Origin of the sequence: Pseudomonas sp. NS1(2017) (assembly GCF_002269425.1) — a bacterium.
Classification (GTDB): Bacteria; Pseudomonadota; Gammaproteobacteria; order Pseudomonadales; family Pseudomonadaceae; genus Aquipseudomonas; species Aquipseudomonas reactans.
Map to the genome: position 1 here is coordinate 4,098,991 of NZ_CP022960.1, position 41,608 is coordinate 4,140,598.

Annotated in this window: 38 protein-coding genes; 24 read left to right on the plus strand and 14 right to left on the minus strand. The window is 62.2% G+C overall.

The annotated features are described in order from the left end of the window. Window positions 1–311 precede the first annotated feature (311 nt). The 14 genes from CI807_RS19345 (at window position 312) to CI807_RS19410 (ending at window position 14,604) form a co-directional block, all read left to right on the plus strand. The gene (locus CI807_RS19345; RefSeq protein WP_028619777.1) at window positions 312–905 is read left to right on the plus strand and encodes a transposase; all 594 of its coding nucleotides are present in this window, start codon (window positions 312–314) and stop codon (window positions 903–905) included. A 59-nt stretch (window positions 906–964) separates the two neighbouring features. After that, window positions 965–2,548: a ShlB/FhaC/HecB family hemolysin secretion/activation protein gene (locus CI807_RS19350; RefSeq protein ID WP_095015783.1), complete on the plus strand. Its 1,584-nt coding sequence runs from the start codon at window positions 965–967 to the stop codon at window positions 2,546–2,548. A gap of 24 nt (window positions 2,549–2,572) precedes the next feature. Beyond that, window positions 2,573–4,372, plus strand: coding sequence for a DUF2341 domain-containing protein (locus tag CI807_RS19355; protein WP_095015784.1), 1,800 nt, complete (start codon window positions 2,573–2,575; stop codon window positions 4,370–4,372). Window positions 4,373–4,383: 11 nt separating this feature from the next. Further along, window positions 4,384–4,809 carry a biopolymer transporter ExbD gene (locus CI807_RS19360; RefSeq protein WP_016980095.1) on the plus strand — a complete coding sequence of 142 codons (426 nt, stop codon included), beginning with the start codon at window positions 4,384–4,386 and terminating at the stop codon, window positions 4,807–4,809. Window positions 4,810–4,812: 3 nt separating this feature from the next. Next, window positions 4,813–5,517 carry an energy transducer TonB gene (locus CI807_RS19365; RefSeq protein ID WP_095015785.1) on the plus strand — a complete coding sequence of 235 codons (705 nt, stop codon included), beginning with the start codon at window positions 4,813–4,815 and terminating at the stop codon, window positions 5,515–5,517. 42 nt (window positions 5,518–5,559) lie between these two features. Continuing rightward, window positions 5,560–7,260, plus strand: a complete 1,701-nt coding sequence (locus CI807_RS19370; RefSeq protein ID WP_095015786.1) for a putative porin — start codon at window positions 5,560–5,562, stop codon at window positions 7,258–7,260. An 18-nt stretch (window positions 7,261–7,278) separates the two neighbouring features. Further along, complete coding sequence (locus tag CI807_RS19375; RefSeq protein WP_095015787.1) at window positions 7,279–7,905, plus strand: DNA repair protein; 627 nt, start codon at window positions 7,279–7,281, stop codon at window positions 7,903–7,905. 20 nt (window positions 7,906–7,925) lie between these two features. Then, complete coding sequence (locus tag CI807_RS19380; protein WP_177409589.1) at window positions 7,926–8,378, plus strand: YbjN domain-containing protein; 453 nt, start codon at window positions 7,926–7,928, stop codon at window positions 8,376–8,378. Then, the gene (locus CI807_RS19385; RefSeq protein ID WP_095015788.1) at window positions 8,375–9,316 is read left to right on the plus strand and encodes a peptidylprolyl isomerase; all 942 of its coding nucleotides are present in this window, start codon (window positions 8,375–8,377) and stop codon (window positions 9,314–9,316) included. The genes CI807_RS19380 and CI807_RS19385 overlap by 4 nt, the downstream gene beginning before the upstream one ends. Window positions 9,317–9,367: 51 nt before the next feature. Next, on the plus strand, window positions 9,368–10,345 hold the full coding sequence (locus CI807_RS19390) for a LysR family transcriptional regulator (protein WP_095015789.1): 978 nt from the start codon (window positions 9,368–9,370) through the stop codon (window positions 10,343–10,345). Window positions 10,346–10,473: 128 nt separating this feature from the next. Further along, window positions 10,474–11,064 carry an antibiotic biosynthesis monooxygenase gene (locus tag CI807_RS19395; protein ID WP_095015790.1) on the plus strand — a complete coding sequence of 197 codons (591 nt, stop codon included), beginning with the start codon at window positions 10,474–10,476 and terminating at the stop codon, window positions 11,062–11,064. Beyond that, the gene (locus CI807_RS19400; protein WP_095015791.1) at window positions 11,061–12,899 is read left to right on the plus strand and encodes an amidohydrolase; all 1,839 of its coding nucleotides are present in this window, start codon (window positions 11,061–11,063) and stop codon (window positions 12,897–12,899) included. Before CI807_RS19395 ends, CI807_RS19400 begins: the two co-directional genes overlap by 4 nt. 24 nt (window positions 12,900–12,923) lie before the next feature. Further along, window positions 12,924–13,541, plus strand: a complete 618-nt coding sequence (gene ycaC / locus CI807_RS19405; protein ID WP_095015792.1) for an isochorismate family cysteine hydrolase YcaC — start codon at window positions 12,924–12,926, stop codon at window positions 13,539–13,541. A 181-nt stretch (window positions 13,542–13,722) separates the two neighbouring features. Then, window positions 13,723–14,604, plus strand: a complete 882-nt coding sequence (locus tag CI807_RS19410) for a LysR family transcriptional regulator (protein WP_095015793.1) — start codon at window positions 13,723–13,725, stop codon at window positions 14,602–14,604. Here CI807_RS19410 and CI807_RS19415 read toward each other — a convergent pair. Both CI807_RS19415 and CI807_RS19420 read right to left on the minus strand, forming a co-directional pair. Further along, window positions 14,591–15,628, minus strand: a complete 1,038-nt coding sequence (locus CI807_RS19415; protein ID WP_095015794.1) for an AraC family transcriptional regulator — start codon at window positions 15,626–15,628, stop codon at window positions 14,591–14,593. The genes CI807_RS19410 and CI807_RS19415 overlap by 14 nt on opposite strands. A 1-nt stretch (window position 15,629) precedes the next feature. Then, entirely contained in the window at window positions 15,630–16,544 is a 915-nt protein-coding gene (locus CI807_RS19420) for a GGDEF domain-containing protein (RefSeq protein WP_095015795.1), read from the minus strand. A gap of 389 nt (window positions 16,545–16,933) precedes the next feature. Here CI807_RS19420 and CI807_RS19425 point away from each other — a divergent pair, with 389 nt between their 5' ends. From CI807_RS19425 to CI807_RS19445, 5 genes are all read left to right on the plus strand, one after another. Then, entirely contained in the window at window positions 16,934–19,447 is a 2,514-nt protein-coding gene (locus CI807_RS19425; RefSeq protein ID WP_095015796.1) for a TonB-dependent receptor, read from the plus strand. Between the two features lie 140 nt (window positions 19,448–19,587). Next, window positions 19,588–21,453 (plus strand): phytase, encoded by a 1,866-nt coding sequence (locus CI807_RS19430; protein WP_095015797.1) that lies wholly within the window; start codon window positions 19,588–19,590, stop codon window positions 21,451–21,453. Window positions 21,454–21,499: 46 nt separating this feature from the next. After that, window positions 21,500–22,192 (plus strand): protein TolQ, encoded by a 693-nt coding sequence (gene tolQ, locus CI807_RS19435; protein ID WP_095015798.1) that lies wholly within the window; start codon window positions 21,500–21,502, stop codon window positions 22,190–22,192. 15 nt (window positions 22,193–22,207) lie between these two features. Beyond that, complete coding sequence (gene tolR, locus CI807_RS19440; RefSeq protein WP_095015799.1) at window positions 22,208–22,654, plus strand: protein TolR; 447 nt, start codon at window positions 22,208–22,210, stop codon at window positions 22,652–22,654. Then, window positions 22,651–23,418, plus strand: a complete 768-nt coding sequence (locus CI807_RS19445; protein ID WP_095015800.1) for a TonB family protein — start codon at window positions 22,651–22,653, stop codon at window positions 23,416–23,418. Before tolR ends, CI807_RS19445 begins: the two co-directional genes overlap by 4 nt. A 7-nt stretch (window positions 23,419–23,425) precedes the next feature. Here CI807_RS19445 and CI807_RS19450 read toward each other — a convergent pair whose 3' ends face one another. The 6 genes from CI807_RS19450 to CI807_RS19475 form a co-directional block, all read right to left on the minus strand. Next, window positions 23,426–24,367 carry a D-isomer specific 2-hydroxyacid dehydrogenase family protein gene (locus CI807_RS19450; RefSeq protein WP_095015801.1) on the minus strand — a complete coding sequence of 314 codons (942 nt, stop codon included), beginning with the start codon at window positions 24,365–24,367 and terminating at the stop codon, window positions 23,426–23,428. After that, window positions 24,364–25,542: an acyl-CoA dehydrogenase family protein gene (locus CI807_RS19455; RefSeq protein ID WP_095015802.1), complete on the minus strand. Its 1,179-nt coding sequence runs from the start codon at window positions 25,540–25,542 to the stop codon at window positions 24,364–24,366. Before CI807_RS19455 ends, CI807_RS19450 begins: the two co-directional genes overlap by 4 nt. After that, window positions 25,539–26,888: an LLM class flavin-dependent oxidoreductase gene (locus CI807_RS19460; protein WP_095015803.1), complete on the minus strand. Its 1,350-nt coding sequence runs from the start codon at window positions 26,886–26,888 to the stop codon at window positions 25,539–25,541. Before CI807_RS19460 ends, CI807_RS19455 begins: the two co-directional genes overlap by 4 nt. Before the next feature lie 13 nt (window positions 26,889–26,901). After that, a complete protein-coding gene (locus CI807_RS19465) occupies window positions 26,902–27,855 on the minus strand; it encodes an ABC transporter substrate-binding protein (protein WP_095015804.1) in 954 nt (317 codons plus the stop codon). 89 nt (window positions 27,856–27,944) lie between these two features. Beyond that, window positions 27,945–29,528 (minus strand): rhodanese-related sulfurtransferase, encoded by a 1,584-nt coding sequence (locus CI807_RS19470; RefSeq protein ID WP_095015805.1) that lies wholly within the window; start codon window positions 29,526–29,528, stop codon window positions 27,945–27,947. Further along, window positions 29,525–30,136, minus strand: a complete 612-nt coding sequence (locus CI807_RS19475) for a cysteine dioxygenase (RefSeq protein WP_033897171.1) — start codon at window positions 30,134–30,136, stop codon at window positions 29,525–29,527. The genes CI807_RS19470 and CI807_RS19475 overlap by 4 nt, the downstream gene beginning before the upstream one ends. Before the next feature lie 217 nt (window positions 30,137–30,353). Here CI807_RS19475 and CI807_RS19480 point away from each other — a divergent pair, with 217 nt between their 5' ends. Further along, window positions 30,354–31,259: a LysR family transcriptional regulator gene (locus CI807_RS19480; RefSeq protein ID WP_016980074.1), complete on the plus strand. Its 906-nt coding sequence runs from the start codon at window positions 30,354–30,356 to the stop codon at window positions 31,257–31,259. Window positions 31,260–31,366: 107 nt separating this feature from the next. After that, complete coding sequence (locus CI807_RS19485; protein WP_095015806.1) at window positions 31,367–32,161, plus strand: class II aldolase/adducin family protein; 795 nt, start codon at window positions 31,367–31,369, stop codon at window positions 32,159–32,161. 47 nt (window positions 32,162–32,208) lie between these two features. On the opposite strand, the gene CI807_RS19490 is transcribed toward CI807_RS19485, so the two are convergent. From CI807_RS19490 to CI807_RS19505, 4 genes are all read right to left on the minus strand, one after another. After that, the gene (locus tag CI807_RS19490; protein ID WP_095015807.1) at window positions 32,209–33,297 is read right to left on the minus strand and encodes an LLM class flavin-dependent oxidoreductase; all 1,089 of its coding nucleotides are present in this window, start codon (window positions 33,295–33,297) and stop codon (window positions 32,209–32,211) included. 199 nt (window positions 33,298–33,496) lie between these two features. Continuing rightward, window positions 33,497–34,801 carry an ATP-binding protein gene (locus CI807_RS19495; RefSeq protein ID WP_095015808.1) on the minus strand — a complete coding sequence of 435 codons (1,305 nt, stop codon included), beginning with the start codon at window positions 34,799–34,801 and terminating at the stop codon, window positions 33,497–33,499. Continuing rightward, entirely contained in the window at window positions 34,798–35,538 is a 741-nt protein-coding gene (locus tag CI807_RS19500; RefSeq protein ID WP_028616631.1) for a response regulator, read from the minus strand. Before CI807_RS19500 ends, CI807_RS19495 begins: the two co-directional genes overlap by 4 nt. A gap of 146 nt (window positions 35,539–35,684) precedes the next feature. Next, window positions 35,685–37,097 (minus strand): PLP-dependent aminotransferase family protein, encoded by a 1,413-nt coding sequence (locus CI807_RS19505; protein WP_095015809.1) that lies wholly within the window; start codon window positions 37,095–37,097, stop codon window positions 35,685–35,687. 123 nt (window positions 37,098–37,220) lie between these two features. Here CI807_RS19505 and CI807_RS19510 point away from each other — a divergent pair, with 123 nt between their 5' ends. The 3 genes from CI807_RS19510 to CI807_RS19520 all read left to right on the plus strand — a co-directional run bounded on the left by CI807_RS19510 (window position 37,221) and on the right by CI807_RS19520 (window position 40,269). Continuing rightward, window positions 37,221–37,853, plus strand: coding sequence for a LysE family translocator (locus CI807_RS19510; RefSeq protein WP_095015810.1), 633 nt, complete (start codon window positions 37,221–37,223; stop codon window positions 37,851–37,853). An 80-nt stretch (window positions 37,854–37,933) separates the two neighbouring features. Then, complete coding sequence (locus CI807_RS19515; protein ID WP_095015811.1) at window positions 37,934–38,992, plus strand: diguanylate cyclase; 1,059 nt, start codon at window positions 37,934–37,936, stop codon at window positions 38,990–38,992. A gap of 47 nt (window positions 38,993–39,039) precedes the next feature. Continuing rightward, window positions 39,040–40,269, plus strand: coding sequence for a M20/M25/M40 family metallo-hydrolase (locus CI807_RS19520; protein ID WP_028616627.1), 1,230 nt, complete (start codon window positions 39,040–39,042; stop codon window positions 40,267–40,269). 307 nt (window positions 40,270–40,576) lie between these two features. On the opposite strand, the gene CI807_RS19525 is transcribed toward CI807_RS19520, so the two are convergent. Further along, window positions 40,577–40,936, minus strand: a complete 360-nt coding sequence (locus CI807_RS19525; protein ID WP_095015812.1) for a hypothetical protein — start codon at window positions 40,934–40,936, stop codon at window positions 40,577–40,579. Further along, a partial coding sequence (locus tag CI807_RS31860) for an RHS repeat-associated core domain-containing protein (RefSeq protein WP_256578544.1) occupies window positions 40,933–41,608 on the minus strand: 676 nt, incomplete at its 5' end. The genes CI807_RS19525 and CI807_RS31860, both read right to left, overlap by 4 nt.

The following is a 41,608-nucleotide window of genomic DNA, read 5'->3' on the forward strand; positions in this document are numbered from 1 at the left end:
AATCACTGTCGGATTACGGGCACACCGAGCCTAGGCGAGGTGCCGAGTGTTGGGGCAAGAGCCTTTTGCTTACTTTTGGGCTTTTCAAAAGTGAGCCGCCGTAAGGGCGGAACCCTAAGTAGCCGTTACCGAAGAAACGGATATGTACCCGACCAGAAATTGCCCCCCACCCAATCCAAAATGAAGCTTTCATGACAAAAGTTCGGTAGTCCCCAGCCACTCCCGTCTCCTCTGTGTAACGCGCTTGAGCCCACCAGAACGTTGGGCTTTTCAGCCGCAAGCAGGATGCCAGGAGTGGGGCGATGGGAACTATGGAACGTTACTCGAAAGTCGGCATGCAGGAGCTCGACCAGCGCCTGTCAAAGATCGTCGAAGCGGCGCGCAAAAAGCCGGTGTCGGTCTATCGCTACGGCGCACCCTGGGTCTGGATCGTCTCCCAGGAAGACTGGCAAGGTGCGCGCAAGGAAGTCTCCAGCTACATCCCGGCAGGCCACTCCCTGGTACTGCTGCGCCCACAGATCGACGAAGTGCTCGACCAGCATCGCGACTGGCTCACCGCCGAACCCGCGATGTCGATCGCCCCGCACACCGTGCTGCAGATCCTGCTGCTGCAACTGCTGTACTCGGTGCCCAGCGAACAGCAACTGCACGAACAGCTGAACTACAACCTGCTGTTCCGCTGGTTCGTCGGCCTGGACCTCAACCAAAAGGTCTGGAGCATTCACGTACTGACCCGCGACATCGCCACGCTGCTCAACAACCCGCGTGCGGTGCAACTCATCCAGAAAATCATCGGTGACGTGTTTTGTGGCGCCTTGCTGCACATGCCGGAGTTCTCGTTGAACTTCGCCCTGTTGCACACCTGGCTGGCACGCCACGGCAGCACCTCGATCACCAGCAATTGAGCCGGCCGCACGCCGGGCATCCGGCGACGGCGCACAAAATCAGACAGTCAGGGGGCGGTGTGGAGCATCTGTTCAAATTAACGTTGGCGCTGTGTTGCGTGACGCTGGGGAGCCTGGCGCAACCGCTGTTGGCCGAGGAGGAAGAGGGCGCGCGCAAGGTCGACGTCAACGAGTACTTCGTGCGCGGCAATACGGTGCTGGATGCGGCGACGATCGAGGAGGCGGTGTATCCGTTCCTGGGGCCGCAAAAGACCTTGGGCGATATCGAAGGCGCGCGCGATGCGTTGCAGAAGATCTACCAGTCGCGGGGCTACCAGTCGGTGTTTGTCGAGTTGCCGGAGCAGAAGGTCGATGACGGTATCGTCTACCTGCAGGTCAGCGAGACCAAGGTCGGCCGGGTGCGCGTGGTCGGTGCCAAGCACTATTCGCCAGTGGAAATCCGCGAGCAGGTGCCGGCCCTGGAGGAGGGCGCAGTGCCCGACTTCGCCACGGTGCAAACCCAGTTGGCCGGCCTCAATCGCGGCGCTGGGCGCCAGGTCACGCCGCTGGTGCGCGAGGGCCAACGCCCCGGCACCATGGATGTGGATTTGCAGGTGGAAGACCAGAACCCATGGCACGCCAGTATCGGCATGAACAACGACTACAGCGCCGACACCGAGAAACTGCGCTCGGTGGCGACCCTGGGGTACGACAACCTCTGGCAACTGGGCCACAGCATTTCCCTGACCTACTTCACCGCGCCCCAGGACACCGAGAACGCCAAGGTCTGGTCGGGGTCCTACAGCGCCCCGCTCAACGAGCGCTGGACCTTGCAGTTCTCCGGTTACCAGTCCGACAGCAACATCGCCACCATCGGCGGCAGCAACGTGCTGGGCAAGGGCCATTCCTACGGCGTGTCGGCCATCTACAACCTGCCGGCGGCGGGCAACTGGGCCAACTCGTTCTCGTTTGGCGTGGACTTCAAGGACTTCGACGAACAGATGAAGTTCGGCTCCAGCAGCGACCAGGTGCCGCTCAAATACGCACCGTTCACCTTGGGCTACAACGGCTTTCGCTACACCGAACAATCGCAGTTGGGCCTGGGCTTGAACCTGGTAGTGGGCACTCGCGCCTTCTTCGGCTACGGCAGCGATGCCGAAGAGTTCGAATACAAACGCTACAAGGCCAGCGCCAGTTTTGCCGTGCTCAAGGGCGACCTGAATTACACCTATACCTTCGCCAACGACTGGCAGTCGGCAACCAAGGGCGGCTTCCAGCTGGCGTCGGGGCCGCTGGTGTCCAACGAGCAGTATTCCGCCGGCGGCGCTACGTCGGTGCGCGGTTATCTGGCGGCGGAGCGTACCGGGGATGAGGGGTACTTGCTCTCTCAGGAACTGCGCACGCCGTCCCTGGCCAAGTTCCTCGGCAGTTATGTGCAGGAGTGGCGCTTCTACGCGTTCGCCGAAGGCGCGCGCATGCGCCTGCACGACCCGCTGCCTGAGCAAGAAGACGAATACAGCCTGGCGAGTGTCGGCCTGGGCACCCGCGCCAGTTTGAGCAAATGGTTGTCCGGCAGCCTGGATTGGGGCTACCCGCTGCTCGATGGACCGAACACCCAGAAACAGGACTCGCGACTGCACTTCAGTGTGCAGGCGACTTTCTGACTTTTTCTTCCGGAGACTTCACCCATGCAACGCCTATTCCTGAGCCTGTTGATCTGCCTGGGCTTCACGCTCCCGGCCACCGCCCATGCCTGGTGGCAGGACGACTGGCACTACCGCAAACAGATTTCGGTGGACACCACCGCCCAAGGCGCCGCGATCAACCAGGCCCTGGGCCGCACCGCGCTGCTGGTGCGCTTGCACACCGGCAACTTCACCTTTGACGGGGTCAAGGATGACGGCGCCGACCTGCGCTTTGTGAGCGCCGATGACAAAACCGTGTTCAACCACCAGATCGAGAGCTTCGACCCGTTGATGGGCATGGCACTGATCTGGGTCGATGTGCCCAAGGTCGAAGGCGGCCAGCGCCAGGACCTGTGGATGTACTACGGCAACCAGAAGGCCCCGGCCACCGCCAACGGCCAACTGACGTTCGACCCGAACTACACCGCGCTCTACCATTTTGACGGGGCCAATGGCACACCGGCCCGCGACACCACGGCCTACGCCAACACCGCGTTGAACGCCACCGGTGCGAGCATCGACGGTGTGATCGGCCGTGCCTTGCAGTTCAGCGGCCAAGCCTTGATGTTGCCGGCCAGCCCTTCGCTGCAACACGCTGCGGGTGGCGCGTTTACCTTCAGCGCCTGGCTGCGCCTGGACCAGGCCAGCGGTGAGCAAGTCGTGCTTGCCCGCCGCGATGGCCCCCATAGCCTGTTGCTGGGCTTGAACCAGGGCATGCCGTTCGTGGATATCGATGGCCAGCGCGCCGTGTCGAGCCAACCGCTGAACCCCGGCCAATGGCAGCACCTGGCGTTCACCGCCGAGGGTGACAAGGTCACGCTGTATGTGAATGGCCGTGAAACCGCCATCCTGGCCGTTGCCTTGCCGGCGTTCAACTCCCAACTGGCCATTGGTGCCGATCTGCCGGAAGCGGGCACCACCCACCTACCATTCGCCGGGGCCATCGATGAGCTGCGCTTGTCCAAGGTCGCGCGTCCGGCGGCACTGTTGCTGGCCGATGCCAACGCCCAGGGCGCGGAGTCGAAACTGGTGGCCTATGGCGTGGATGAAGAGCAGTCCGGCTTTGGTTTCGGCAGCCTGGGCTTCTTGCTCAACGCGGTGCCGGTGGATGCCTGGGTGATCATCCTGGTGCTGGTGGCGATGATGTTCCAGTCGTGGGTCATCATGCTGCGCAAGAACCGCCAGGTCAGCCGCGTGAGCAGCGCCAACGAAGTGTTCCGCGAGCATTTCGCGCAGATTGGCACGCGACTGGAGATGTACGCCGACGACGCCCAACTGGGTGAGCGCCTGGCCCATTCTTCGCTGTGGCGCCTGTACCTGGTGGCGGTCAAGGAGATCCGCACCCGGCGTGCCCAGGGCGCTGACACCTCGTCGGTGTCGGCCGCGACCATCGAAGCCATCCGCTGCTCGATGGACGGCGTGCGCACCCGCGAAAACCAGGCGCTCAGCTCCAAGCTCTCGACCCTGTCCAACGCCATCGCCGGCGGCCCTTATATCGGCCTGCTCGGCACGGTGCTGGGGATCATGGTGGTGTTCCTCGGCACGGCGATGGCCGGTGACGTGAACATCAACGCGATTGCTCCCGGTATGGCGGCGGCCTTGCTGGCCACGGCCATGGGCCTGTTTGTCGCGATCCCGGCGCTGTTTGGCTATAACCGCTTGATCACGCGGAACAAGGAAGTCAGCGCGGACATGCGTGTGTTTGTCGACGAGTTCATCACCCGCCTGGCGGAGATGCATGGCGAGAGCCAGCACAGTGAAGCGGCGCACCGTCGTGACCATCACGCGCCGGTTCCGGCCTGAGGAGAATCGCGATGGCTTCTGTAAATACCTCCCACGACGATGACGATGACGCTGCCGTCGACAGCATCAACATCACGCCCCTGGTGGACGTGCTGATGGTGGTGCTGGTGATGTTTATCCTCACCGCCACCGCCCAGGTCTCGGGCATCCAGATTCACTTGCCCAAGGCCAGCGCCTCGGTGTCGTTGTCGGAGGCCAAGACCAAGGCCATCTCCGTGAACGACGGTGGCCAGGTGTTCCTCGACGCCTACCCGGTGACCCTCGGTGAGCTGGAAGAACGCCTGCGCATCGAGAAAGCGCTGAACCCGGACTTCCCGGTGATCGTGCGTGGCGATGCGATGGTGCAGTACCAAAAGGTGATCGAAGTGCTCGACCTGCTGCGTCGGCTGGAACTGTCCCAGGTCGGGTTGGTTACCGGCAAACCGAGCCAGGGCTGAGTCATGACTGCACAGATCCCGATTGCTCCCTTGCCCGTGAAAAAGAAGCCGCCGTTGCGCCCATTGAAGTGGGGTGCCGGCCTGTTGCTGGGCGCCGTGGCCGCCTGGTGCTTGTGGCAATGGGCCAACGACATGAGTGGCGTGCGCCGCGAAGCACCGAAGGTGCCGACGATTATCCCGTTGCCGCCGCCACCGCCACCACCGCCGGAAAAGCCCAAGGAACCTGAGCCCCAGGTCGAAGAAAAAATCCCGGAACCGGTGCCAAGCCCCGAACCCGAGGAGGTCAAGCCGGCCGAGGAAGCGCCGCCTTCGCCTAACGAAGACTTGGCCAACCCGATGCAGATCGATGGCGACGCGCAGTCCGGCAATGACGGTTTCAACATCGGCGCCGGCAAGGGCGGCGGCATGGCCGGCAGTGGCGGCGGTGGGTTGGGGACGGGCACCTACAAGCAGTACCTGGCCGGCACCTATCAGCGGCTGATGCGCGAAGACCCTGAGCTGCGCAAGAAGGCGTTCTCGATACAGGTAGACCTGTGGTTGGGCGCCGAGGGCCAGGTCACCAAAGCTTTGGTGGCCAAGTCCAGCGGGGATGCCGAGACCGACGCGCAGATGCTCGCCTTGATCCAGGCACTGCGTGCCACACAGAAACCGCCGGCGTCGCTGACGCTGCCCATGCGCCTGTCCCTGAAAGGTCGGCGCCCGGATTGATCAAACCCTTTTACAACGGTTTTTTACAGGAGTTGCGTACACATGATTTCCCCCGTGAATCGACTGACCCTGGCGGTCGGCATGGTCATCGCGACCCTGGTCGGCCAGGCGGCTGCAGCCCCGGTCGCACCCTCGGAAAACGTCACCATCAACCTGATCCGCCTGTTGGTGCAGCAAGGCGTGCTGACCCAGGACACCGCCAACGGCCTGATCGCCCAGGCCGAAAAAGAGGCCCAGCAGGCCCGCCAGGCCAATGCCGCGCCGGTGGTGGCTGCCGGCCCGGCCGCAGCGCCGGGTGACGTGCGTGTGCAATACGTGCCGCAGGCGGTCAAGGATCAGATCCGCGACCAGGTCAAGGCTGAAGTCATGGCCACCGCCAAGCAGGAAAACTGGGCCCAGCCCAACACCTTCCCGGACTGGGTCTCGCGCATCAGCTTTGATGGTGATATCCGCCTGCGGGACGAGTCGCGTTACTTCTCGGGCAATAACAGCAACGAGATCGTCGACTACGCCAAGCTCAATGAAAGCGGCCCGTACGACACCAACAAAGACACCAACACCAAGCTGCCGCCGTTGCTCAACACCACCAAGGACCGCGAAAACCTGTTCCGTCTGCGCGCCCGTTTGGGCATGAAAGCCGTGCTGTCACCCGACTGGACGGCCGGCATCCGTGTGGGCACCGGCTCTGACAACAACCCGGTGTCCACCACCCAGACCCTGGGCGGCGGCTTTGGCAAGAAAGACATCTGGCTCGACCAGGGTTACCTGAGCTGGAAGGCCACCCCGGACGTGACCCTCACCGCCGGGCGTTTCGCCAACCCGTTCTATTCCACGGACATGATGTATTCGGGCGACCTGAACTTCGACGGTATCGCCGCCAATTTCAACCACGCCCTGAACAGCCAGTGGGGCTTGTTTGGCACCTTGGGTGCGTTCCCGGTGGAGTACACCTCCGACTCGGCCAGCAGCAACGGCTTCGACAAGGAAGACAGCGAGACCAAGTGGCTGTTTGGAGGGCAGATCGGCGCCAACTGGAAGATCAACCGCGAGAACAGCCTGAAGGGCGCGGTGGCCTACTACCACTTTGACGACATCGAAGGTAAACGCTCCGGCGCCTGCCAGCCGTGGTCCGGCCAGCCGGCCTGCGACAGCGACGGCTCGCGCCTGGCCTTCATGCAGAAGGGCAACAGTGTGTTCCTGCTGCGCGACATCACGCCGAATCCGGCCACTCCGGGCCTGACCCCGCAACCGCAGTTCGTCGGCCTGGCATCCAAGTTCGACGTGCTCGACCTGAACCTGGCCTGGGATGCCGAGCTGCCCAGCGATTTCAAGCTGCGCACCCAAGGCAACTTCATCCACAACCTGGCCTACGACAAGGGCGAGATGCTCAAGCGCAGCGAAGGCCAGATCGTCAACAACATCAACAGCAAGGGCCAGTTTGAAAGTGGCGGCAATGCGCTGATGGTGTCGTTCACCCTCGGCAGCGCGCTGGAAATGCGCAAGCGCGGCGATTGGAACGTGTTGGCCGGCTACAAATACATCCAGCCTGACGCACTGCCTGACGGCTTCAACGACTCGTCGTTCCACCTGGGCGGCACCAACGCCAAGGGTTATTTCATTGGCGCCAACTACGGCATCGAAAAGAACATCTACGCCAGTGCGCGTTGGTTGAGCGCGTCCGAAGTGTATGGCGCGCCGTTCGAAGTCGATGTGATGCAACTGGAACTCAACACGCGCTTTTGATGCGCACGGAGATGCCACATGAACACGCGAATCTGCGGGCTGTTGCTGCTGCTGGTCACCACCGGCGCGTCGGCTGAAGGCATGGAGGAACGCCTGCGTACGCAACTGCGCAGCACCACCCAGCAATTGCAGGCCCTGCAAAGCGAACAGGCCCAGGCCAGCGCCGCGCGGATTGCGGCGGAAAGCCAGGCCAAGCAGGCCCAGGCGCAAATCAAGCAATTGACCGCCGAACTCGCCCAGGCCCGTGGCGTGGCCGAGCAAATGGCCGGTCAGCAACAGAGCCTGCACAGCCAGGCACAGGCCCAGGTGGCCGCCAGCAACGAGCAGATCGGCAAGTTCAAGAAGGCCTATGACGAACTGCTGGTGCTGGCCAAGGGCAAAGAGGCCGAGCGTGCGCGCTTGCAGGCACAACTGAGCGACCGTGACACACAAGTGCAGCAATGTTCAGTCAAGAATCAACAGATGTACGGCGTGGCCCAGCAGTTGCTCGCGGCCTACGAAAAAATCGACGTGGCCGAGGTGATGAGTATTCGCCAGCCTTTCGCCAGCAGCGCGCGGGTCAAGTTCGAGGAACTGGCCCAGGGCTTTGGCGACGATTTGTACAAGAGCCGTTTCGATGCGCCCCAGGCAACCGCCAATCATTGATCGACAGGGAAGAAATCACCATGAGCGAATTGATCACCAGCGTCACCACCCAGAGCCTCACCGAGCTGTTGCAGGAAGCCGGTTACCGGGTCAATCAGACCGAACAAAATGGCATCGTGCAATTGCTCAGCGCCAGCCAGGGCATCGGTTTTGCGGTGCGCTTCGGCAACCCGGCGGCGGAGCAGGGCAGCTATGTGGATTTCACCTATAGCTGTGCGCTGCGCATCCAGGGCGAATTGCCTGAAGGTCTGGCGCAGGTGTGGAACGCGTCGCGACGCTTTGCGCGGTTGTCGGTGCAGGGCGAGTTTTTGTTGATGGAAATGGACGTGGTGGTGGCGGGCGTCGGCGCCACGCACCTGCGCAGCCAGTTGGAACTGTGGGATCGCCTGTTGCAGGAATTTATCGTTTACCTGCGTGAATACAGCCAGCAGGCCGCGCAGTTGCAGGCTGAAGCCGAGGCGCCGGTATTGTGAAGAAACCAACCTTGATGGTCGGCGCGGGTGCGTTGGCCTTGCTGGTGGTGGCGGTGGGCTTGAGCCTGCGGCCGGGCAGTGACCCGGTGGCGGCGCAGCAACCGGCGCCGGTGATCAATCCTGTATCGGCCGGCCCAGCGGTGGCCCGCCTGGGCAATCAGCAGATCGACCTGACGGAACTGAAAACCGTGCTGGCCAGCCTGCCTGCCGAGTCCCGTGAGCAGTTGCGCGGTAACCGTGGCGCGTTGGAAACCTGGATTCGTTCACGCCTGGCGCAAAAGGCGGTGCTCGAACAGGCCGACGCCCAGGGCTGGCGCCAGCGCCCGGGCGTGGAACAGCAGACCCGCGCCGCCGCCGAGCAGATCGTGTTCCGCGACTACATGCTCTCGGTCAGCCAAGTGCCGGCCGATTACCCCAGCGCGGCGGAGTTGCAGCAGGCCTACGACAGTGGCAAGGCGCAATGGCTGACGCCGCCATTGTACCGGGTGAGCCAGATTTTCCTGGCGACCAATGACCCGCAAACCGTCGATAACGTGCGCCGCCAGGCCCAGGAACTGAGCCGTCGTGCCCAGACCGCGCCAGGTGATTTCGCCGCCCTGGCCACGCAGTTTTCCCAGGACACCGACTCCGCCGCACGCGGTGGCGACTCGGGCATGCAGCCTTTGCAACAGCTGGTGCCGGAAGTCCGCAATGTCGTGTCGCGCCTCAAGGTCGGTGCCGTGTCGGACGTGGTGCAGAGCGCGGCGGGGTTTCATGTGCTCAAGCTCACCGGCCAGCAACCGGCGCGTACCGCGACCCTCGACGAACTGCGCGAGCGCCTGACCCAGGCCCTGCGTGCCCAGCGCCAGGAACAGATCGCCAAGGCCTACCTCGAAGGCATGCTTAACACCGCAACCCTGAGTATCGACGGCGCCGAGTTGAACAAGGTGCTGGAGTAACCCGCGTCAACCCGCATTGGATGCACAGACCGACAAGACAGGGAGTCTCCCATGGCATTGCTAGAACCGTCCGCCCCCCAGGGGCCGTCCGCTTATCGCGCCCCCACCGAGGGACGCAGTAGCTGGCTGGCCCTGGCCCATGAGATCGACCCGGAGGTGGCGCGCTACTTTCTGGTGAGCGCGCGCTGCGGCTGCTTCATGCAGGCGGCGCGCAGCTTGAATATCAAGGCGACGCTGTTGCGCAAGCGCCTGGCACAACTGGAAGAACATTTACGGCATTCGCTGTTCAGCTACCAGGGTAATGGCCTGGTGCTCAGTCGCGATGGCCAGCAGTTGCAGGCCCAATTGATTGCCCTGGCCCAAGAACGGCGCTTGCCGGTCACGGAGCAGCCGTTGATTCGGCTGGCGGTGGCCGAACCGATCCTGCACGACATCCTTGGCCGTGACCTGATCGCGTTGCTGCGCCGCAATGCCAGCGTGCGCCTGGAGATCATCTCCATCGACAGCCAGTTGTCGCTGCAAGCGGTGGATGTGGATGTGGTGCTGTGGTTGTCGGACACCGATGGCCCCGTGCCTGGCCCGAGCTTTGCCACCGAGCCGCCACAGGCCCTGGCGCGCTTGCATTACTTGCCGCATATCGCCAAGCGTTATTCGCGGTTGACGACACGACCTGACAGTGTGGAAGACCTCGACGACTACATGCTGGTGCAATGGCAGCCGGATGCTCAGGTGGGCGCGTTGCAGGCGTGGAACCAGGTGGTGCAGCAGCGCCTGGCGGCGGTGGTGCAGGTACATGCATATTCGTTGATGCTGGAGATGATTCGCTGTGGGGCGTGCATTGGGTTGCTGCCGCATTACATGAGCAGTTTTGACCGGGGCCTGGTGGCGTTGCCGGGTTTGTTGGCCGAGAGCATGCAGCGCCAGGTGTGGCTGGCGGTGAATGCGCAGGTGGGGAATCGGGAAGCGGTGCGGATGATTGTGGAGTTGATCATTGGCACCTTTGAAGGCCGTCGTGAGTGGTTTGACTGACGGTATACCTGTCCGTTACCCCAGTAACGGACAGGGACTCAACCCAAACAGCACGTACATCCAATTTTCCCCAGCCCAATCCCCGCAAACTCCCTCATCGCTGAAACATCAAGGCAGAGGGACACCCCATGGACCCAGCAACAAAACCAGGCCCCGACGAAGTCGTCACCCTGGTGGTCAAACACCTGATCAAACCCGGCCGGGAAGCCGACTACGAAGCCTGGCTACGCCGCATCGTACGTATCGCCGGCGCGCGCCCAGGCCACCTCGGTGTCGACGTGGTGCGCGGCAAGCAAGGTAACCTGGCGCTGTTCACCTGCGTATTGCGCTATCGCTCCACCGACGACCTGGAAACCTGGCTCGACTCCCCCGAGCGCAAAACCCTGATCGCCGAAGCCACCCCCATGCTTGCTGACGGTGACAACACCGAAATCGGTGCGGTCAACGAATTCTGGTTCAACCCCGTAACCGAGAACGCCGCCAAGCCGCCACGCTGGAAGCAGGCCGTGGTCACCCTGTTCGTGATCCTGCCGCTGACCCTGCTGGTGCCAATCATCTGGGGCCCGGTACTGCGCCTGCACCCGTTCCTCTCCCATTACGTGGTCGCCACCTTCCTGATCACCCTGACCATCGTGTTGCTGGTGGTTTACCTGTTGATGCCGGCCGCCACCCGCCTGTTCGCCCCCTGGCTTGAAGCCTCTGCAAAGGAAACCCTATGAACGCCGATCTGATTTTGTTCAATGGCCAGTTCCACACCGTGGACCGTGAGAACCCCCGCGCCACGGCGGTCGCCATCAGCCAGGGGCGCTTTGTCGCCGTGGGCACCGACGGTGAAGCCATGGCCCTGCGTGGCAGTGCTACCCAGGTTATCGACCTCAAGGGCCGCACCGTCATCCCCGGCCTCAACGACTCGCACCTGCACCTGATTCGTGGCGGGTTGAACTACAACCTCGAATTACGTTGGGAGGGTGTGCCGTCACTGGCTGACGCCTTGCGCATGCTCAAGGACCAGGCCGACCGCACGCCGACGCCGCAATGGGTCCGCGTGGTCGGCGGCTGGAACGAATTCCAGTTCGCCGAAAAGCGCATGCCGACCCTGGAAGAACTCAACCAGGCGGCGCCGGACACCCCGGTGTTCGTGCTGCACCTGTACGACCGTGCCTTGCTCAACCGCGCCGCCCTGCGTGTGGCCGGCTACACCAAGGACACGCCGAACCCGCCAGGCGGCGAGATCGTGCGTGACAGCAACGGCAACCCCACCGGCATGCTGGTAGCGCGACCCAACGCGATGATCTTGTATTCGACCCTGGCCAAGGGCCCGAAACTGCCGCTGGAATACCAGGTCAACTCGACCCGCCAGTTCATGCGTGAACTCAATCGCCTAGGCCTCACCAGCGCCATCGATGCGGGCGGTGGTTTCCAGAACTACCCCGATGACTACGCGGTGATCGAGCAGTTGGCCAAGGACGAACAGTTGACGGTGCGCATCGCCTACAACCTGTTCACCCAGAAGCCCAAGGAAGAACTCAGCGACTTCAAGAACTGGACCGGCAGTGTCACCCTGCATCAGGGCGATGACTACTTGCGCCACAACGGCGCTGGCGAGATGCTGGTGTTTTCAGCGGCCGACTTCGAAGACTTCCTTGAGCCGCGCCCGGACCTGCCGTTGACCATGGAGCAGGAGCTCGAACCGGTGGTACGCCACCTGGTGGAGCAGCGCTGGCCGTTCCGTTTGCACGCGACCTATGACGAGTCCATCTCGCGCATGCTCGACGTGTTCGAGAAGGTCAACCGCGACATTCCATTCAATGGCCTGCCGTGGTTCTTCGACCACGCAGAAACCATCACGCCTAAGAACATCGAGCGGGTGAGGGCGCTCGGTGGTGGTATCGCGATCCAGGACCGCATGGCGTTCCAGGGCGAGTACTTCGTTGAGCGTTACGGCGCCAAGGCGGCCGAAGCCACGCCACCGATCAAGCGCATGCTCGCCGAAGGCGTGCCGGTCGGGGCGGGCACTGACGCGACGCGGGTGTCGAGCTACAACCCGTGGACCTCGCTGTACTGGATGGTCAGCGGTCGCACCGTTGGCGGCCTGGAGCTGCACGCCGAAGGCCTGCCGCGCCTGACGGCGCTGGAACTGTTCACCCATGGCAGCGCCTGGTTCTCGTCCGAGCAGGGCAAGAAGGGCCAGATCAAGGTCGGCCAATTGGCGGACGTGGCTGCGCTGTCGGCGGACTTCTTCAGTGTCGATGAAGAAGCCATCAAATGGATCGAATCGGTGCTCACCGTGGTCGGCGGCAAGGTGGTCTACGGCGCCGGTGACTTCGAAGATTTCGCACCGCCCCGCGTGCCGGTGCTGCCGGACTGGTCGCCGGTGGTCAAGGTGCCGGGTCACTGGCGCCCGAACTCGCCGTTGCAGGCTCAGGTTCACCAGTGCAGCGGCCCGTGCGGCGTGCATTCCCACAGCCATGAAAAGGCGCGGCTTTCCAGCGTGCCGGTCAGCGACTTCCAGGGATTCTGGGGTGCGTTTGGCTGCTCGTGTTTTGCTTTCTGATCAAACCCCCGAAGGAGTTAACCCATGACTTACAAACGCTTGAACAAAGATGACGCCGTTGTGCTGTTGGTCGATCACCAGACCGGCCTGATCTCGCTGGTCCAGGACTTCTCCCCGAACGAATTCAAGAACAACGTGCTGGCCCTGGCTGACGTCGCCAAGTTCTTCAACCTGCCGACCATCCTCACCACCAGTTTTGAAAGCGGCCCTAACGGCCCACTGGTGCCCGAGCTGAAAGAACTGTTCCCGGACGCGCCATACATCCCGCGTCCTGGCCAGATCAACGCCTGGGACAACGAGGATTTCGTCAAGGCGGTCAAGGCCACCGGCCGCAAGCAGATCATCATTGCCGGCGTGGTGACGGATGTGTGCGTTGCGTTCCCGACCCTGTGCGCCCTCGATGAAGGCTTCGAAGTGTTCGTGGTCACCGACGCCTCCGGCACCTTCAACGAAACCGTGCAACAGGCCGCCTGGGCGCGCATGACAGCAGCCGGTGCCCAATTGGTGAACTGGTTCTCCGTGGCCTGCGAGCTGCAAGTGGACTGGCGCAACGACATGGAAGGCCTGGCCAACCTGCTGTCGCCGCGCATTCCCAACTACCGCAACCTGATGAACAGCTACTCGGCGTTTACCACTAAATAAATTGTTCCTACGTACGTCGAAATACCCTTGTGGGAGCAGGCTTGCTCGCGAATACGGAGTGTCAGTCGGCAGATTCGTTGACTGATCCACCGCATTCGCGAGCAAGCCCGCTCCCACATTTGATTTGTGGTGTTGCGACCATCCGGTTATAAAACAGCCCATCGTCCACCGAGAAGCGACAATGAACCCCTTCGAAGACATGCGCCTGTTCTGCCAGGTCATGGAATCCGGCAGTTTCACCGCCGCCGCCGAGCAGCTGGGCCTGTCCAAGCAGTTCGTCAGCCGCCGCCTGATCCAGCTGGAAGACCGCCTCGGCGTGCGCCTGCTCAACCGTTCCACGCGCCGTCTGGATGTCACGCCACTCGGCCAGAGTTATTACGAGTCCGCCTTGCGCCTGCTCGGTGAAGTCGAGCAAGTGGAGCAGGGCATCGCCGGGCAGAACAGCGAACCCCGCGGCACCCTCCGCCTCAGCGCGCCGTTGTCGTTTGCGATGGCGCACCTGGGCTGCCTGTTGCCGTTGTTCCTGCAGCACCATCCCCAGGTGTCGGTGGAAGTCGATTTGAGCGACCGCCCCGTGGACCTGATCGGCGAGGGCTACGACCTGGTGCTGCGCATCGGCACCCTGGAAGATTCCACCTTGATTGCCCGCCGTATCGCCAGCATTCCCCGGGTGTATTGCGCAAGCCCCGACTACCTGGCCCTGCGCGGTACGCCGCAAAAACCCGAAGACCTCGCCGACCACGACTGCCTGCCCTACGGCCATGGCCGCCAGGTGCAATGGCGTTTCAAGGGTAAGGTGCAGGCGCTGAATGTGAGCGGGCGTATGCGCGTGAACAACGGCGATTTGCTGCGCGACACTGCTGTCGCCGGCTTGGGTGTGACCTACCTGCCGACGTTTATCGTCGGCGATGCCTTGAAGGACGGCCGCCTGGTCACCGTCCTCGACGAGTTCGCCCCCGAAGCGCTGACCTTGTCGGCGGTGTACCCGCAGCATCGGCAAAGCTCGCGGCCGGTGCAGGCGCTGGTGGAGTTTCTGCGCGAACGCCTGGCTAGCGGCTGTTGAACAGTTGGCGGATCAGGTTGGGCGTGCTGCCGGTCCAGCGCTTGAATGAACGGCGAAAGTTCGCCGCGTCGTTGAAGTTCAGGTACGCCGCCACTTCGTCATTGCTGTAGCCCTTGACCTGATACAGGTGCAGCGCCACTTGCTTGCGCACACGGTCCACCTGCTGCTGAAAACCGGTGTCGTGCTTGTGCAGCTTGCGCTTGAGGGTTGCCGGGCTCATGGCGAAGGCCTGCGCGGCCTGTTCCAGGCTCGGCGGCTGGCGCACCTGCTCGCGCAGATAGTCGTAGAGACAATCCAGAAAACTGCCGGTGAAGCCCAGCTGTTCGATCTGCTCGCGCGCTTGTTGGCGCGCGACCTGGCCTGCGGTGGCCGAGGCGCCCGGCCAGGCGCGTGTGAGGTGCTCGCGCGGTATGCTCAGCATGTCCAGTGGCCGCTCGAAACGTGTGTCTTCCCCCAGGTGCACCCAATATTGCTCGACATAGCGCGGCTCGGCATGGCTGAAGCTGGCCGTCCATGGCAGGCGTTCGCCGCTGAGCCATTGGCTCATGGCAACCAGTGAGGTCATGCTGGCTTCCAGCAAGAAGCGCCAGTGTTCGCCGGCGCCGCAACTGTCCAGCCAGTACAGATAGGCGTGGTGCTCATCCAGCTCCAGTTGCAGGGTGACCAGCGGGCTGAGCAGCACCTGTTGCTGGATCAGGATGTCGAGGGCCTGGTGCAGGTTCTGTGCATGGCCCAACGCATGACTGGCGGCGCCGTAATAACCGGGCAACAGGCGTTGGCCGAACAGGAAACTGCTGTCGTCTGCGTCGAGCAGTTTGCGGCTGTTGCCGATCAAACCCAGAAACTGCTGCGGGCTCAGCCGCGCCGTGCCGGCCAGGAGGTCTTCGTGGAACAAGCCGGTGCCGCGCAGCAGGCGGTGGCTGTCGATGTCCCGGGACAGGGCCAGGTCGATCAGCGTGGCCGGTTGATAGTGCCCGGGGATGAAGCGGCTGTCGGCCTCGTACCAACTGGTCTTGACGGCCATCTCAGGCACTTTTCGCCAGGGGTTGCTTGGCTCTGGCCAGGGCCAGGTTGAGGCGTTTGAGCAGGTCGTGGGGCGGCTCGTCCAGGGCCATGACCACGGCGGTGGTCGCCGCCAGTTGCAGGCGCTCACCGTGCAGTCGGGTCTTGTGGGCCAGGCCGCGTACGGCCTGTTGCAACTCCAGCGCGATCTCCTTGGCCTGGCGTTCGCCGGTATTGGGCAGCAGCACCACAAAACGGTCGCCGGCCAGGCGGCACAGCAGGTCCTGGCGGCGCAGGTTGAGCAGCAGCAAATGGCTGAGCGCCTGCAACACCGCATCGCCTTCGGCATGCCCGTAGGCCTGGTTGATGGCGGCGAAGTTGTCCAGGTCCAGGGCCAGCAGCGACAGCGGTTGTTGCTGCGCGTGGCTGTCTTGCAGGCTGTCGGCCAACTGGCGCTTGAGGTAGTCGGCACCGGCCAGCGGCGTGAGTTTGTCGAACAGCCGATGTTCGCGGAACAGCCGCTCACGCTTTTCCATCTGCGCGCTGATCGCCAGTTGCTCGCGGTGCCAGTGGTAGATGCCGATGGTCAGCAGGATCATGCCCATCGGCATCGGCCCGGACTCCAGCCAGTGATCCCAGGTGATGCTGTCGGGCAGGCGGATGAACTCATCGAGGCTGTCGATCCACCAGGAGAAGAAAATGCACGACAGGCCCAGCGCCAGGTAGTTGGTGACGCGCCCGGCGGGGCGGCTCTTCAGCACCAGGCCCAGCCACACCAGCGCCAACAGCGCGGAGCCGCCTTCGCCGAAGATGTCCAGCCACACCCATTCGCTGAAGCTCTTCAACTCGCCACAGGCCAGGTGCAGGATCAGCCCGAGGTTGGCGGCGATCAGCAACAGGGAGAGTTTCCAGCGGTGGGGTTTGAGCACGGAAAACATGGCCGCGAGTCCTTGGGCAAAAAAGCGATGGGCGCCAGCACAGCAGATGGATGTGACGGTTGCGTGACGGTGGGGAGGGGTCGAATCAGCTCATGCCATACACACAATCTCCTGCCAAACACAAAACAAATGTGGGAGCGGGCTTGCTCGCGAATACGGTGGATCAGCCACACATGTGCTAGCTGCAATACCGCATTCGCGAGCAAGCCCGCTCCCACATTTTGATCGAGGTCATTTCAGCTCATTTGCTCGCCGGAACAAGCTAAAAACCGCGGTTTACGTGGCTTTGCGCCAACCCCTGTCACAGAACCGTCATCCCCCACCCCTAGCGTGCCCTCCCAGTTGCCGGGCCTCTTGCCTGGCGCCAATGGATTCTTGGGGAGGATTGCATGTACAAGCGCACCGGGCTCGTCGGCTTCACGCTTACTGCCTTGGCCCTGGCGATGGTCAGCGAGCGGCTTTCGGCGGCCGAAGTGGCCAACACCGAGCACGTCGAGGTGGTCGGCCAGGCGGCAGCCATTGATCAGGCGCTCAAGGAGCAACGCAGCGCCGACAGCATCAAGAGCGTGGTGCATGCCGACGGCGTGGCCCAGTTGCCGGATGAAAACGTCGCTGAGGCGGCGCAGCGCCTGCCGGGTATCAGTGTGGAGCGCGACCAGGGCGAAGGACGCTTTGTCAGCGTGCGTGGCCTGGGCCCGGACCTCAACAGCGTGACCATCAACGGCACCCTGGTGCCGGCCCCGGAAAGCGCACGCCGCGCCGTGGCCCTCGATGTGCTGCCTTCGGAGCTGGTGCAGTCGCTGTCGGTGATCAAGACCCTCACCCCGGACATGGACGCCAACTCCCTGGGCGGCACCGTTGATGTGCAGAGCCTGTCGGCCTTCGACCACAAGGGGCTGTTCTACACCGGTAGCACCGAGGCCAGCTACGACAAGAACACAAGCCAGACCAGCCCGAAATTCTCCGGTGCCGCCAGTAACCGTTTCAGCCTCGGCGACGGCATCGACAACTTCGGCGTGGCCGCTGCACTCAGCTGGCAGAAGCGTGACTTTGGCTCGGACAACGTCGAGACAGGCGGCGCGTGGGATTTCACCAACGGCGCCAAGCTCAATGAATTCGAACAGCGCGACTACGACATCAGCCGCGAACGTGCCGGTGGCGGCCTGAACTTCGACTACAAGCCCGATGACCTCAGCAGCTACTACCTGCGCACCCTCTACAGCCGCTACAAAGACACCGAGACCCGCAACTCCACCAGCCTCGAATTTGCCGACCCCCAAGCGCCCGGCGAGCTGGGCGATGCCGAGGCCAAACGCAAGCTGAAGAACCGCGAAGAGACCCAGGAGATCCAGTCCTATGTATTCGGCGGCGAGCGCATGCTCGGCCTGTGGACCCTGAGCGGCCAGGCCGGCTACAGCCAATCCAGCGAAGACAGCCCGGCGCACATCGCCGGTGCCACATTTGACGGCGGTGACTTTGCCAACAGCGGCTTCTACGACAAGGACAAACCACGCCCGATCATTGGCAGCGGCTTCTACGACGCGCGCAACTTCACCCTCGACAAGGTCGACTGGGAAAAACAGAACACCCAGGACACTGAGAAAAACCTACGCTTGGACCTGGCCCGCGACTACGACCTGAGCGGTTATGCCTCCCAGGTGAAGTTCGGCGGCAAAGTCAGCCGTCGCAACAAGGACAACGACCTGGAGGCCTGGGTCTACAAAGACTTCGACACCCTCGGCTTTACCAACGACCAACTCAACCTCAGCCAATTCCAGAAAGGCAACGTCGACTACCGCTTGGGCAACTACGGGCCGGGCATCAGCCCCAGCAGCATCAAGCACTTGATCGGTGGCCTCAACGCTGCGGACTTCTATGACGAGACCGAATCCCGGGTCAACGACTTCACCATCCGCGAAGACATCAACGCCGGCTACCTGATGAACACCATCGACATCGACGACTGGCGCTTTATTGCCGGCCTGCGTTACGAGGGCACAGAGTTCGAAGCCAAGGGCACCGGCGCCACCGATGGTGTGTTCACGCCCACCGAGACCAAGCGCCGCTATCACCACTGGTTGCCGGGCTTGCATGCGCGCTACCAGATCGACAAGAACACCCAGGTGCGTGCGGCCTGGACCAAATCCGTGGTGCGTCCGACCTTCGGTCAATTGGCGCCGGGGTTCGTGATCGACGATGACGAAGCCACCTTCGGCAACCCGGACCTCAAGCCCCTGGAATCGAGCAACCTGGACCTGGGCATCGAGCATTTCATGGGCCGCGCCGGTACGGTCTCCGCATTTGTGTTCTACAAGGACATCAAGAACTTCGTCTACAACACCGACCTGGCCGGCACCGGGGCCTGGACCAACTTTTCCGAAGCGCATACCTACGCCAACGGCGACAGCGCCAAGCTCTACGGCCTGGAACTGGCCTACTCACAGAAATTCGATTGGCTGCCGGCACCGTGGAACGGTCTGCTGGTCGGTGCCAACACCACATTCAGCCGTTCCAGTGCTGACATCGAAGGCTTCGACAGCGCCAGCGGCGCGAATCGCAAGCGCAACATCAGCCTGCCCAATCAGTCGGACACCGTCGGCAACCTGATGCTCGGTTGGGAGAACGACAAGCTCAGCCTGCGCCTGTCGGCCAACTACAAATCGGCCTACCTCTTTGAGCTGGCCTCGATCAACGACAAGGCCCACGACCTGCACGTCGACGCCCAGACCTTTGTCGATTTCAGCGCGCGCTATTCGCTGACCAAAAACCTGCAAGTCAGCTTCGAGGCCCAGAACCTTACCGATGAGTCGTACTTCGTCTACACCGGCCACCGCAGCTACAACGGCCAGTACGAGGAATACGGCCCGACCTACAAAGTGGGCCTGACCTTCACCCATTTCTAACCCACCCCCACGTTTCCACTGTAGGAGCGAGCTTGCTCGCGAAAAACGCCAGGGCACCGCGTGCATCCAGACAGCCCGCGTCATCGTTGCCGTTCTTCGCGAGCAAGCTCGCTCCTACAAGACAAGGATTTTGATTGTTCATGAGAATTTCCAAGCTCTACCTGATGATGGCGTTGGTCGCTTGCTCGCCGGTCATGGCCGCCGACCTGGCGCTGAGCCCTTGGGCGCCGAGCCTGAAGGCCGAAGCGCTGGCTTTTCTGCCAGGTCGCACTCAACGCCTGGCCGCCAGCACCCGCGACGGCCTGCAATTGCTCGACAACCAAGGTGCCGAACTGGCCCGTTTCAAAGGCAATTTCAGCAGCCTCGACACCCGCGCCGCTGGCACCCAGGTGCTGGTGGCCAGCCTCGACAACGACCGCCAGCAGGCGTTGTTGGTGAGCCTTGATGCCGCGACCAGAACCTTTGGCAAACCGCTGTACCTGCCCACCCGCGACTACCCGGTCAATGGCCTGTGCCTGTTCCGCGACGCAGCCGCCAACCTGTTTGTGTTCCTGGTGGGGGAAGAGGGCAAGGGCGAGCAATGGCTGGTGGGCAATGGTTCGACGTTGTTAAGCAACCCTCAGCGCGTGCGCGGTTTGCCGCTGCCGCCGTCGGCACAGTTCTGCCAGGTGGATGACGCGATCCAGCAGTTGCTGGTCAATGAAGAAAACGTCGGCTGGTGGGCCTACCCGGCACACCCTGAGGCGGAGGTGAAACGCACCCCGGTGGCGCTGTTCGACAACCCCAAACGTGAGGCTGGCGCCATGGCACTGGTACCGGGCGGGGTGGTGGCGCTGGATCCGAAGACCGCCCAACTGCATCTGTTCCAGCAAACCGGCGAGCGCTGGGTTGAACAGGGCAGCCTGACGCTGCCGGGCTTGAAAGAACCGGAGCAACTGAGCGTCAGCGGCCAGCACGTGCTGGTGCGGGATGACGACACCGGCAGGCTCTACCAGGGCAAACTCGACTGGACCGCAACGCCTGTGGCCGCCGAGCCGGTAGTGCCGGAAGTCGCCGCCCTGCGCCAGACCGACCCGGTCGGTCGCCAGGGGGATGCGGCGGATGACCCGGCGATCTGGATTCACCCCGAACAACCGGCCAAAAGCCGCGTGCTCGGCACCAACAAAAAGCAGGGCCTGCTGGCCTATGACCTCGACGGCAAGCTGCTGCAGGAACTGGCGGTCGGTCGCCTGAATAACGTCGATGTGCGCCCCCATTTCAAGCTCGGTGCGCACACAGTCGACCTGGCCGTGGCGAGTAATCGCGATCACAACAGCCTGAGCCTGTTCAGCATCGACCGTCAGAGCGGCGAACTGCGCGAAGCCGGTGAAGTGCCGACGCCGCTCAAGGAAATCTACGGTATCTGCCTGTTCCAGCCCGCCAGCGGCGAGATCTACGCGATCGCCAACGGCAAGGACGGCACCTTCCTGCAATACCGCCTGAGTGCGCCGGACGGCCGGGTGCAGGGCGAACTGGTGCGCCAGTTCAAAGTCGACAGCCAACCCGAGGGCTGTGTGGCCGATGATCAGCGTCAGCGCCTGTTCATCGGTGAAGAAGATGTCGGTGTCTGGGCGGTGGATGCCCGTGCCGACCAACCGGCCACACTCACCAGCGTGATCAAGGTCGGCCCGCAGTTGCATGCGGATGTCGAGGGCCTGGCGCTGTACCAGAGCAGTGAGCGCGACTACTTGGTGATCTCCAGCCAAGGCAATGACAGTTACCTGGTGCTGGACGCCGAGCCACCGTTCGCCACCCACGGCGCCTTCCGTGTCGGCCTGAATGCGGCAGCGGGGATTGATGGTGCTTCGGAAACCGACGGCCTGGAAGTCACAGCGATCAACCTCGGCGGGCCCTGGAGCAAGGGCATGTTGGTGGTGCAGGACGGCCGCAAGCGCATGCCCGAGCAGACCCAGAACTTCAAGTTCGTGCCGTGGGCCGAGGTGAGCCGCGCGTTGAAATTGCCGTAGGCGTCATCACCCGGTCATCACTTTTTAATCGAATAGGAGCTTAACCATGCACGCGACGATGGAACATATGACGATCTGGGGTTTGATCAGTGACGCCAGCCTGCTGGTCAAGGCCGTGATGGTCACGCTACTGCTGGCGTCCTTGCTCAGTTGGTACCTGATCATCCAGCGCGCCAGTGTGTTGCGCGGCCTGGAGCGCCAGTTGAAAGGTTTTGTGCTGCGCTTTCGTAGCGCTGCGGACTTGCAGCCGCTGTACCGCGACACCCTGCAGGAGGGCGAGGGCGGCATTGCGCCGATCTTTATCGCGGGGGTGCAGGAATACCAGCACCTGCAGGGCCACGATCCGGCCGTGCTGGAAGGTGTCGAGCGCGCCTTGCAGGTGGCGATCACCGAGCAGGAAATCGAGCTGGAAAAGGGCCTGCAGTTCCTGGCGACCGTGGGTTCGGTCAGCCCCTACATCGGCTTGTTCGGCACCGTGTGGGGCATCATGAATTCCTTTATCGGCTTGTCCCAAGTGCAGCAGGCCACGCTGTCCACCGTGGCGCCGGGCATTGCTGAAGCACTGATCGCCACCGCCATCGGCTTGTTTGCGGCCATCCCGGCGGTGATTGCCTACAACCGTTTCGCCGCACGTGGCCAGACTCTGCTGACCCGCTACTACGCCTTCGGCAACGAACTGCAAGTGCGCCTGCATCGCACCTTGCGCGGTACGCCGATCAACCTGGCCGTGGCCGCCTGAGCAAGGAGCAAACCGATGTTGACCAGGCCGCAACGCAAACACGGGCCCAAGGCTGAGATGAACGTGGTGCCTTACATCGACGTGATGCTGGTGCTGCTGGTGATCTTCATGGTCACCGCGCCGATGCTGACCCAAGGCGTAAAAATCGAGCTGCCCAAGGTCGCCGCCGAGGCCCTGGCCACCGACACGCGCCAGCAGATCCTCACGCTGTCGGTGAAGGCTGACGGCGGCTACTACTGGAACCTGGGCGGCGAACTCGACACCACCCACCAGACCGACAGCGCCGTGACCCTGGATGAAATGGGTGTCAAGGTCATGCAGGTGGTGGCGGCGCGCAGCGACACCCAGGTGTATATCCGCGCCGACGACAACGCGGGCTACGGCCGGGTCGTGGCGGCCATGGCGGTGTTGCAGAAGGGCGGTGTCAGCAATCTGGGGTTGGTGACCGAGGCCCCGCAATGACGGCGATGATCATGCACAGTCCGATGCTGGCGGTAGCACCTGGGGAGCCTTCCGGGTTCTGGAAAAACAGCGTGGCGGCCAGCCTCGCGGTGGCGCTGCATGTAGGCGTGTTGGCGGTGTTGATGCTGGGTGGGTCGACAGATAAGCCGCCGGTGGAAACGCCGAGGGTGATGCATACCCAGTTGGTGATGGTGCCGCCAGCGCCGACACCAGCTCCCGTGCCTGAGCCGGTGGCCGTCGCAGCGCCTGCGCCGGCGCCTGTGGTCGTTCCCGTGCCGGCGAAACCGGTGATCGATCCCCAGATCCAGGCACAAAAACTGGAAAAAGCCGCCTTGGCGCGCAAGCGGGTCGAGGAAAAGAAGCTGGAGCAGCAACAGGAGCGCCTGGCCACTGAACAGCGCAGTCGCGAGCTGGAACAGCAGCGCCTGGCCCAGGAGCGCCTCGCTGCGGAACGCGCACGCCCCGCAGCACCGGCCGCCGCGCCGGCCTTCGACAGCCGTCAGTACCAACCCTTGAGCAAAGAGGCGCCGGACTATCCGGAGCGTGCCCTGGACAAAAACATCGAAGGCGATTGTTCAGTGGAGTACACCGTCAACACCCAAGGGCGTGTAGAAAACCCCAAGGTGCTGGACGGCTGCCACCCACTGTTCATGCGGCCGTCACTGGCGGCGGCGAATACCTTTCGCTACCAGCCGAGGATCGTCGATGGAAAACCCGTGCCGGTGCCGGCAGTACGCAATACCTTCCACTACCGCATCAAGTAGACGGCGATCAATTGGCGCGGTTGTAGAGTTCGACATTGGCGATATACCGCTCCAGATTGGCCAAAAACGTCTCGGCAATTTCTTCCTTGCTGTTGGTCGAAATGGCCGAGGTATGCGGTGACAACCGCACACGCGGATGGCTGTACAACGGATGCCCGTCCGGCAAAGGCTCCGGCTCGGTCACATCCAGCGACGCCAGCCCTATCTGCCCATTGTCCAGCGCTTCCAGCAGCGCCTCCTGATCCAGCAACCCACCGCGTGCGATATTGATCAGGTGCAACCCCGGCTTGGCGCTGCCCAGCACGTCACGGTTGATGAGCTGCCGCGTGGACTCGGTCAGCGGTGCTGCCACCACCAGGTGATCGGCGCGGGCGAACAGGTCGTGGATGTCCTTGGCGGCGTCCACGCCCGCGCTGAACGGCGCCTGGCTTTGGCGCAGCGCTACGACCTTGATCCCCAGGGCCAGGGCTTTTTGTGCCAGGCGTTCGCCGATCGCACCAAAGCCCAGGATGCCCAATGTGGTGCCCTTCAGCGGGCGCAACGCGGTGAAATTCCACTGCGAATCCTTTACCCAGATGTCCGGCAAATGCTTGGCGGCGGCAAAGATCGCGGCCAAGGCAAACTCGGCCAGGTTGTCAGCGGCACTGCCACGGGAGGTGGTCACCGGCGGGCCGTTGAACAGCCATTGCGGGTAGAAATCGATGCCCGACGACACCAGGTGCACCCATTGCGCGCCGTACGGCCAACCCGGTGGCGGCGTGTCCGGCGCGGTGTAACCGCGCACATTGATCGGGCGCAGCAGCAGGATATTCGCCTGGGGCGGCAGGTCGCTCGGTACGCCAACGGGCACGCCGATCACCTGGGCTTGGGGATAGATGTTTGTCAGGCGCTCGCGAATCACTTCATTGAAATCTTCGTCCAGCTGGCTGGCGATAATCACCTGACTCATGTGCGTTCCTTCTGGCGTTGGGCGAAGACGGCTTTGCCGACGCCCTGCAATACGGCGTCGTTCTGCGGGGTATGTACGCGGCTGCACAGCACGTCGCGGTAATGCCTTTGCAGTGGATTATGGCGCGACAGGCCGGGGTTGCCCGAGGCTTCGATGGCCAGCTCCACGGCGCGAATCGCATTGTGGGTCACCAGGTACTTCAACTGCGCCGCATTGGCGGCGGGGGTGTGGCCTTCTGCGGCAGCATCAAGCAGGCTGCGGTTGGCGAACAGCAGGGTGTCGATATGGCCGACGGTTTCCTGGAAGCGCGGCAAGGTCGACAGCGCAGCGCCGAGGTTGGACGGCGCGCGTTTTTCCAGCCAGTTCACCAGCCAGTCCCGCGCAGCCTGGGCCACGGCGTCGTATACCGAGGACAACAACACCGACATCCACAGGAAACCTTCGCCATCCAGCTCCGGCGACGGCGCGCTCCACGGGCTGACGCTGACGGCGTGGTCCAGTGGCACCAGCACGTTGTCGAGCACCACTTCATGGCTGCAGGTAGCGCGCATGCCCAGGTGGTCCCAGGTGTCGATGATGGTCACGCCGGGACTGTCCTTGGGCACCAGCCAGGCGCCTACGAGTGGGTCGGCATCGTCACTGCGTCCCCACACGCTGAACCAGCTCAGGCCGTGGCTGCCGGTGGAGTAGATCTTGCGGCCGCTGATGCGCCAACCCTCGGCGGTGCGCACCGCAGTGGTCGCCGGCAGCCCGCCACGGGCCGGGGTGCCGAGGTCGGGTTCGACGCGCAGGGCGTTGATCAGGGCGCCGTTGCGCACGGCGTCTTCGGCCACTTGGGTGCGCAGGTGGGCGGGCCAGGTCTTGCTGTCTTGCAGGCGTGTGTGTTGCAGGTACTGCATCACCAAGATCAGCGCGGTAGACGGTTCGCCCTTGGCAATCGCACTGATGGCCTTGCGCGCCTGGGGCAGGCTCGCGCCGCCGCCACCCAGCGCCTTGGGCACGGTGAGGGCGACCAAGCCATGTTGGTGCAGCAACTGGAAGTTGGCATGGGGGAAGGCGCCGCTTTCGTCATAGACGTGTGCGGTGCTGGCCAGCTCGGTGGTGAGGCGTTCGAGCAGGGCGTCGAAATGGGCGACTTCCACGGAGCGTAGGGAAGGGTGCGAGGATTGACTCATGCCAGCGCCTGCTGCTGCTCTTCAACCTCGGCGGCGACGCTGTAGCGGTTGGCCGGCACCGCCAGGCCCAGGTTGTCGCGCAGGGTCTGGCCGCTGTAGTCGGTGCGGAACAGGCCGCGTTGCTGCAACACCGGCACCACCAGCTCGGTGAAATACTGCAAGCCATCCGGCAGGACCGAATTGATGATGAAACCATCGCTGGCGCCGGTTTCGAACCAGGTCTGGATCGTATCAGCGACCTGCTCCGGGGTGCCGACAAAATCGCGTTTGGGGCGCGAGAAGCGCAGGGCCACTTCACGCAATGTCAGGCCTTCGTCCTTGGCCAGTTGCTTGATGCGGTCGGAACCGCCTTTCTGGCTGTTGGAACCCAGGTCACCGAGCTCCGGGAACGGCGCGTCCAGCGGGTATTGGCTGAAGTCGTGGTCGTTGAATGGGCGGCCGAGGGCGACGATCGCGTCTTCCACGGTGACCAGGTCCACGGCCTGCTGGTAGCGGCTTTCCACTTCGGCCTGGTCGCGGCCGACAATTGGGCGGATACCCGGCAGGATCGACAGGCTGTTGGCGTCGCGGCCAAAGCCTTTGGCGCGGCGCTTCAGGTCTTGGGCATAGGCCAGGCCTTCCTCGATGCTGTCCACATGCACAAAGATCGCGTCGGAGTTTTCGGCGGCGAAGTTGCGTCCGTCTTCGGAGGTGCCCGCCTGGAAAATCACTGGCTGGCCCTGACGCGAACGCGCGATGTTCAGAGGGCCTTTCACCGAGAAGAACTCGCCCTTGTGGTTCAGCGCATGCAGCTTGCTCGGGGTGAAAAATTCGCCGGATTGCTTGTTGTAGGCAAAGGCGTCGTCTTCCCAGGAGTCCCACAGGCCCTTGACCGCGTTCACGTGTTCCTTGGCGATGCGGTAGCGCACGGCGTGGGGCGGATGCTCGGCCTTGCCGAAGTTGTCGGCGGTGCCGCTCAACCATGAGGTGACCACGTTCCAGCCGGCACGGCCGCCGCTGATATGGTCCAGGGACGAGAACTGGCGCGCCACCTGGTAGGGCTCGGTGTAGCTGACGGTCACGGTCGCCACCAGGCCGATGTGGGTGGTGATTGCTGCGAGCGCCGACAAGATGGTCAGCGGCTCGAAACGGTTGAGGTAATGCGGGCTGGATTTGGCGTGGATATGCAGGCTGTCGGCGATGAACACGAAGTCGAACTTGGCGGCTTCGGCCAGTTCTGTCTGCTGTTTGTAGAAACCAAAGCTGGTGCTGGCATTGGGTTGGGCGTTCGGGTGGCGCCATTCGCCCCAGCCGTGACCGACACCGTGGACCATTGCACCCAATTTTAAATGGCGTGGCTTGCTCATGTTCTGCTCCTAATTAGCGCGAGGCTTGGGAAAGGGGGACACGCTTGGCGTTGAAGCTCTTGTCGAAGCCTTGTGACACGTCGATGTGCTTGAGCAACAGGCCTTCTTTTTGGTAGGTGTCGGCGGTCGCTTGCAGGCCGCTGATGACCGCGTCGTCGATGGCGACCGGCGTCAGGTGGGTGTCCTTGGCGACTTCCACATGCACTTCCAGCGGCAGGCCGGTGATCTTGGCCTGGGCGGCCGCGTATTCATTGGGGTGCACGTTGGCCCAGGCATAGGCGCGGTCGAGGCGGGCGACAAAGTCATCCAGTTGCGGGCGCTTGTCGGCGATGGCTTGGCTGGTGGCCGCGAGGTACAGGTGATTGCTCAACAGCTTGTTGCCGCTGATCAGCACGCGGGCCTGGCTTTGTGAGGTGACCACGGTGGTGTACGGGTCCCAGGTGGCCCAGGCGTCGGCGGTGCCGTTGTCCAGCACCAGGCGCGACTCGCTCGGCAGCAGGAAAATGAATTGCACGTCCTGGGAGGTCAGCCCGGCGGTGGCCAGGGCCTTGATCGCCAGGTAATGGCCGATGGAGCCACGCCCGGTGACGATTTTCTTGCCCTTGAGGTCGGCGACGGTCTTGATCGGTGAGTCCTTGGGCACCACCAGGGCGGTGGTGTTACGCCCTTCGGCGTGAATGATGCTGACCACCTTGAGCGACGCACCGGCCCCCAGGGCGAACACGTAGGGCGCGTCACCGAGGGCGCCGATGTCTACGGCCCCGGCGTTCAAGGCTTCACCCAGGGGCGAGGCCGACGGGAACTCCGACCAGCGGATTTGGTAGGGCACGTTTTTCGATTCGCCGGAGGCTTCCAGCAGCGCCTTGATGGTGGATTTCTGATTGGCCACGCGCAGCGGTTGCAGGTCGGCGGCGTGGGTGATGCCCGATAGTAGAGCGATCAGCAGGAGGGGCAGCGTCAGACGCATAAGAGAGGCTCCAGGCTAAGGGTTAGGTTGCAGTCGCCTCCGCCTGGAGAAGGGGTCGGCTGTTGGAAAGGCCCGGCAAGGGCATACCGTCAGATCACATAGAAACCATGGGTGCCGTCACGCGCCAGTTGGTCGACCAGTCCGAATTCCCAGTCCAGATAGGCCTGCATGGCTTCCTTGGGGTTGTCGGTGCCTTCGTACGGGCGGCGGTAGCGGTCGATGCGCGGTGAGGCCAAGTGAGTTTCACCTTCTTCCAGCGGCAGTTGCGCGTTGATCCAGCCGGCGGTGCCGTCCTGTAACAGGAACACCTGCTTGCCGGTGATGGCTTCGACTTCCGCCACCGCCAGGCGCGCCAGTTGGCTGCTGCCGCAGGTCAGCACGTAGCGTTGGGCGGTGGGCACCTTGGCCAGGGCCTGGGGCAGTTGTGCGCGCAGCGCCCACCAGGCACCGGGGATGTGACGTTTCACGTAGTTGGCGCTGGCGGTGAAGTCCAGTACCACGGTGTCGCCATGGCCGAGCCAGTCGACGAGGGTGTGTGGGCTGATCAGTTCGGCTTGGGCGGGCGTCGGGACTGGCGCGATCCAGGCGCCTTTCTCGCTGAAGTGCGTGGGTTGCAGGTTATCCAGTACGTAAACTTCCCAACCCAGCTGTGCCAGCCAGGAGGCGGACATGTTGGCGCGCACGCCGTCGTCATCCGCGAGTACCAGCCGCGCGCCGCGCACACTGGCGACGTGGTCGGTTTCCTGCACCAACTGGCCGCCCGGTGTGGAGCGTGCGCCGGGCAGGTGGCCGGCTTCGAATTCTTCCGGCGTGCGCACGTCGAACAGGTAGGTGGTACGCGTCTCTTCCTGCTGCCAGGCCTGCAGATCGACCAGGGTGGCGCGGCCTACGCGAGCCTTGTCGGCAACCTGGCGCGCATCGGCGGCGGCGACCTGGCGATGTTCTTCCGAGGTCGGCGCAAAGCGGCGTGACTGGCCGTGGACGAGTGTCTGTCCGGCCAGGGTCCAGCCGATGGTGCCGTTGCGCAGCGCCGACACCGGGTTGGCCACGCCGGCATTGATCAGTGACTGGGTGCCGATAATGCTGCGGGTGCGCCCGGCGCAGTTGACGATGATGCGGGTGGCCGGGTCCGGCGCCAGCTCGCGGGCGCGCAACACCAACTCGGCACCGGGCACGCTGATGCTGGTGGGAATGCTCATGGTCTGGTATTCGTCGAAACGCCGCGCATCAAGCACCACCACATCAGCCTGGCTGTCGAGCAGGGCCTGTACTTCTTCGGCGGCCAGTGACGGTGTGTGCCGCTCGCTTTCCACCAGTTCACCAAACGCCTTGCTCGGCACGTTCACATCGATGAACAGCTCGCCACCGGCCTTGCGCCAACCGTCCAGTCCACCTTCAAGCAGGCTGACCTGGGTGTAGCCCAACGCAACCAGGCGCTGGGCAGCACGGGCCGCCAGGCCTTCGCCGTTGTCGTAGACGGTAACCTGGGTATCGCGTCGTGGAATACGTGAATACACCTCCAGTTCCAGTTTGGACAGCGGTATGTTCGCGGCGAACAGCGGGTGGGATTCGGCAAACGGCGCCTCTTCGCGCACGTCGATCAGGGCGACTTCGTGATGGTCCAACAGGGCCTGGCGAAGCTGGGCAAAGCTGCGGGTGGATGCGGTGGTCATAGGGCAGGGCTCTTTTCTTTGGACAAATCCCAGATATTCGGGAGGAAGGCGTTGGAATAACCGGAGATAAACAGTTTTTCGCTGCCGTCGGGCTGGTACACCGCGCGGCGCACCGCACCGATATTGGCGCCGTACACGTGGATGCTGATGGACACTTGGTCGCTGTGGGCATTGCTGACTTGGTGGATGTCACCGACCTTGGGCGACACGGCTTCAACCTGGCCCGGCACCAACTGGATCGGTTTGCCTTCAGCCACCAGGCGGCCATCCGGCGCGCGCTCGAAGCCTTGGGAAAATTCGGCACCGCGCAGCATGCCGATCAGGCCCCATACGCGGTGATCATGAATCGGCGTGCTTTGGCCCGGCCCCCACACAAAACTGACGATGCTGAAGCGCTGGCGCGAGTCGGCATGCAGCAGAAATTGCTGATAGCGCTCGGGATCGGGCTGGGCGAACGCATCGGGGAGCCAGTCATCATGGCTGACCAGTTGCGCCAGCAGTTTGCCGCCCCGGTGCAACAGGTCGCCTTCGCGTGGATTGCCGTCGATCAATTCCGCCAGGGCGCCGATGAAGGCTCTGAGTCTTTCGGGGTGCTTGGCCTGGGTCATGACAATTCCATGGTGTGGTCGCTGGTGATGGGTTTATCTAAGCATAATGTTTATAGTTAATATGCTATTTTTTAATGATTAGCTTATAGCTGAAGGTAATTTAGAACCGGTCTGAATAGCGTTAGACGTTATCGATCACAGCACGGGCTATCCAGATAGCTTTCCTGCAACTATGCTTCGCACACATCTTAATGACTGTTCTCTATGTGCGGCCCAAATGAAAATTGACGATATCGATGCCTTTGTCGAAGTGATTCGTTGCCAGTCCATCAGCCATGCCGCCGAGTCGTTGCAACTGACCCAGCCGGCCATCACCCGCCGTGTGCAGAACTTCGAGCAGGCGCTGGGTGTGGAGCTGTTCGACCGTAATACCAAACCCCTCAAGCCTACGCTGATCGGTACCCGCGTCTACGAGCAGTGCCGGCTGATCCTGCGCGAGATGGATGCCCTGCGTGAACTGGTGGCCACCGACGCACCGCCCACCGGCGTGCTGCGCCTGGGGGTGCCGCAGACCATCGGTGATGTGGTGCTGCTGGATGCGCTCAAGCACCTGCGCACCGAATACCCGGACCTGCGTGCCCAAGTCGCCACGGGCTGGGGCAGCCAATTGGTCGGCAAGATCGAGCGCGGCGAGTTGGATGCGGCGGCGGCGCTGTTCCCGGCGGGCAAGATCTTTCCGGACAACATCATCGGCGAGTCCATCGGTAAGATGGAACTGGTGGTAGTCTGCGCCAAGGCTCAGTTGCCGAAGAAGCCCTGCAAGCTGGCGGATGTGTACCAGAACGGTTGGATTCTCAACCCGGACGGCTGCGGCTTCCGCGCGGGTTTGCAGCGGACCCTGTCCGATCAGGGCCTGGCATTGCGGGTAAACCTGGAGACGTTTGGCACTGAGCTGCAATTGGGCTTGGTGGCGGATGGCCTCGGCCTTGGCCTGGTGCCCCGCCCGTTGCTGGAGCGCAGCGCGCACCGTGAGCAACTGGCGGTGATGCCGCTCAAGGACTTCAAGCCGGTGATGGACCTGTGGCTGATCTATCCGCACTTCCTGGGTAACCTGCAGGGGCCGGTGGATGCGTTTGGCAAGTGGGTCGCGGCCTCGTTGCACAAGATCAAGGATGCAGCTTGATATGAAAAAAAATAATAATTAGCTTAGATTAAAATGTGCTTTTTATTATTTTTTTGCATCACCTAGGCTTGCCTGGTAGTCCTTAAGGCCATCCAGGAAGTTTTGCCATGAGCAGCGTCACCTCGATTTCCAGCGTTTCCACCAATGTTCGCCAGCGCGTCACTCCGGAAGAGTGGGAAGTGCGCGTCAAACTGGCCGCCGCCTATCGCCTGGCGGCCTTGTACAAGTGGACCGACCACATCTACACCCACTTCTCCGCCCGTGTACCGGGCCCGGACGAGCATTTCCTGATCAATGCCTTTGGGTTGTTGTTCGATGAAATCAGCGCGTCCAACCTGGTCAAGGTCGACCTCGATGGCACCATCGTCGACGACCCTACCGGCCTTGGCATCAACTACGCCGGCTATGTGATCCACAGCGCCATCCACGGTGCGCGCCACGACCTGCAAGCGGTGCTGCACACCCACACCCGCGACGGTATCGCGGTGTCGGCGCAAAAAGACGGCCTGCTGCCGATTTCACAGCACTCCATTGGTTTCTCCGGGCGGGTGGCGTACCACGGGTATGAAGGCGTCGCCCTGGACCTGGACGAGCGCGAGCGCCTGGTCGCGGATTTGGGTGACAAGAGTGTGATGATCCTGCGTAACCATGGGTTGTTGACCGCAGGCGTCAGTGTTGAGCATGCGTTTCAGCAACTGCAGCAGTTGGAGCGTGCGTGCAACATCCAGGTCGCGGCGCAGGCGGCGGGGAATGCGCAATTGATTTTCCCGCCGAAGGAGGTGGTGGAGAAGGTCGAGCAGCAGGCGAAGGTGTTTGCCAGTGGGGAAGGTCCGGGTGTGGCGCGGCATTGGAATGCGTTGATCCGGCAGTTGGAGCGCAGTGATACCGACTACAAGAACTGACACAGACCTTTGTAGGAGCCGGCAAGCCGGCTCCTACAATTGGTGTATCAGGCGACTTTTTCGGAGGCTTGGCGTTCGCGTTCAGCGATCAACTGGCGAGTGAGGGGAATCAGGCGCTTGCCATAGTCGATGGCATCATTCAACGGATCAAACCCACGGATCAGGAACGTGGTGATCCCCAGGTCGTAGTAATCCACCAGTGCTTCCGCGACTTGCTCCGCCGTGCCTACCAGCGAGGTGGAGTTACCCTGTGCACCGAGCAATCCCGCAATCCCGGTCCACAAACGCTTATCCAGACGCGATCCCTGCGCCGCCGCCGCGAGCAGCCGGCGCGAGCCTTCATTCGGCGGTTCACGCCGCACAAAACCATTTTTTTCGGCCAGATCGGTGGCCTGCTGCAAGATGCGCTCGGCCCGTGCCCACGCCAGCTCTTCGGTCTCGGCAAGGATCGGCCGCAACGACAAACTGAAGCGAATCGTACGCCCATGCTTGGCTGCTTCGGCGCGCACCTGGGTCACGATCTCGCGCACTTGCTCGTAAGTTTCGCCCCACAGCGCATACACATCGGCGTGCTTGCCTGCCACTTCGATCGCGGCTTTGGACGAACCACCAAAATACAGCGGGATGTGCGGCTGTTGCGGCGATTTCACCGTGGAGTGCGCACCTTCGACCTGATAATAGGTGCCCTTGAAGTCAAAAGGCTGTTCGCTGGTCCATTCCTGGCGCACCACGCTCAGGTATTCATCGGTGCGGGCGTAGCGTTCGTCCTTGCCGATATGGCTGCCGTCGGCGCGCAGTTCGCGGTCGTCGCCGCCGGTGATGATATGCACGGCCGTGCGCCCGCCGTTGAACACATCCAGGGTCGTGAACTGGCGCGCAGCCAAGGTGGGCTGGGCGAAGCCGGGGCGATGGGCGATGAGGAACTGCAGTTTCTTGGTTACGCTGGCGGCGTGGGACGCGATCAGTGTGCTGTCCGGGCTGTTGGAGTGGAAGGCCACCAGTGCGCGGTCGAAGCCGGCTTCTTCGTGGGCGCGGGCCACGGTCTCGACATAGTCGGGTTGCAGGGTGGGGCCGCTGCGCGGGTGGATTTCGGAAGCGTGATGGCCGCCAATATAGCCGATGAATTCGATGCTCATGGTCTGTCCTTGTGTCGTGCGTGAGTGACACCTCCACCGGGCAGGGGGTCGGTTATTCGCCTCCAAGGTAGGGGGCGGAGCCAGGACTGTAAAATGCCGATTGGTTCTAACCTAATTATTAAAATATTGAATCATGAGTTAAGCGATATATCAGGAATTTGCATTGGGAGCGCGCGCCGATAGCGGCGGTCTCTGGGGCTTAAAGCCCCAGGCGTATCTCGGCACACAACCCACCTTGTGGTCGATTGCTCAGGGTCAGCGAACCGCCTATCGCCACGGCCAGTTGTTGTGCAATCGCCAACCCCAGTCCGGTGCCGCCGGTGCCCCGATTGCGTGAACTTTCGACGCGGTAGAATGGCTGCATCACCTGAACCAGTTCGTCTTCGGCAATCCCCGGGCCACGATCCAATACCTTGATCGACAATTCCCCGTTCGCCGTCGAGCCCACTTCCAATTCGGCACTGCCTGCAAACTTCAACGCGTTGTCCACCAGATTCACCAGCACCCGGCGCAAGGCGTGGGGGCGTGTGTCGAACACCACGGCGCTTTTACCCGTGAGGCTGACCTGTTTGTGCATGTCCTGGTAGTCGAATACCAGGCTGTCAAGGAACGCATCGAGGTTGATTCGGTGGCTGGTTTCGGTCGCGCCGTGGACGCTGCGCGCATAGGCCACGCCTTCGCGCACCAGGTGTTCCATTTCGCCCAAGTCGCTCCAGAGTTTGTCGCGTTCGGCGCAATCTTCCATGAACTCGGCGCGCAGTTTCATGCGGGTGATCGGGGTTTGCAGGTCATGGGAAATCGCCGCCAGGATCTGCATGCGTTCCTTGAGGTACTCGGCGATGCGTTTTTGCATCTCGTTGAACGCGGCCGCAGCGTGGGCGACTTCGGTGGGACCTTTTTCGTCCAGCGGCGTGGGGTGAGCGTTGGGGTCGAGGGTTTCCACGGCACGCGCCAGGCGGGTCAGTGGGCGGATGGCCAGGCGCACGGCGATCCAGGTGCAACCCAGCAACAGTGCCAGTTGTAACACCAGCACCACCGGCAGCCAGTAGGCGACGGGTAGGGCGGTGGGGCGTACGTCGATCGTGATCGGGCTGCCATCGGCCAGGGTCAGGTGCGCCTGGAAGTGTTTCTGCATGCCAGGGATGTCGCGGAAGGTCAGCGCGTAGTGTTCGCCCAGCGCGTCTGCGATGGAGGTGGCGGCCATGGGCACATCATCGCTGCTCATCGGTTCGCCGGTCTCGCCGGCGTTCAGCAGGTAGCGGTAGTTCTGACGGTCCAGGCGCGGCAACCAGCTGGCCCGTTCGTTGGCCGGCAGCCGGTCGAGGATGGCCACCGAGGTGGACACATCGTTTTCCAGGTTGCCCAGCATGGCAGTGCGCGCACTGATGTAGCGCTCATAGAACTGCGCACTGAAGGACAAACCATGGGCACACAGCAGGCTGATCAGGAAGATCAGCGACAGTTGCGACGCCAGGGTGCGCGGCCAGCGAAACCTTAGACTCATTGCTCGGCCCCGAGGATTTCCACCGGCAGCGAGAACACATAGCCCTCGCTGCGCACGGTCTTGATGTAGGCCGGTTCGCGGGCATCATCCAGCAGGCGTTGGCGCAGGCGACTCACCAGCAGGTCGATGGAGCGGTCGAACAGGTCGGCATCGCGGCCTTGGGTCAGGTTGAGCAACTGGTCGCGGTTGAGCACGCGTTGGGGGTGGTCGAGGAACACCCGCAGCAGGCGATATTCGGCACCGCTCAAGGCCACCAGGGTGTCGTCTTCGTCAAGCAGGTGGCGGGCGGTGGTGTCCAGGCGCCAGCGGCCGAAGCGGATCAACCGTCCGGTTTCGCTGACCACCAGGTTCGGCGGCAGCATCCGTGTGCGGCGCAACACGGCGTTGATGCGTGCCAGCAGCTCACGGGCGGCGAAAGGTTTGACCAGATAGTCATCGGCGCCCATTTCCAGGCCGATGATGCGGTCGGTTTCATCGTTGCGCGCGGTGAGCATCAGCACCGGCGTGGCCTTGTGTTTGCCCACCCGTAGTTCGCGGCACAGCTGCAGGCCGTCGTCACCGGGCATCATGATGTCCAGCACGATCAGGTCCACGGGAGTGGTGTCGAGGAAGCTGCGCATCTGGCGGCCGTCGGCGACCACGGTGGTGCGCATGCCGTTTTTCTTCAGGTAGTTGCCTACCAGTTCGCGGATCTCCCGGTCGTCATCGACGATCAGAATGTGATCGACATGATCCATGCTGCCTTCCTCGTTAAATACTCATTGGGGCGCAGTCTAGCCATTGGCGACGCCCTTGCCTTGTACCCTTTGTATTGCAGTGTATCTGGCGATAAGGAGATACACGACGATGCAAAATGGCGGGTGCGACAGGCTATGTTCATCAGTCAAAGGGTGTGCGAAGCCTTGCCCAGCAGCGTTTCGAACAACCGCTGGACCTTTGCCTCATCACTGTGGGCCACGTTGAAACGCATCGAATCACGTTGCGCCGGGTCGTACCCAAACAGCGCGCCGGGCGCCAGCACCATGCCCTGTTTTAATGCCGCCTGGGCCAACAGCTCGCCGTTGACCCCAGGCGGCAGGCGCGCCCAGATAAACATCCCGCCTTCGTAACCCATCGGCAGTTCACAGCCGCAACGCTTGAGCCATTGCTCCACGCGTCCACCGGCTTCCATCAAGCGCTGCACCATGCGCTTGCGGTGCTTGGCGTAGCTGCCTTCGCTGAGCATGCGGTACACGACTTGCTCGAACAGTTCGGACGTCACACCGCCGCTCATCAGCTTCATGTTGGTGAGGTTGGCCGCCAGTTGCGGCGCGGCTACCACGAAGCTGACGCGGGCGTTGGCGCTGAGGATCTTGGAAAAACCCGACAGGTAGGTGACCTGGTCCAGGCCGGCGAGGGCGGCCAGGCGCGGTGGCGGGTTGGGGTGCAGGTCGCCGTAGAGGTCGTCCTCGATGATATGGCAGTGGTACTGCTGGGTCAGTTGCAGCAGGCGGAACGCCTGGCCGGGGCTGAAGGAGTGGCCGGTGGGGTTGTGCAGCACGCTGGTGGTCAGGTACAGGCGGGGGCGATGCTCGGCCAGCAGGTGTTCGAGGGCCGTGAAGTCAAAACCGTCGGGGCGCCGCGGGATCGTCACCACCTTGACCCCGTGCAGGGCCAGGTTGGCGTGGAAGTTGAAATAGCACGGTGCATCGAGCAGGACCGTATCGCCGGGACGTGCCAGCAGGCGCATCAGCATGTCCAGGCCTTGCACGGTGTTGGGGGTGGTGATGATCTGTTCCACCGACACCGACAGGCCCTCGCCGTGCAGCTTCTGTTGCAGGGCCTGGCGCAACGGTAGCAACCCGGGCGGTGTGCCCAGGCTGGCGATGCGCAGTGAGGGTGCCCGCACCACGCTGCGCAAGGTCTGGCGCAGGGCTTCGCTGTCCAGCCAGGTTTCCGGCAGGTGGCCGCCGCCAGGGCGCAGGTCGCCGTTGGCCGCGGCCAGGGGGCGGCGCAGTACGCTGAGCAGGTCTTGAGGCAGCAGGTCCACCCAGTTCGCGGCGGGCGGACGCACGGTCTCCTTCGCCACGAAGTAACCACGGCCCTGGCGGGAGGTGAGCAGGTTGCGGCCGCGCAGGCGGTCGAGGGCTTCATTGAGGGTGAACTTGCTCACGCCCAGGGTCTCGGTCAGTGCGCGCACCGAGGGCAATTTGCTGCCGGGCGCCCATTCGCCGTTTTCGATGGCCTGGCTGAACGCCTCGACGATCTGTTGCACCTTGGGGGTGCCTTCTACAAAGGAGATGGCCGATACGAACACGTGACTTCCTTATCTTTGCTGGTGATTTTACCGGTAAAGTCAGGGCGGATTAGGCATTACTTTACCTGCCTTGCGCAATGCTAGCTGCCTAGACTGCGGGCTCCATCCCCCAGGTCCCCGGCCATGACAAGTGCGTTAACCCTTTCCTCGTTCCTGTATTTCCTGCTGTTTTGCGCCACCATGACCTTCAGCCCCGGCCCCATGACCCTGCTGCTGTTGAGCCTGGGCGTGCGTGACGGGCTGCGCCGTTCGATCCCGGCACAAATCGGCGCCAGTGTGGCGTACCTGATTTCGATCCTGATCTTTGCCGTGGGCTTTTCCGAGTTGATCAAGGGCTATCCGGTGATCACCCAGGTTATCCAGGTGGTCGGCGTGGCGTACATCCTGCACCTCGCGTACAAGCAGTGGACCAGCAGCGGCGTGGTGATCGAACGGATCGGCCACGTGGAAGCGGCGCGCAACCTGTTCGGCAAGGGCTTGCTGACCGGTTTTTCCAACCCCAAGACCCTCATCATGTTCAGCGCGGTATTCCCGCAGTTTGCCGGGGCCGGGGAGAGCAGTTCGACGGTGGATATTGCCATCCTCGGGCTGACATTCCTGTTGCTGCAATTCGCCAGCGGCTGCCTGTATTGCTACTTCGGCCAGCGCATCAAGCACGTGCTGGAAAACCCCAAGCGCCGGGTGTTGTTGCAGCGGATCACGGCCCTGTTGCTGTTAGGCGTAGCCCTGATGCTGGCGCGGGGCTTTGCCCACTGAGGAGTGAGCTTATGAGCGGTAGTGGCGATCTGCCGTTGCCCTGTTAGACTCCAGGCATTCCTCCAGGATCTCACCCCACCATGTCAGCTGCAGAAGGCACCGGACTTCCGCTCGCTTCACGGCTGTACAAATCCCGCACCCTCGGGCTGACGCTCGGTTTTGTGTGCGTAGTGTTCGGAATGTATCCCCTGGAACCCGCGTGGTGGGTGTGGGCCTGGATGGTGATCAACGCCTTTGCCTGGCCGCATGTGGCCTTTCAGTTGACGCTGCGCAGCGTCAACGCCTTGCGCAGTGAACGACGCAACCTGTTGTTCGATTCCTTTTGCGGTGGGTTCTGGGTCGGTGCGATGCACTTCAACCCGCTGCCCAGCGTCACCACCCTGTCGATGATGACGATGAACAACGTGGCCATCGGCGGTCCGCGCTTCATGCTGGCGGGCTGGGTGGCGCAGGCGCTGGGTATTGGCACTGCGTTGCTGATCTTTGCCCCGGCATTTATCGCCGTCACCTCTCAGGCACAGCTCTACGCCTGCCTGCCGATTCTGATGCTTTATCCGCTGGCATTGGGCTGGATATGCTACCGCCAGGCGGTGACGCTCGCGCGGCACAAACGTGAGTTGCTGGCGCTGAGCCGCACGGACAGCCTGTCCGGCCTGCTCAACCACGGTGCCTGGAAAGACCACCTGGAAATCGAATTCCAGCGCTGCCGCCGAGGACCTGCCGGCGCCGCCATCGCGCTGATCGACATCGACCACTTCAAGACCATCAACGACACCTACGGCCATGTCACCGGCGATATCGTCCTGCGCCAGCTCAGCAAAGTGCTGCGTCAGAACCTGCGCGCCACCGACCTGGCCGGGCGTTACGGTGGCGACGAGTTCTGCGTGATCCTGCCGGACATGCCGCTCAACCGCGCCACCGAAGTGATGGACGCCCTGCGCGACCGTTTCAACGCCCTGGCCTACGCCCAGGACCCGACCTTGCGCGCCAGCTTGAGCATCGGCCTGGCGCCGTATCAACCGAGCCATGCGGATTCGACAAGCTGGCTGAACGATGCCGACCAGGCGTTGTACGAGGCCAAGAGCAGCGGGCGCAACCGCGTCAGTTCGGTACAGGGGAGTTGGTTGCGATCGATCTAGTGGAGTAGGGTGTGGCGGCACCTTTCAACAAAAACAAGGATCGGTTCATGCTCTTCACCTTCCCCCGTACTCTCCTGGCCGCGACCCTGGCCCTGTCCTTCGCCCTGCCGGCCTACAGCGCCGAACCCCATAAACAGATCCAGGCGCAATCCGAACAGTACAAGGCCGAGGCCCTGAAACTGCTGGAGCGCCTGGTGAATATCGACTCGGGCTCAGGCTATGAGCCGGGCCTGACCCAAGTGCGCGACATTGCCGTGGATGAGCTGAAACAGCTGGGTTTCTCTATCGAGCTGGTGCCGGATAAAGCGGCCAACAACAGCCACGTGGTCGCCACCCTCAAGGGCACCGGCAAAGCCAAGATCCTGCTGATGGCCCACATGGACACAGTGTTCAAGGAAGGCTCGGCTGCCGAGCGTCCGTTCCATATCAAGGACGGTCGCGCCTACGGCCCCGGCGTGATGGATGACAAGGGCGGCATCGTCGCTGGCATCTATGCGCTCAAAGTCCTCAAGGACCAGGGCTTCAAGGACTACGCGCAGATCACCTTCCTGCTCGACGCCAGCGAGGAAACCGGCTCCGACGCCGCCTCCGACCTCATCCGCAAAACCGCCAAGGGCCACGACGTGACCCTCAACCTCGAACCCGGCCGCCCCGCCGACGGCCTCGTGGTGTGGCGCAAAGGCAGCGCCACCGCCGTGGTCGAAGTCAAAGGCAAAGCCGCCCACGCCGGTGTGGCCCCGGAACTTGGCCGTAATGCCGCCATGGAGGCCGCGCACCAGATTCTGCAACTGGGCAAGCTAGGGGATGAGGAGAAGAAAACCACCATCAACTTTACGGTGATCAAGGCGGGGGATCGTACCAACGTCATTCCTGACCAGGCCACTGCGAAGGCCGACGTGCGTGCGGCATTGCCGGAAGAGTTTGATCGCATCGAGAAAGACTTGGCGCGGGTCTCGGCAAACAAGCTCATCCCGGAGACCGAAGTGAAGACCAGCCTGCAGCGTGGGTTGCCACCGATGCCGCAAACACCGGAATCGGACAAGTTGGTCGCGATTGCCCAGGGGATTTATGCGGAGTTGGGTAAGACGCTGACCATCGAAGGCAGCGGCGGGGCGGCGGATGCGAGTCTGTCGGCTGGGGTTGGGACGCCAACGTTGGATGGGTTTGGGATTGTTGGCGGGAATATTCATACGCCGGAGGAATATGCGGAGGTGGAGAGTGTGGTGCCGCGGGTTTATTTGCTGAGTCGGATGATTATGGAGTTGTCGAAGCGGTGATTATTTTGGGGGGCACTCATTTTGCTGGTGAGGCCCCTTTCATCTGGTCGAGTATTTCCTGCGGTGAGAAGGCTGTGAAAAGCAGGCTTCTGTGGCGAGCAGGCTTGCCCTGCGTTGGGCTGCGCAGCAGCCCCAGAACAGGCGATGCCGATCCACCTGAAAACCCCATTGTCTGGAGTGGGGCCGCTGCGCGGCCCAGCGCGAGCAAGCTCGCTCGCCACAGGGGTGGTGTTATCAAGTTGGCTGGTCTTCGAGGATGGCTATTTAAGGTAGTGCAATTCATTTTTTTCGTTTATTTGACCATTTTTTATTCGTACGATTCGGTCTCGTTGCGGTAACTCTTGAGACGTTCAAGCAGTACTGCCATGAACGCTCTTTTGTTAGTTATGTCGTCTTCGAAGTATGTATCAAATAGATAAAAGACAGATTCGAAATCCTCGTCTTTCGACAGGTAGTGTTCAATGGTTTCTATGAACCATATTTGCTCATCCTCTGTATATGAGAGAAATTCTGGCTTGGTTAAAATATCGAATAGTTCTGAAAGTTCAGTCTCGTTATTTACATTTTTTGAAGCTATAATTTCTTCTCTTTCTAGGTTTTTGGTGTTTTCTGTGCTGTAAGTAAATAAAAATCCTTGCAGTATCGTGAGGGTTGGTTTTTTTTTCATCTGTCGAACTCCGTATAAGCTGTGATTGGTTTTCCATTTCTATCTAAATGTACAACTGCTTTGGTTTGTTTTCCATATTCTAATCCGTCTCTCTTATATCCTTCGCCGATAACTTTTTTCATGTCCATCGGTCTCGGAGTTTGCGCTCGGCCATTGAGCTTGAATATTAGAATAGCTCGCTCAATTGCATTGAATTGATCTCTATGACTAAGAAAGTGTGTGGCAGCACTTGGTGGTCTTGGTGTGCCTGCTCTTCTTCCTCTGTCAAAGGTCTCGATTTCGCCGGTAGTCGGATTTCTAGCCGTTGTTATGCGTTCAAATTGGGACTCCAATGAGGTTTGAGCTCCATGTTTTTCCAAAAAGTGTGCTCCTGGAATTGATGTCTCAAGCTCCGATAATCGCCGATGAATGTTTGACTCAGCCAGCTCATCAATTCTTGCCTGACGCTTAGTACGCGTCAGTTGCGGTAAAGCAGGCTCTCCATCATTGACGCTTGACGAAGAGCGTTGAGAAATGGCGCCTTGCTTGCAACCATCTTCGCTAGGACATGAGCTCAACCCTAACGGATCCACCCATCCCGTAGGATTGGGCACGTACTGGTACGCATGGATCCCACCCGCCAGCTTCACCGGGTCCGGTGTCAGGTAGCGACCAATATCCGGATTGTAGTAG

Excerpts from the sequence above, each read along its gene's own strand:
- CI807_RS19345 (WP_028619777.1), top strand. The coding sequence starts at position 312 with ATGGAACGTTACTCGAAAGTCGGCATGCAGGAGCTCGACCAGCGCCTG.
- CI807_RS19355 (WP_095015784.1), top strand. The coding sequence starts at position 2,573 with ATGCAACGCCTATTCCTGAGCCTGTTGATCTGCCTGGGCTTCACGCTC.
- CI807_RS19360 (WP_016980095.1), top strand. The coding sequence starts at position 4,384 with ATGGCTTCTGTAAATACCTCCCACGACGATGACGATGACGCTGCCGTC.
- CI807_RS19365 (WP_095015785.1), top strand. The coding sequence starts at position 4,813 with ATGACTGCACAGATCCCGATTGCTCCCTTGCCCGTGAAAAAGAAGCCG.
- CI807_RS19370 (WP_095015786.1), top strand. The coding sequence starts at position 5,560 with ATGATTTCCCCCGTGAATCGACTGACCCTGGCGGTCGGCATGGTCATC.
- CI807_RS19375 (WP_095015787.1), top strand. The coding sequence starts at position 7,279 with ATGAACACGCGAATCTGCGGGCTGTTGCTGCTGCTGGTCACCACCGGC.
- CI807_RS19380 (WP_177409589.1), top strand. The coding sequence starts at position 7,926 with ATGAGCGAATTGATCACCAGCGTCACCACCCAGAGCCTCACCGAGCTG.
- CI807_RS19390 (WP_095015789.1), top strand. The coding sequence starts at position 9,368 with ATGGCATTGCTAGAACCGTCCGCCCCCCAGGGGCCGTCCGCTTATCGC.
- CI807_RS19395 (WP_095015790.1), top strand. The coding sequence starts at position 10,474 with ATGGACCCAGCAACAAAACCAGGCCCCGACGAAGTCGTCACCCTGGTG.
- CI807_RS19400 (WP_095015791.1), top strand. The coding sequence starts at position 11,061 with ATGAACGCCGATCTGATTTTGTTCAATGGCCAGTTCCACACCGTGGAC.
- ycaC (WP_095015792.1), top strand. The coding sequence starts at position 12,924 with ATGACTTACAAACGCTTGAACAAAGATGACGCCGTTGTGCTGTTGGTC.
- CI807_RS19410 (WP_095015793.1), top strand. The coding sequence starts at position 13,723 with ATGAACCCCTTCGAAGACATGCGCCTGTTCTGCCAGGTCATGGAATCC.
- CI807_RS19415 (WP_095015794.1), bottom strand. The coding sequence starts at position 15,628 with ATGGCCGTCAAGACCAGTTGGTACGAGGCCGACAGCCGCTTCATCCCC.
- CI807_RS19420 (WP_095015795.1), bottom strand. The coding sequence starts at position 16,544 with ATGTTTTCCGTGCTCAAACCCCACCGCTGGAAACTCTCCCTGTTGCTG.
- CI807_RS19425 (WP_095015796.1), top strand. The coding sequence starts at position 16,934 with ATGTACAAGCGCACCGGGCTCGTCGGCTTCACGCTTACTGCCTTGGCC.
- CI807_RS19430 (WP_095015797.1), top strand. The coding sequence starts at position 19,588 with ATGAGAATTTCCAAGCTCTACCTGATGATGGCGTTGGTCGCTTGCTCG.
- tolQ (WP_095015798.1), top strand. The coding sequence starts at position 21,500 with ATGCACGCGACGATGGAACATATGACGATCTGGGGTTTGATCAGTGAC.
- tolR (WP_095015799.1), top strand. The coding sequence starts at position 22,208 with ATGTTGACCAGGCCGCAACGCAAACACGGGCCCAAGGCTGAGATGAAC.
- CI807_RS19445 (WP_095015800.1), top strand. The coding sequence starts at position 22,651 with ATGACGGCGATGATCATGCACAGTCCGATGCTGGCGGTAGCACCTGGG.
- CI807_RS19450 (WP_095015801.1), bottom strand. The coding sequence starts at position 24,367 with ATGAGTCAGGTGATTATCGCCAGCCAGCTGGACGAAGATTTCAATGAA.
- CI807_RS19455 (WP_095015802.1), bottom strand. The coding sequence starts at position 25,542 with ATGAGTCAATCCTCGCACCCTTCCCTACGCTCCGTGGAAGTCGCCCAT.
- CI807_RS19460 (WP_095015803.1), bottom strand. The coding sequence starts at position 26,888 with ATGAGCAAGCCACGCCATTTAAAATTGGGTGCAATGGTCCACGGTGTC.
- CI807_RS19465 (WP_095015804.1), bottom strand. The coding sequence starts at position 27,855 with ATGCGTCTGACGCTGCCCCTCCTGCTGATCGCTCTACTATCGGGCATC.
- CI807_RS19470 (WP_095015805.1), bottom strand. The coding sequence starts at position 29,528 with ATGACCACCGCATCCACCCGCAGCTTTGCCCAGCTTCGCCAGGCCCTG.
- CI807_RS19475 (WP_033897171.1), bottom strand. The coding sequence starts at position 30,136 with ATGACCCAGGCCAAGCACCCCGAAAGACTCAGAGCCTTCATCGGCGCC.
- CI807_RS19480 (WP_016980074.1), top strand. The coding sequence starts at position 30,354 with ATGAAAATTGACGATATCGATGCCTTTGTCGAAGTGATTCGTTGCCAG.
- CI807_RS19485 (WP_095015806.1), top strand. The coding sequence starts at position 31,367 with ATGAGCAGCGTCACCTCGATTTCCAGCGTTTCCACCAATGTTCGCCAG.
- CI807_RS19490 (WP_095015807.1), bottom strand. The coding sequence starts at position 33,297 with ATGAGCATCGAATTCATCGGCTATATTGGCGGCCATCACGCTTCCGAA.
- CI807_RS19495 (WP_095015808.1), bottom strand. The coding sequence starts at position 34,801 with ATGAGTCTAAGGTTTCGCTGGCCGCGCACCCTGGCGTCGCAACTGTCG.
- CI807_RS19500 (WP_028616631.1), bottom strand. The coding sequence starts at position 35,538 with ATGGATCATGTCGATCACATTCTGATCGTCGATGACGACCGGGAGATC.
- CI807_RS19510 (WP_095015810.1), top strand. The coding sequence starts at position 37,221 with ATGACAAGTGCGTTAACCCTTTCCTCGTTCCTGTATTTCCTGCTGTTT.
- CI807_RS19515 (WP_095015811.1), top strand. The coding sequence starts at position 37,934 with ATGTCAGCTGCAGAAGGCACCGGACTTCCGCTCGCTTCACGGCTGTAC.
- CI807_RS19520 (WP_028616627.1), top strand. The coding sequence starts at position 39,040 with ATGCTCTTCACCTTCCCCCGTACTCTCCTGGCCGCGACCCTGGCCCTG.
- CI807_RS19525 (WP_095015812.1), bottom strand. The coding sequence starts at position 40,936 with ATGAAAAAAAAACCAACCCTCACGATACTGCAAGGATTTTTATTTACT.